Here is a 57,671-nt window from a genome sequence, read left to right as displayed (position 1 = left end):
GGCATCGCAAGGCTCGGGGTCAAGGGCAAACCTGGCCAGGCGGTCAGCAAGCTTTCCGGCGGCAACCAGCAGAAGGTGATCATCGCCAAATGGGTGTCACGCCCGCCGAAGGTGTTCATCCTCGATGAGCCGACGCGCGGTATCGATGTCGGTGCGCGCGCAGCGATCTACGACGTCATCGCCGACCTCGCCCGTTCCGGCATGGCGGTGGTGGTGGTGAGCTCCGACCTCGAGGAGGTGCTGGGTCTGTCGCACCGGGTGCTGGTGCTGAGCCGCGGCCGCCAGCGCGGCATTCTCGACCGCAGCGAGGCGAGCAATGTCGCGGTGATGGAACTCGCCACGAGCTGAGGACAGGAGTCGGAACAAAGCGCAGCAGGTGGTATCCTCCCAAGGACCGGACCGCGCGGGGCGCCAGCAAAGACTGGCGCCCCTTCATTTCAGGAGGGGGAACAACATGAAACTATTCGATCTCAGCGGCGACGTAGCGCTGGTAACAGGCGCCGGCAGCGGCATTGGCCAGGCCATTGCCATCGGGCTCGCCGAAGCCGGCGCCGACATAGCCTGTTTCGGCCATGCCTCGAAAGGCGGGCTGGATGAGACCGCGCACAGGATCGCCGCGCTTGGCCGCAAGGCGGTGGTGCTGACCGGGACGGTGACGTCGGAGGCCGACCTGGCGACCGCAGTCGAGCGCACGGAAAAGGAGCTCGGCGCGCTGACCATCGCCGTCAACAATGCCGGCATTGCAGGAGCCGAGGCCGCCGAGACGCTGTCGCTGGAGAAGTGGCAGAAAATCTACGACGTCAATGTCAGCGGCGTGTTCCTGTCCTGCCAGGCCGAAGCGCGCGCCATGCTGACGCGGCGCAAGGGCTCGATCATCAACATCGCCTCCATGTCGGGTTCGATCGTCAATCGCGGCCTGACCCAGGCGCATTACAATTCGTCGAAGGCGGCGGTCATCCACATGTCGAAAAGCCTCGCCATGGAATGGGCCGATCGCGGCCTGCGCGTCAATGTGGTGAGCCCAGGCTACACGCTGACGCCGATGAACAAGCGGCCGGAGGTCGCCGAACAGATCAAGATCTTCGAACGCGACACGCCCATGGGGCGCATGGCGACGCCGGAAGAGATGGTCGGCCCGACCGTGTTCCTGGCCAGCCGCGCCGCGAGTTACGTCACCGGCATCGACCTGATCGTCGATGGCGGTTTTGTCTGCTGGTAAGGAGAAAAGATGCAGAAGCGTTTTGAAGGCAAGACTGCGGTCATCACCGGCGCGAGCGGTGGCATCGGCGCGGCGATGGCGAAGCGCTTCGCCGAGGAAGGTGCCGCGATCGTGGTCAGCGCCATCGATGCCCGCGTCGAGGACGTCGCCGCCGGCCTGAAAGCAGCGGGCGCCAAGGTCGCGTCGATGCGCATGGACGTGACCAGGAAGGATGAGGTTACAGCGCTTTACGATCTCGCCGAGAAGGAATTCGGCCGTGTCGACATTTCGGTGCAGAATGCCGGCGTCATCACCATCGCCCGGATCGAGGCGATGACCGAGGCCGAGTGGGACAAGGTGATGGCCGTCAACACCAAGGGCGTGTTCCTGTGCTGTCAGGAAGCGATCGCCCGCATCCGCAAGCATGGCGATGGCGGCCGGCTGATCAACACGGCGTCGGGCCAGGCGCGGCAGGGTTTCATCTACACGCCGCACTATGCGGCGTCGAAGTTCGGCGTCGTCGGCATCACCCAGAGCCTGGCCAAGGAAGTAGCCAAGGAAAAGATCACCGTCAACGCGATTTGCCCCGGCATTATCGACACTGACATGTGGGCTTACAACGACGCCGCCTGGGGCAAGCTGATGGGTGACTACAAGCCCGGCGAGCTGATGGCCGAATGGGTGAAGAACATCCCGATGGGCCGCGCCGGCAGCGGCGAGGACGTGTCCGGCCTGGTCAGCTTTCTCGCCAGCGACGACGCCACCTACATCACCGGCCAAACCATCAATGTCGATGGCGGCCTGATCATGTCGTGAATCAGCTCTGGCGGTTGGCAATCGACCAGTCTGAATTCCGCAGTGCACAGGGCATCAGCCGTTGCGCCGCATGAACGTTGGTATATATAATTTCATCCCATGAACGGCCTTGGCGAGGACGGGGCTCGCCGGCCGAGATCATGGGACCTTGATGGCTCGCACGTCTGAGAGCGCCGCTGGAGCGGCGATCGATCTGTTGACGATTGCTCACGCAGCAATCCATCCGATGCCATGACGCGGGCCCGCCCGGCATCACATAAACACCAAGTCGAGCAACCATTTCGCCTGCGCAAGTTGCGGCCGCGGCACTGGCTTGGTGCGAACGAGCTTGCGTAACGACCCGCCTTTCCAACACAATCAAGAAAAGACGCAAGAAGGGAACGATCAAGAAATTTCCACATGGTTTGACAGGAGAACAAGCATGTCATTTCGCAGTGTGATTTCGAACCTATCAATGGGAGCCTTGGCGCTTGCCACCGCAAGTGCGCTTACATCACCGGTCCACGCAGCAGCACCTGAATCCAACGACCCGATCAAGATCGCGCTGTTCGACTGGACCAGCGTCAACCTCAACGCCAAGATCCTTGGCGGTATCCTCGAAAAGCTCGGCTATACCGTCGAATATCCGACCGCCGACTACCTCTCCAGCCTGACCACCGGTCTCACCAATGGCGACCTCGATGTCGGCCTGGAGTTCTGGGACACGACGGCCGGCGAGGCGATGAAGGCTTCAGACGCCACCGGCCAGACCGAGCGGCTGGGCAAGCTCGGGCCGAAGGCCAAGGAGGAATGGTGGTTTCCCGAATATATGAAGGAGAAATGCCCCGGCCTGCCCAATTGGGAAGCGCTGAAGGACCCGAAATGCGCCGAGGCGTTCTCGACAGCGGAGACGGCGCCGAAGGGCCGCTATCTCGGCGGCCCGGTAACCTGGGAGGGTTTTGACGACGAGCGCGTCGAGGCGCTGAAGCTGCCCTTCACCGTCATCCATGCCGGCACCGACGCGGCGATGTTCGCCGAGTTGGACTCGGCCTATCAGCGCAAGGCGCCGATCATGCTGTGGATCTATTCGCCGCACTGGGCGCCGGCCAAGTACAAGGGCGAGTGGGTTGAATTCCCGGAGTATACGCCCGAATGCTACACCGATCCGAAATGGGGCACCAACCCGGACGCCAAATATGATTGCGGCAAGCCGCATGGCGAGATCTGGAAATACTCCTGGTCCGGCATGAAGGACAAATGGCCGATCGCCTACAAGGTGGCCAAGGCCTACACGATCGACACCGATGAGCTCAACAAGATGAGCGGCGAGATCGATCTTGGCGGCAAGACGCCGGAAGACGTCGCCGCCGCCTGGATCGCCGCCCACGAAGCCGACTGGAAAGCCTGGGCGCAGTGATGGCTCCGACTGAAGGCCGGACCCGGCCGTAACGGCCGGGTCCATATCTTCATTTTCCAGAAGGGCCATTGGATGACGGAAGCGACTGAACCGCAGGCGGCTGGCACGCCCAAAGATGTGCGGCCGATAAAGCTTGCCTGCCGCAATGTCTGGAAACTGTTCGGATCGAACGCGGCCAGCTTCATCCGCGAGCGTGACGGCAAGGCCAGCATGGCCGACATCGCCGCGGCCGGACTGGTCGGCGCGGTGCGCGCCGTCGATCTCGAAATACGCCAGGGCGAGATTTTCATCATCATGGGGCTATCCGGCTCCGGCAAGTCGACGCTGGTGCGCTGCATGTCGCGGCTGGTCGAGCCGACCCACGGCAAGGTCGAATTCGAAGGCAACGACCTGCTCAAGATTTCCGATGCGGCGCTGATCGAACTGCGGCGTCATCGCATGGGTATGGTGTTCCAGAATTTTGCGCTGCTGCCGCATCTTAACGTGCTCGACAACATTGCCTTTCCCCTGAGCATCCAGGGCCAGGACCGACCGACGCGCGAAACGAGAGCGCGGGAGGTGATCGATCTCGTGGGCTTACGCGGCCGCGAGCATTTCTATCCGCGCGAACTCTCCGGCGGCCAGCAGCAGCGCGTCGGCATTGCCCGCAGCCTCGCGACCAAGCCGGAGATCTGGTTCCTCGACGAGCCGTTCTCGGCGCTCGACCCGCTGATCCGCCGCGAGATGCAGGACGAACTGATGCGGCTGCAGACCATGCTGCACAAGACCATCGTTTTCATCACCCATGATTTCGACGAGGCGATCAGGCTGGCCGACCGCATCGCCATCATGAAGGACGGCGAGGTCATCCAGATCGGCACACCGGAGCAACTGGTGGTCAATCCGGCGACCGACTATGTCGCCGAATTCACCCGGGATGTCGACCGCGCCAAGGTGATTTCGGCGCGCAGCCTGATGCGTGCCCTGGATGGCTCCGAGCATGGCGGCACGGTTTCGCCCGACGCCAGGATCGCCAGCTTCTCGGCCAGCATCGTCGCTTCGGGAAAACCGTTCGCGGTGGTCAACGGCAGCGGCAAGTCGATCGGCGAGGTGACGCCGCAAGCCGTGATCGGACTGCTGGCCGGCATCGACAAGCAAAGAGCCGGCGCATGACGGTGACTGCAAGCGCCAGCCAAACGAGGCCACCGGTTCAGCGCTGGCTGCTGATCTGGGCGCTGGCGCTGGCCGCCGTGCTGGTGGTATTCCTGCTGCAGGAGAGGCTGCCATGGGCGGTCGACTATCCGGCCGATGCGGTCGTTCCCGTCGCCGACTGGGTCAGTGCGCTGATGCGCTGGATCAAGTCGAACTTGTCCTGGCTGACCCGCTCGATCACCGCGGTGCTCGGCGTTCCCCTCGATTTCGCGCTCGACCTGCTGGCCAAGAATTTCAAGATTGGTCACGGTGCCGATGCCTATGTCCTGCCGCGCCTGTCCTGGATCGGCGTCTGCGTAGCCGCCTTCATCGCCGGGCACGCCGTGGGCGGTAGAAAACTCGGCATGCTGGTCGGCGGCTGCTTCCTCTACACCGCGCTGTTCGGCCAGTGGACCAGCGCCATGCTGACACTGGCACTGATTTCCATCGCGGTGCCGTTCTGCATCGTCACCGGCCTGTTCGCCGGCATCTGGGCGTGGCGCAAGCCATGGGCCGAGCGGCTGATCATCTCCCCTGCCCTCGATTTGATGCAGACCATCCCGACCTTCGCCTATCTCATCCCGATGCTGCTCCTGTTCGGCAACAGCCCGGTCTCGGCGATGATCGCCACCGCCATCTTCGCCACGCCGCCCATGGTGCGGGCAACGATGCTGGGTCTGTCGCGGGTGCCCTCCGAGATCGACGATTTCTCAGAGATGGCCGGCTGCACGGCGCGGCAGAAATTGTGGCGCGTGCAGCTGCCGTCGGCGCGGCCGACACTGATGATCGGCGTCAACCAGGTGATCATGCTGGCGCTGAACATGGTGATCATCGCCTCGATGATCGGCGCCGGCGGCCTCGGCTATGATGTGCTGCTGGCGCTGCGTGCGCTGAAGGTCGGCGAAGCGATGGAAGCCGGGCTCGCCATTGTGGCGCTCGCAATCGCGCTCGACCGGCTGAGCCAGGCGATCGCGCATAAGCAGGCAAAAGGCCACGTTCAACGGCAGGCGAACCAGAGCGTTTGGCGGCGCTATCCCAATCTGTCGCTGGCCATCGCCATCCTGGTCGTGACGACGCTGCTCGGCCTGTTCGTACCGGCCTTCGCAGCGGTGCCGAAGGAGATCACCTTCACCACCGCGCCACTGTGGAAGGCGGCGGTGAGCTGGGTGACGATCAACTTCTTCGACGTGATCGAAGCGTTTCGCGTGGCGCTCATCCTCAATGTACTGAACCCGCTGCGCGCCTTCTGCGAAGGCTTTCCGTGGCTCGGCGCGGTGGCCCTGCTCGGCCTCGCCGGCTATCAGCTCAGTGGCCTGCGTTTGGCCGCCCTTGTCGCGGCGCTGACCGCCTTCTGCGCCGTCACCGGCCTTTGGGAAAAGACTATGGCCACAGTCTATCTCTGCGGCATCTCGGCCTTCATCGCCTGCCTGATCGGCATTCCGATCGGTCTCGCGGCCGCCCGCAGCGACCGCTTCGAAAAGATCGTCACGCCCATCATCGACACGCTGCAGGTGCTGCCGTCCTTCTGCTTCATCATTCCCGTGGTGATGCTGTTCCGGGTCGGCGACGTCACCGCCATGATCGCAACGGTCGCGTTCGCCGTGGTGCCGGCGATCCGCTACACCGATCACGGCATCCGGCAAGTGCCGCCGGCGCTGATCGAGGCGGCGAAGGTTTCCGGCTGCACGCCGCGCCAGACCTTCTTTCGCGTGCAATTGCCGCTGGCGCTTCCCGAAATCATGCTGGGCGTCAACCAGACGATCCTGATGGCGCTGGCGATGATCATCATCTGCGCCATGGTCGGCACACGCGACCTCGGCCAGGAAGTCTTCATCGCGCTGTCCAAGGCCGATTCCGGACGCGGCATTGTCGCGGGTCTCGCCATCGCTTTCATCGGCATCGTCGCAGACCGGCTGTTCAATGCCTGGACGGCGAAGGCGCGGGCAAGACTAGGATAATTGTTGAATGTCCAATCCCGGCGAACCGCCTTTTGCCGTACTCGTCTTCGACATGACCAAGACCGGCGAGCCGGACGGGGAGCACGTAGTTTCGGGGTTTGAGACGCTGGAGGCGGCGACGTCCTACGCCATTGCGCGGGTTCGCGCCTCGGTGGAGGAGTTGCGCAAGCCCGGCATCGCCACTGCTGAGCTTCGCCAGCTCTGGCACCTCTATGGCGAAGACTGTTCGGTGCTGAACGCCGGAGGGCGCGGCAGCGATCTACTCGACGATTTCATTGCGACGCCGTCGATGCCGGCCGAATGCAACTGGCAAGTTCTCGCGCCAAGGCTGCGCCGCTTCCGCGCCTCGCTGCTGATCTCCAACGGCAACAACGAATCCGTCTGGGCGGGCGGCTTCTTTCGCTCGACCTACAGGCTGACGCGAGACGGCCTCCTCGAGCGCTTTGGCGACGACGCCATTGCCGCCTTCAAGGCCAAGGGGATCGAGCCGGCGGAGCCGACGAAGCTCATGGTCGCCAATTACTTCGAGCTTCCCGACCCGCCCTACCCGCCGCCAGGCGTGACGCTGCGATCCTGGAAGGTCGAGGTCGGTTTTGTCTGCCATGACGTGAAGTTCGGCGGCGACGCCGCCGGAATCTTCGCCTGGCCGCAAGAGCCCACCGACTGGGCGCTCAGAACCATGCAGTTCCTGCTGATGGCCGACATGATGGCCATGCGCGGCGATGGCCCCGACTGGGCCAACGACTGCGAGATACTAACCGCCAAGGTGACCGAGACGGAGGCGCCTCCCGACTATCCGCTGGATTGAAAGGATGATCGTCACCTGCACCGCGGTCGGCACACGCGATCTCGACCCGGAAGTGTCCATCGCACTGTCCAAAGTCGCGGCATTGTCGCGGGCTGGCAACAACCTGCCATCGACATCATCGCGGTCGATCGTCGACCCCTGAGCCGCGAAAGCTCAAGCACGGCTCGGATAGAACGGTTTCGCCTCTTCTGGAGTTCGCCTCTTCTGGAAATGGCAGGCCGCGCTCCAGCTCTTGACTTTGACGCATTTTCGCGCGGAAAGCTGCTTCATCCTCGACCAGCCTGAGCTTGCTGCCGAATGCCCGATCAGCGCGAACCGCCTTTTACTGTCGTCGTCTTCGACATGGCCAAGACCGCCGAGCATGTGGTTTCGGGGTTTGAGACGTTGGATGCGGCTACGTCCTACGCGATTGCTCGGGTTCGCGCCTCGGTGGAAGAGCTGCGCAAGCCTGGCATCGCAGCAGCCGAGCTCCGGCGGCACTGGCATATCCATGGTGAGGATTGCACGGTGCTGAACGCCAATGTGCGCGGCAGCGATCTGCTTGACGATTTCATCGCGACGCCGGGGACACCGGCCGAATGCGACTGGCGGGCGCTGGCGCCACGACTGCGCCGTTTCTACGCCGCTGTGAACGTCTTCAACAACGATGGCAAATCTATCCGGGTCAGCGGCTTTTTCCGTGCGACCTACCGGTTATGGCACGCTGGCCTGCTCGCACGATTTGGCGACGACGCCATCGCCTCCTTCAAAGCCAAAGGCATCACGCCGGCAGTGCCGACGAGAGTCTCGGTCGACCATCACTTCGAGCAGCCCGATCCGCCGCGCCCGCCGCTCAGCGATATCAGGCCGTTGCTGTCGTGGAAGGTCGAGATCGATTTCGGCTGCACCGATGTGAGGTTCGGCGCCAAAACCGACGGCGTCTTCGCCTGGCCCGAGGAGCCGACCGGCCGGGTACTCAACGATATGACACATCTGCTGATGGCTGACAGGCTGTCTATGTACGGCACCGGCCCGGAGGGTGCCTATTATAGCGAATTGGTGTGGGTCAAGGTGACGGAGACCGATGCGGCTCCCGACTACCCTCTGAATTGAAACTGGGCCGGTGCCGGCGCATTGTTTTGCATCACGCCGACCTATTCCGCCGCCACGCCCTTCACCTGGAGATAGCTTTCCATCGAGTCGTCCAGCGCCTGCAGCCAGGGCGTATGGTGCAATGGCGCCATGGTGCCGGTCATCAGCGAGCGGTAGGCGTGGTCGCGGAAGGTCATAATGTCTTCCGCCTTGTGGTGCTCCCACTCCATGAAGGTCTGGTTGACCGCCTCGACGTCGAAGCCGGGATAGTCGGTCTGGTCCATCAATTCCTTGGTGTAGTCGCCCTGGAACCAGATCATCTGCTCGGCGTCTTCCAGCGTCTCTTCGCGTGCCCGCCACTTGGCGCCGTGCTCGGCCATCGCCTGTACCGACGGCAGCTTGATGCGGCCCATGATGACGTCACGGGCGAACCAGGCCTGGGCGTCGAACATGTTGAAAGTGTAGAACTGGTCCTGCATGCCGATATAGGACAGTTTCGGGTTCTTCTCCCACACGACGCCCTCATAGAGCCCGTCCGGCCACATGCGGTTGGCGGTCTTCAGCTTCAGCTCTTCCGTGAGGAACGGGAAGGAATGCAGATAGCCGGTGCACAGGACGATGGCGTCGACGTCCTTGGTGGTGCCATCCTTGAAGTGCGCCGTCTTGCCGACGACCTTCTGCAGCAGCGGCACTTCCTTCCAGTTCTCCGGCCATTTGAACCCCATCGGCTTGGAGCGGTAGCTGGAGGTGATCGATCTGGCGCCGTATTTGTAGCATTGCGAGCCGATGTCCTCGGCAGAATAGGAGCGGCCGATGATCAGTATGTCCTTGCCCTTGAACTCCATGGCGTCGCGAAAATCATGGCTGTGCAGGATACGGCCGTTGAAGGTCGAAAAGCCTTCGAAATAGGGAACGTTGGGAACCGAGAAATGCCCGGAAGCGACGACGACATTGTCGAACTCTTCGGAGTAGGTGACGTCGTTGGTGCGGTCATGCGCGGTGACAGTGAATTTCCTGCTCTCGTCCGAGAAGGTGACCATGCGCACCGGGCTGTTGAAGCGCACCCATTTGCGCAGGCCTGATTTCTCGACGCGACCCTTGATGTAATCCCACAAAACGGCGCGCGGCGGGTAGGATCCGATCGGGCGGCCGAAATGCTCCTCGAACGTATAGTCGGCGAATTCCAGGCATTCCTTCGGTCCGTTCGACCAGAGGTAGCGGTACATCGAGCCGTGGACGGGGTCGCCATGCTCGTCGAGGCCGGTGCGCCAGGTGTAGTTCCACAGGCCGCCCCAGTCCGACTGCTTTTCGAAGCAGACGATTTCGGGGATCTCGGCGCCCTTGTCGGCAGCCGACTTGAAGGCCCTGAGCTGGGCCAGACCGGATGGCCCCGCTCCAATGACGGCAACGCGCGTTTTCATGGCAGGCCTCCCGGTGTCATTCGATTTTTTGGAATTGCTCTTACGAAACAAATTTCACTCACAGGACAGTAATTGCCTCTTGGATGCTGTCAACAGGCCTTGTGGAGAAACCGCGTTTCGCCCCAGCGGATTTCCGGAAAAACGGATGACGGCGTAAATCCTGTTCGGACACCATTCGACTTAAGGGGCTTGCTGCGCGGTTGCGTTTCTGTATCGGCACCGAATATGTTCACCTGGAGTGAAATAATCATGGGGATTCGGAGGCGAGATGGCGAAGACAAGTTCCGACTCCAAGACTGCTTCGACAAGGGCAAAGCCACCGGCAAAGGCCTCCGTGGACGGAAAAACCATTCGCGCGCCGCTGACGCAGAATCCGCACGCCATTCGCGACACGCGCGAAAAAGTGCTGGAGGTGGCGATCGGGCGCGAGGTGCGCGCCTTCCGCAAGAAGCTCGGCATCACCGTTGCCGATCTCGCCGTCGCCACCGATATTTCGCTGGGCATGCTGTCGAAGATCGAGAACGGCATCACCTCGCCGTCGCTGACCACACTGCAGGCGCTGTCGAGGGCGCTCGGCGTTCCCGTCACCGCCTTCTTCCGCCGATTCGAGGAAGAGCGCAGCGCCGTCTTCGTCAAGGCCGGCGAAGGGCTAGATGTCGAACGCCGCGGCACCCGCGCCGGCCATCAATACAATCTGCTCGGCCATATCGGCTCCAACACCAGCGGCGTCGTCGTCGAGCCCTATCTGATTACGCTGACCGAGGATTCGGATGTGTTCCCGACCTTCCAGCATGAGGGCATGGAATTCCTCTACATGCTGGAGGGCGAGGTGGTGTACCGGCACGGCAGCAACCTCTATCCGATGAAGCCGGGCGACAGCCTGTTCTTCGACGCCGACGCGCCGCATGGGCCGGAAAAACTGACGCAGCTGCCGATGCGGTATCTGTCGATTATTTGCTATCCGCAGAGCGCGGGGTAGTCGGACCGCCGCAGCCCGCTCACCCGGATTGCCCCGAGGGGAGAGGAGTCTGGCGTCAGCGCTGGCGATCTCTTCTCCGCTCGGGGAGAAGGTGGCCGCGCAGCGGCCGGATGAGGGGGCCTTTAGTCCGGCCCGAACCCCGGTGACGTCGCACTGCCATCATCCAGCTTCGACAGCCATTCCACCAATGTCGGCCGATACCGCGTCAGGCCCTTGTAGGTGGCCAGCTCTTCCGGCAAATCCCGGATCACCCGGTGCAGTCGCCTTGCCCATTTCGGCTGTGTCACCAGTTCGTCCATCTTGATCAGATAGCAGCGGATCGGGAAGACGATGCCGTTCGAGCGCGGCAGGCGCCAGAAGCTTTGCAGTTCGACGCGCAGATGCACCTTGTCGCCGACATTTTCGGGCGTCACCGTCGCGCGGTCCGGGCCCCATTTGTGGTAATTCTCCGGACTGGTGTCGAGGCGCGGGTTGATGGTCATCGTCCAGTTGAGACGCCGCGCCGGCTTGCCCTGCTGGATGTTGGTGAGGAACTTCAGCGCCCTGACGAAAATCCCCTTCTCATGCGCCAGCGGCACCGGCGCGTGCCATTCGAAGAAATTCATGCCGATGTCGAAATCGAGCGACCAGTCGGCCTGAGTGGTGACCATGCCGGCGTCCATCCAAAGATTGCCGTCGCGCTGATCGAGAATGCAGAAATCACCCTGGCTCTGGCGAGTGATGTACTCCATCGGCCCGTAAGGCAGTGTCGAGGTGTCGCCGAAGGTGAAGGTGTCGTCGATGCCGAGCGGCCGGTTGATCCAGCGCCAGCGGTCGCCGTCGCGGGTCAGGGTGAAATGCTCGGGATAGCCAAGTGCCTGTTGCTCCATCAAAAGTTCGAGCAGGTCCCAGCCGGCCAGCGTCATATGCGGCAGCGACTGGCAGCGCAGCGGATCGTCGGCCAGCACCAGTGCACGGTCCTGCATCTCGGCGACATAGTGCTCGTCGACGTCGATCAGGTTTTCCAGAACGCTGCCCTTGGGGCCAACCACATGCGGCTCGATGTTGACCGCATACATGTAGGCGTCTTCGTGGAACGGGAACGGAAACCGCCTGATGTGTTCCGGGCTGTTCCTGAAGGTGAAATCGTCGCGAAACGTTTCCTTGCGAAAGGTGATGCCCAAGCTGGCCTCCTATCTTTCCAGGACCAGCGACTTGCCTTCGAAGCGCGACACGCACGGCATGATCTTGCAGCCGGAACGATGGTCTTCCTCGCTGAGCCAGTGGTCGTTGTGGATGAACTTGCCGTCATACGAGACGACGTTGGTCTCGCACTGGCCGCAGACACCGCCGCGGCAGAGATAGGGCGGATCGACGCCGGCGGCCTCGATCGCTTCGAGCAGGCTCTGCTGCTCGCCGACGCGGATGGTCTTGCCGCTAACGGCAAGTGTGACGTCGAACGGCAGGCCGGGCTGGGGTGCCGCGAAATGCTCGTAGTGCACGGTCTCCGCCGGCCAGCCGAGAGCCGCAGCGCGCTCGCGCACCCAGTTGATCATGCCGGCCGGGCCGCAGACATAGAGATGGGTGCCGAGCGGCTGCGAGGACAAGAGACGGTCGAGTTCGATGCGCTCGTCGCGGTCGTCGTGATAGAGCCGGACGCGACGGCCATAGCGCTCCTGCAGCACATCGGCATAGGTGCCGAGCGAGGCGGTGCGGCAGGTGTAGTGCAGCTCGAAATTGCCGCCGGACCCGGCGAGCTGCGCGGTCTGCGCCATGAACGGCGTGATCCCGATGCCGCCGGCAAGCATCAGATGCTTCTTTGCCCTGAGGTCGAGCGAGAACAGATTGACGGGGTAGCTGACCACCATCTCCAGGCCAGGCTTGACGCTCCGGTGCATGAACAACGAGCCGCCGCGGCCGACATCGTCGCGGCGCACCGAGATGGTGTATTCGCGGGTGTCGAGCGGCGATCCCATCAGCGAATAGGGATTGAGCCTTGTGCGGTCGCCATCGCGCATCTCGACCACGACATGGGCGCCGCCGGAAAAGGTCGGCAAAAGCTCACCGTCACGGCGGCGGAAATGGAAGCGCGTCACCAGTTCGTTGACCGGGACGACGTCGCTGACGACGACATCGAGCTTGGTGGTGCCGGTGCTCATGGGAAGACCTCCTCTATGGGAGGGATCTCCGAGCGATCCTCGGCATTTATGCAGACGCCCTGGAATGCTGCCAGCCGTCGCGAATAATGATCGCGCACCAGAAGCAGCAGGCTGCAATGCGCGCAGGTGGCCGGCTGCGTCGTCACATTTTCGGTGATGCCTTTGCAATGCACGCACTGCATGCGCCGCGCCAATGAGCCGCGATGCTCGGTCTGCATGGAGGTATGATCGATGCCGGCTTCGAGCGCCACCTGCATGGCCTGGCCGATCAGCCCTTCGGTGCCGGCGAGATAGAGGCGCAGGCCCATATGCGCGTTGGCAAGCGTCTGCTTCAGCCGGGGCAGCAGGCTGGCGAAGGTTGGCGCGACATGAAATTGCGCGGACTTCAGTGCCTCAAGAGCGGCAACGTGCTTGCCGTCGGCCCCGGGAATGAAGACGATTTCGGCGCCGTCGAAGAAGCCGGGGGGCGCCGTCCTTGCCATATCGACGATCGCCAGCGCGCCTTCCGCATCCGCCACGAAAAGATGATGCTTGCCGGGCTGCGGGGACAGGGTTCCGTAAATGGGCCGGCTGATGATCGTTTTGGCTGCCATTCTCTACTTCGTACCTCGAAACCCCTCGCTGTCGATTGTGCCTCAGCCTTTCGCCGTGCGCTTGGTCTTTTTGGGATCGTCGAAGGGCAGAGGCTGCGCCGTCGCCCTGATCGAACCGCTCTTGTTGCGGATCTCGAGCTTGGTGTCCTTGACCGCGCAGTCGACGTCGAGGCGGGCGATGCCCATCGATTTCTCGACCAGCGGCGAATACATGGCGCAGGTGACCACGCCCACCTTTTTGCCGTCGCGATAGACCGGCGCGCCCTCATCCGCGGGTTGCTTGCCGTCGAGCAGCACGCCGTAGATCTTGAAGCGCTCCTTGCCCTTGAGGCGGTAATGCTCTTCGGCGCCGCGAAAGCCGGTCTTGCCGGGGCTGACGGTGAAGTCGAGGCCGAGCTCCCACAGCGTGTCGCCGGGGCCTTCGTTCTCGAACGGATATTTCTGCGAGTTGTCATAGGGATAAAACAGCAAATAACTTTCGACGCGCAGCATATCGAGCGTGGTGAAGCGGCACGGAATGATGCCGGCGCTCTTGCCCTCGTCGAGGATCCTGTCCCAGATCGTGCCGGCGTCCTGGCCGCGGCAGAATATCTCGTAGCCGCGCTCGCCGGTATAGCCGGTGCGCGAGATCATGACGGGAAAGCCGAACAGCTGCGTCTGCATATGATGGAAATAGTTGAGGTCGCGAATGCCCGGCACATGCTTTGAGAGATAGTCGACCGCGGTCGGTCCCTGCAGCGACAGGTCGTGCAGATTGTCGTCGAAGCGCAGCGATACGTCGCGGCCGACGGAAGCGCGCTGCAATTCCTCATGGCCGGTGCCGGAGCCGTGCACCACCATCCAGGCGTTCGGCCCGGTGCGGTAGAGGATGCAGTCGTCGGTGAATTTTCCGGCCTCGTTCAGCATGCAGGCATAGGCCGACTTGCCGGGATAGATCTTCTCCACGTCGCGCGTCGTTGCCAGGTCGATGAGGTGTGAGGCGTGCGGCCCGGTGATGTGAACCTTCTTCAGGCCCGACACATCCATCAGCCCGGCCCTGGTGCGGATGGCGGTGTATTCCTCGTCGGCGTCCTTGTCGTAGGTCCAGGCGGTGCCCATGCCGCTCCAGTCTTCGAGCTTCGAGCCTAACGCGCGATGGCGATCCGCCAGGGTCGAAAATCTCCAGGATGCCGTCATCCGCAAATCCTCCGTTCGAAAATTCTATTGTGTTCCCGGCTCCCTGCGCGAGGCGGGAGCATTTGGTCGAATATTGATCGCAAACGTCCTGATGCCGCAATACCCGGAAGCAAATAATTTCATTGTCAGGCAAAATTCGCGGCTGGGGACAAACGGTTAACCCAACGTAAAATCGGCTTGACAATTGCTGGATTCGGCCCGAATTTATGAAAAAAATTTCACTCTGTTGAAAGAGGGCAGCGGGCGGCCAATTCGGGGTCGGGCGCTGGAAAAGGGGAAACCGATGTCAGACCTGCAGCAGCGCATCGAAGCGCTGTACCGTTCCGACCTGCGCGGATCCGCGCTCCTGATCATCTGCCTTTGGGCGACGATCCTCTTCGTGCTTGTCATGACATGGCCCTACATCCCGGACACCGGGATCAAGATCGTCGTCGCTATCGCTGCCGCCGCCGTGCTGATCTTCAATACGGCCGCCATCCTGGCGATGGTCAATCACTACAAGGAAGACAAGGACTTCATCTACGGTCTCGACATCAAGAACGCCGACGCGGCCCGCAACCGCAAGTCCTGAAAACAGAACGTCCTGAGGGGTAGAAGTCATGTCGCGCTACACGCCGCCGGAACAAGGCAAGGCCGGGCAGATTTTCGATATCGTGGTCGTCGTGGTCGCCATTTTCGTGGCGCTGTGGCTGCCATTGAAACTCGGCCTGGCGGGTGCGGCGAAATCCATCGACGCGCTCGATGCCAAAACCTGGGAAGCGTTGGGACAGAACCCGACCATGGCCTCGATCTGGGAAAAGCTCGGCTATACGCCGGAGACCGCGCACGACATCATCCAGAACCGCTTCCACTACATCATCGACTGGCCGACGCTGATCATCATGGCGGCGGTGCTGATCGGCTATTTCGTCTTCCTGTTCCGCGCCTCCGACCGCGAATATCGCGACGTCATCAACGAAAAGTTCGACGACAAGTAACGCCAGAGATTTTGGGGAAGCACGCTCATGTGGGTCGCACTCTCTTACGCATCGTGGGGCATCTCGGTCGTGCTTGCGCTGTGGATGCTCTACGACTGGTTCAAGATCGACACGACCTATTCCGAGGAGGTGCTGACTTCCTCGCGCGAAGGCGAGCTTGAAGCCGCTTCCGAAAAACACCGGATCTGAGTGGGGATTGAACAATGACGATCACGCTTGAACCGGCAATACACGGCGACAGGGTTTCACTGCTACGCGTGCTCGGCCCGGCCCATGTCTGGGCGCTTGGCGTCGGCATCGTGCTGGTCGGCGAATTCACCGGCTGGAATTTCTCGGCCGACAAGGGCGGCGCACTGGCGGCGCTGATCGTCTGCTGGGTGGTCGGGCTCTTGTACACTTCGGTCGCCATGATCGACTCCGAGGTGACATCGACAGTTGCCGCCGCCGGCGGCCAATACGCGCAGGCCAAGCACATTGTCGGGCCGCTGATGGCCTTCAACGTCGCGCTGTTCCTGGTCTTTGCCTACACCATGCTGGAGGTTTCGGACGCCATCCTGCTCGGCGACACCATCGTCGCCAAGGCCGGCGTCGAAGGGCTCACCCACAACTCCTTCATTGCCGCCACCATCGTCGTGCTGGCATGGCTGAACTATCGCGGCGTGCTGATGACGCTCAACGTCAACTTCGTCATCACGGCGATAGCCTATGTCTCGATCGTTATCCTGTTCTTCTCGGTCAGCCCCTGGACGCAGGGTGCTGTGCTGAAGCTCAACGAGCTGGTCACCCCCGGCAATGCGCTGCCCTATGGCTGGATCGGCGTCATCGCGGCCTTCCAGTTCGGCATCTGGTACTATCTCGGCATCGAAGGCACCACGCAGGCCGCCGAGGAAGTGCGCTCGCCGGCGCGTTCGCTGCCTTACGGCACCATGGCCGGCATGATCACGCTTTTGATCGCCGCCGCCATGACCTGGTATGTCTGCGCCTCGCTGATGCCCTGGGAGTACCTCGGTATCACCTATTATCCCTTGTGGGACGCCGGCAAGCTGACCGGCAGCCCGCTGCTGGAAAACCTGTTGTTCGTCGCCACGCTGCTCGCGGCACTGGCGTCGGCCAATGGCTGTATCAACGATGCGGCCCGCGCGTGGTTCTCGCTTGGACGCGACCGCTATCTGCCGACATGGTTCTCGGCCGTGCACCCGAAATACCGCACGCCCTATCGCTCGATCCTGTTCCTGCTGCCGATCGCGCTCGCCTTCGCCTTCATTGCCGACCTCAACCAGGCGATCACCTTCTCGATCCTGTCGGGCGTGCTGCAATACACCTTCATGAGCATCAACATCATGATGTTCCGCAAAAAGTGGCCGCTGGGCACGATCCGCCGCGGCTATACGCACCCGTTCCACCCGATCCCGGCCATCGTGTTGTTTTGCCTCTGCGTGGTGACCTTCTTTGCGATCTTCCTCGGCTACGGCACGCAGCTGATCGCCATGGTCGCCTTCTACTTCCTGATCTCGCTGTGGTTCCACTTCTACCGTTACCGCTATGTGCGTCGCGGCGACCAGTTCACCATGCCGTGGCCGAAGCCGCAGGGCTATTGACAGGAGAGGGCCTGCCGGTTTGGGCGGGCATGGCGTGACGAGGTGTCTGACGTGACGACAGCATTGCTGGCCGGGGCGGTCGCCGTGGCTCTCGTCCTGCACCTCGCCTGGCATGCGCGCGCCAGCCGCAAAAAGGCCAAGGCTGATCTTGCAGCCGAGGCAGCCAGTATCCGGACCGTCATCACACATGCCGTTGATGTCTCCGATGGCACAGCCGGCGTTGTCACCTGGGCGGGTTCGTGGAACGGACAGCGCGTGCAGCTGCGCACCATCGTCGACACGCTGGCGACGCGAAAGCTGCCGGCGCGATGGTTGAGTGTCACGATCACAGAGCCGGTTGCGGTGCCGGCGACCTTCGACATGATGATGCGGCCGGGCTCGCCGACGACCTTCTCCAATTTCGATCATCTTCAGCATACGCTGCCGAAGGCTCCGGGATTTCCGGCTGAAGCCGTGCTGCGAACCGACCTCAGGGCGGCGCGCTTTCCGCAGAACCTGATCGCCAGCCATCTCGACATCTTTGCCGAAGGCCGCGCCAAGGAACTCTTGATCACCCCGAACGGCGTGCGCATCGTCTGGCTGCTGGCCGAGGCCGAACGGGCGCGCTACGGCGTGTTCCGGCAGGCTGCATTCGGCGGCACAAGGCTGGATCCGGCGCTGGTCGAGAGGTTGCTCACCTCAGCCTCGGGGCTGCGCGACGCCATCAACAGACAGGAAAGGCAGGTGGCATGAACGCCCCCCTACCCCCACCGGCAAACCCCTATCTCGTGCTCGGCGCCGCAATCGTCTTGCCGGCCAGCGGCCACGTCATTCTGGGCGTGCCTGTGCGCGGCCTGCAATTCCTGTTCTTCATGGTGATCCTCGCCTGGGTGACAGCCAAGATCGCGCCGGCCGACGCCAGCTTCGTCGGCCGCCACGCCGGCGGCTTCCTGATCTATGCGCTGTCGATCCTCGACGCCTACAAAATCGCCCGCATCCGCACCGCTACATGGGTTCACAGCGCCCGCGACGGCAGCGATAGTGCACCAAGCGGCATCGAACCGCATACGTAACTACAGGAATATTTTTTTCATATGATTGAATTCGCACGACGCATTCGATACATCATCGTCTAGTGGTAACGCCGGGAGGCTGACATGTGTGGAATCGTCGGACTTTTTCTGAAAGACAAGTCGCTTGAGCCGCAGCTCGGCTCGATGCTGTCGCAGATGCTGATATCGCTCAGCGATCGCGGCCCCGACAGCGCCGGCATTGCCATCTATGGCGCGCCTTCCAGGAATGAAGCCAAGATCACCATCCAGTCCGCGAAGCCCGAGCGCGATTTCCGCGGCCTCGACGCCGAACTCGCGAAGGCCATCGGCGCGCCGGTGAGCATAGCGGTGAAGTCCACCCATGCAGTGTTGAGAACCGCGCCCGACAAGGTCGATGCCGCGCGCGAAGCGCTGCAGTCAATCCGCCCCGACGTGCGCATCATGGGCGCCGGCGAAGCGGTGGAAATCTACAAGGAAGTCGGTCTGCCGGAAGCGGTCGTCGACCGCTTCGACGTCCGCTCGATGACCGGCACGCATGGCATCGGCCATACCCGCATGGCGACGGAATCGGCCGTCACCACTATGGGCGCGCATCCGTTCTCGACCGGCGCCGACCAGTGCCTGGTGCACAATGGCTCGCTGTCCAACCACAACAATGTGCGGCGTGAGCTGGTGCGGGAGGGCATGAAATTCGAGACCGAGAACGACACCGAGGTCGCCGCCGCCTATCTCTCCTCGCAGATGGCGCATGGCAAGAACCTCGGCGAGGCGCTGGAAGGCACGCTGTCCGACCTCGACGGCTTCTTCACCTTCGTCGTCGGCACCAAGAACGGTTTCGGCGTGGTGCGCGATCCGATCGCCTGCAAGCCCGCCGTCATGGCCGAGACCGACCAGTATGTCGCCTTTGGCTCGGAATATCGGGCGCTGACCAAGCTGCCCGGCATAGACAATGCGAGGGTCTGGGAGCCGGAACCCGCAACCGTCTATTTCTGGGAGCATTGAGCCCATGCCGGCAACCAAACTTTCGAAGGCGGCGCAAGACCAGGCGTCCCGGGTCTTCGATCTTGATGTGTCGTCGCTGCGCGAGCTCAACCAGGCGCTTCACAATCTGACGCCCGGCTCCAACGAAACGGCGTGGGAAGTGCTGCACCCGAAGGGCAGCCATTCGGTTGCGGTCGGCGTCGACCAGCCTGTCAGCATCGATGTGCGCGGCAGCGTCGGCTACTACTGCGCCGGGATGAATGACGGCGCTGCCATCACCGTGCACGGCTCGGCCGGACCTGGCGTCGGCGAAAACATGATGTCGGGCTCGATCGTCATCAAGGGCGACGCCAGCCAGTATGCCGGCGCCACCGGCAAGGGCGGGCTGCTCGTCATCGAGGGCAACGCCTCGTCGCGCTGCGGCATCTCGATGAAGGGCATCGACATCGTCGTGCACGGCAATATCGGCCACATGTCGGCCTTCATGGCGCAGTCCGGCAATCTGGTGGTGCTGGGCGATGCCGGCGACGCACTTGGCGATTCCATCTACGAAGCGCGGCTGTTCGTGCGCGGCAAGGTCGAAAGCCTGGGCGCCGACTGCATCGCCAAGGAGATGCGGCCCGAGCATATCGAACTGCTGCAGGGACTGCTCGACCGCGCCGGCGTCACCGGCGTCAAGCCGTCGGAATTCAAGCGCTACGGCTCGGCGCGCACGCTCTACAATTTCAATATCGACAACGCCGACGCGTATTGAGGCAGCATGACCTACAAGAACCCGCCGACGACGCCGCGCAAATCCGCGACCTTCGACGACTACACGCTTTCCGAAATCCGCCGCGCCGCGGCGACCGGCATCTATGACATCAGGGGCGCCGGGGCCAAGCGCAAGCTGCCGCATTTCGACGATCTGCTGTTCCTCGGCGCCTCGATCTCGCGCTATCCGCTGGAAGGCTATCGCGAGCGGTGCGACACGTCGGTGGTGCTGGGCTCGCGCTATGCCAAGAAGCCGATCGAGCTGAAAATCCCGATCACCGTTGCCGGCATGAGCTTCGGGTCGCTGTCCGGCCCGGCCAAGGAAGCGCTCGGCCGTGGCGCCACACTCTCAGGCACGTCGACCACCACCGGCGACGGCGGCATGACCGAGGAAGAGCGCGGCCATTCCAAGCAACTGGTCTACCAGTACCTGCCGTCGCGCTACGGCATGAACCCCAGGGATTTGCGCCGCGCCGACGCCATCGAAGTGGTCGTTGGCCAGGGCGCCAAGCCGGGCGGTGGCGGCATGCTGCTTGGCCAGAAAATCTCCGATCGCGTTGCCGAAATGCGCACGCTGCCGAAAGGCATCGACCAGCGTTCGGCCTCGCGCCATCCCGACTGGACCGGGCCGGACGATCTCGAGATCAAGATCCTCGAACTACGCGAGATCACCGACTGGGAAAAGCCGATCTACGTCAAGGTCGGTGGCGCCCGCCCCTATTATGACACTGCACTTGCGGTGAAGGCCGGCGCCGATGTCGTCGTCGTCGACGGCATGCAGGGCGGCACGGCGGCGACGCAGGAAGTGTTCATCGAAAATGTCGGCCAGCCGACGCTTGCCTGTATCAGGCCGGCGGTGCAGGCGCTGCAGGATCTCGGCATGCACCGCAAGGTGCAGCTGATCGTGTCCGGCGGCATCCGCAATGGCGCCGACGTCGCCAAGGCGCTGGCGCTCGGCGTGGACGCGGTGTCGATCGGCACGGCAGCGCTGGTCGCGCTCGGCGACAATGATCCGCGCTGGGAAGCGGAGTACAATGCGCTCGGCACCACCGCCGGGGCCTATGACGACTGGCACGAGGGCCGCGACCCCGCGGGCATCACCACGCAGGACCCCGAACTGATGAAGCGGGTTGATCCGGTCGCCGCGGGACGGCGTCTCGCGAACTACCTCAAGGTGATGACGCTGGAGGCGCAGACCATTGCGCGTGCCTGCGGCAAGAACAGCCTGCACAATCTCGAGCCCGAGGATCTCGTAGCCCTCACCATCGAAGCCGCCGCCATGGCCGGCGTGCCGCTGGCCGGCACCAACTGGATACCGGGGAAAAACGGCTTCTAAAAAACACATCAAAATAAGCGAGGAACTATAATGGGGAACGATCTCGCCGCATTCGCCAAAGAGAACGGCGTCAAATATTTCATGATTTCCTACACCGACCTGTTCGGCGGCCAGCGCGCCAAGCTGGTGCCGGCGCAGGCGATCGCCGACATGCAGAAGGACGGCGCCGGCTTCGCCGGTTTCGCCACCTGGCTCGACCTCACGCCGGCGCATCCTGATATGCTGGCGGTGCCGGATCCGGATTCGGTGATCCAGCTGCCGTGGAAGCCCGAGGTCGCCTGGGTCGCCGCCAACTGCATCATGGACGACAAGGAAGTCGAGCAGGCGCCGCGCAACACGCTGCGCCGGCTGATCGCGGAAGCCGCCACCGACGGCATGCATGTCAAGACCGGCGTCGAGGCCGAGTTCTTCCTGATCTCGCCGGACGGCAGTGTCATCTCCGACAAATACGACACCGCATCGAAGCCTTGCTACGACCAGCAAGCGGTGATGCGCCGTTACGATGTCATCGCCGAGATTTGCGACCACATGCTGGCGCTGGGCTGGAGCCCCTACCAGAACGACCATGAGGACGCCAACGGCCAGTTCGAGATGAACTGGGCCTTCGACGATGTGCTGGCGACCGCCGACAAGCACTCGTTCTTCAAGTTCATGGTCAAGTCGGTGGCGGAAAAGCACGGCCTGCGCGCGACCTTCATGCCTAAGCCCTTCCAGGGCCTGACCGGCAATGGCTGCCACGCCCATATTTCGGTGTGGGACAAGGCCGGCAAGGTCAACGTCTTTGCCGACAATGCGATGGAGCTCGGCCTGTCGGCCAAGGGCAAGAATTTCCTCGGCGGCATCATGAAACATGCCTCGGCGCTGGCCGCCATCACCAACCCGACGGTGAACTCCTACAAACGCATCAACGCGCCGCGCACCATTTCGGGCGCCACCTGGGCTCCGAACACGGTGACCTGGACCGGAAACAACCGCACCCACATGGTGCGCGTGCCCGGCCCCGGCCGCTTCGAGCTGCGGCTGCCGGACGGCGCCGCAAACCCTTATCTGCTGCAGGCCGTCATCATTGCCGCCGGTCTCGACGGCATCCGCTCCAAGGCCGATCCCGGCAAGCGCTACGACATCGACATGTACCAGAACGGCCACACGGTGAAAGGCGCGCCGAAGCTGCCGCTCAATCTGCTCGACGCGCTTCGCGAATACGACAAGGACAAATCGCTCAAGGCGGCGCTGGGTGAGGAATTCTCGTCGGCTTATCTAAAGCTGAAGCACCAGGAATGGAATTCCTATGCTTCGCACTTCACGCAATGGGAGCGCGACCACACGCTGGACATATAATCGTCCTAGCGGTGCGAGCGACCTCGGAATGACCTGATGAAATATTCGCTCTTCTCGCTCGCCCGTGCTGCCCTGTCCGGCCACAAGAACTGGCAGCGCACCTGGCGCGATGCGGCGCCCAAGGACCACTACGATGTGGTGATCATCGGCGGCGGCGGCCATGGGCTCGCCACCGCCTGGTTCCTCGCCAGCGAGTTCGGCATCAGAAACGTCGCCGTGCTGGAAAAGGGCTGGATCGGCTCCGGCAATGCCGGCCGCAACACCACCATCATCCGTTCCAATTACGGCCTGCCCGGCAATACCGGCTTCTACGAGCTTTCGATGAAGCTTTGGGAGCGGATGGAGCAGGACCTCAACTATAACGCGATGGTCAGCCAGCGCGGCGTCCTCAACCTCTATCATTCCGATGCGCAGCGCGACGCTTATGCGCGGCGCGGCAACACCATGCGCATCAATGGCATCGATGCCGAACTGCTCGACCAGGCGGCGCTGAAGAAGATGCTGCCGTTCCTGAATTTCGACCATGCGCGCTTTCCCGTGCAGGGCGGCCTCCTGCAGCGCCGCGGCGGCACCGCGCGGCATGACGCGGTGGTCTGGGGCTATGCCCATGCGGCGAGCGAACTCGGCGTCGACATCATCCAGAACTGCGAGGTCACCGGCTTTGTCCGGGACGGCAACGGCAAGGTGACTGGCGTCGAGACGTCGCGCGGCAAGATCGGCGCCGGCAAGGTCGGCATGGCAGTCGCCGGGTCATCGTCGCGTGTCGCAGCGATGGCGGGCATGCGCCTGCCGATCGAAAGCCATGTGCTGCAAGCTTTCGTCTCGGAGGCGATCAAGCCGCTCATTCCTGGCGTCATGACCTTCGGCGCCGGGCATTTCTATGTCAGCCAGTCCGACAAGGGCGGGCTGGTCTTCGGCGGCGACATCGACGGCTATAATTCCTACGCCCAGCGCGGCAATCTGCCTGTCATGGAAGATGTCTGCGAGGGCGGCATGGCGCTGATCCCGATGATCGGCCGCGTGCGGCTTCTGCGCCAGTGGGGCGGCATCATGGACATGTCGATGGATGGCTCGCCGATCATCGACAAGACGCCGGTCGACGGGCTCTACCTCAATGCCGGCTGGTGCTATGGCGGCTTCAAGGCGACGCCGGGATCGGGCTTCGTCTTTGCCCATCTTCTGGCGCGTGACGAAACGCACAAGGAGGCGGCGCTGTTTCGGCTCGACCGCTTCCAGCGCGGTGCCATGATCGACGAAAAGGGCCAAGGCGCCCAACCGAACCTGCATTGAGGCGGCCGGAACAAGATGCGTATCACCTGTCCTTTCTGCGGCGAACGCGAACTCGGCGAGTTCAGCTATCTCGGCGATGCCAAGCCTGTACGGCCGGCGGCGGGTGCCGGCGAGGATGCTGTCTACGACTACGTCTATCTGCGCGACAATGTCGCCGGCGTGATGGCTGAGAACTGGTATCACGGCGGTGGCTGCCGGGCCTGGCTGAAGGTCACCCGCAACACGCTGACGCACGAGATCTCGGCGGTGGAACCGGCGGCGGGGGCTGGTGCGAGGCAGGTGGCGAAATGAGCTATCCTGTCGAAATCGTAGCCGTCGCGAAAAGCGCCAGCCCCCTACCTCCCCCTTGTGGGGAGGTCGGACCGCAGGTCCGGGTGGGGGTCGGTGCCGCGGGGGGGGGCGGGCCCCGGGGGGCGCCGCCCGCCCCCCCCCGCGCGGGGCGGGGGGGGGGGGGGGGCGGGGGGGGCGGGGGGGGGGGGGGGGGGGGGGGGGGGGGGGGGGGGGCCGGCCCCCAGGGCGGGGGGGGGGCCGGGCCCCCCCCCCCACCCCGCTGCGGCCCACCGCCCCCCCCCACAAGGGGGAGGGTGAAGAGCGCGACGGTCCCGCCTGGCATTGGATCGATGAGAGGCCGGCCATCGTGAGTTCCAGCCAATCCCATCGTCTCACATCCGGCGGTCTCATCGACCGTTCCACCCCCCTCACCTTCCGCTTCGACGGCATGACATTTTCCGGCTTCCAGGGCGACACGCTGGCGTCGGCGCTGGTCGCCAATGGCGTCAAGCTGGTCGGCCGCTCGTTCAAATACCATCGTCCGCGCGGCATTCTGACTGCGGGCTCGGAAGAACCCAACGCGCTGGTCGAACTGCGCACCGGCGCACGGCGCGAGGCCAACACCAAGGCCACGACGGCCGAACTGTATGAAGGCCTCGAAGCGGCAAGCCAGAACCGCTGGCCCTCGCTGCGCCACGATGTGATGTCGGTGAACCAGCTGTTCGCACCGATCTTCGTCGCCGGCTTCTACTACAAGACCTTCATGTGGCCGGCAAAATTCTGGGAAATGGTCTACGAGCCGGCGATCCGACGCGCCGCGGGTCTGGGTCGCGCGGCGGTCACCCCCGATCCGGATCACTACGACAAGGCCTGGGCGCATTGCGATGTGGTGATCGCCGGCTCCGGTCCGGCCGGTCTCGCCGCCGCACTCGCTGCAGGCCGCAGCGGTGCGCGCGTCATCCTGTGCGAAGAAGATTTTGCGCCCGGCGGCCGTCTGTTGTCGGATGGCGGCACGATCGACGGTCTGCCGGCCGCGGAGTGGCTGTCGCGCACACTGGCCGAACTCAGCTCAATGCCTGACGTTCGCATCATGACGCGCACGACGCTGTTCGGCGTCTATGACGGCGGCACCTATGGCGCGATCGAACGCGTCAACGATCATCTGCCGGTTCCGCCCGAGCATCAGGTGCGACAGCGGCTGTGGCGCATCGTGGCCAAGCGCTGTGTTGTGGCTGCAGGCGCGATCGAGCGTCCCATCGTCTTTGCCGGCAACGATACGCCCGGCGTGATGATGGCGTCGGCGATGCGGACCTATGTCGCGCGTTATGCCGCGACGCCGGCAAAGCGTGTTGCGCTGTTCACCAACAATGAGGATGGCTGGCGCACGGTCGAGACCGCGCTCACAGCCGGACTGCAGGTCGCGGCGGTGATCGATGCGCGGACTGACGTCTCGCCTGCCCATCGTTCCCTCGCCTCCAGGAACGGCTTCACCGTGCTGCATGGTTCGGTCAGCGGCGTCGACGGCGGCAAGGACGGCGTAAGAAAAATAGCGGTGTCGCTGACCGGCGGCGCGCGCGCCGAGGTCGAGGCCGACGGGCTTGCCGTTTCCGGCGGCTGGAATCCGGCGGTCGGGCTCACCTCTTACCATCGCGGCCGGCCGAAATGGCGAGACGACATCGCCGCCTTCGTGCCGGACGGCGCGCCGCCCGGTATGGTCGCCGCAGGTGCGGCTAACGGCGACTTCGGGCTAGGCGCCTGCCTGCGCGCAGGTTTCGAGGCCGGCGCCGCAGCGGCGCGGGACGCGGGACGCAATGGCAATCCGGGCTCTGCAGCTGTTGCCGGCGACGAGTCCTTCTCACTGACCCCGCTCTGGCACGTCGCCGGCAAAGGCAAGGCCTTTGTAGACCAGCAGCATGACGTCACCGCGTCCGACATCGAGCTGGCGCAGCGCGAGGGTTTTGAATCGGTCGAGCATCTGAAGCGCTACACCACGCTCGGCATGGCGACCGACCAGGGCAAGACGTCCAATGTCGCCGGCCTCGCCATCATGGCGGCGGTGTCGGGCAAATCCATTCCCGAGACCGGCACGACCATCTATCGCCCGCCGTACGTGCCGGTCGCCATCGGCGCCTTTGCCGGCCACCATCGCGACGAAAATTTCCATGCGACGCGGCTGACGCCGTCGCATCACTGGGCGGCCGAACAAGGCGCGATCTTTGTCGACACCGGCCTGTGGAAGCGCGCGCAATGGTATCCGCGCGCGGGCGAGAAGGACTGGCTGGAATCGGTCACCCGCGAGGTCAAGGCGGTGCGCTCGGGCGTCGGCTTCTGCGATGTCTCGACGCTGGGCAAGATCGATGTGCACGGCCCCGATGCCGGCGCCTTCCTCGACCGCGTCTACATCAACACCTTCTCAAACCTTGCCGTGGGAAAAGCCCGCTACGGGCTGATGCTGCGCGAGGACGGCCTCGTCTATGATGACGGCACGACCTCGCGGCTGGCCGAGGACCATTATTTCCTCACCACGACCACGGCGAAGGCCGGGCTGGTGATGCAGCATCTCGAATTCTGCCGGCAGGTGCTATTCCCCGAACTCGACGTGCAACTGACCTCGGTCTCCGACCAGTGGGCGCAGTTCTCGATTGCCGGGCCAAGGACGCGAGACCTGTTGAAGGAAATCGTCGACCCTGCCGAGGACCTTTCGAACGAAGGTTTTCCCTTCATGGGCGTGCGCGAAGTCGCTTTGCGCGGCGGCATCAAGGCGCGGCTGTTCCGCATCTCCTTCTCCGGCGAGATGGCGTTCGAGATTTCGGTGCCGGCGCGTTACGGTGAAGCGATGGCACGCAATTTGATGCTGGCGGGAAAACCGTTCGGCGTGACGCCGTATGGCACAGAAGCCCTCGGCGTCATGCGCGTTGAAAAGGGCCATGTCGCCGGACCGGAACTGAGCGGCATGACGACCGCCGCCGATCTCGGCCTCGGCAAGATGATGTCGACCAAGAAGGATTTCATCGGTCGCGTCATGGCCGGCCGCGAGGCGCTGGTGGCGCCGGACCGGCAGGTCGTGGTCGGCATCAAGCCGATCGACAAGGCGCGCCGCCTGCGCTCCGGCGCGCACATCATCCCGAAGGGCCAGACGCCCGGGCCTGATAACGACCAAGGCTACGTCACCTCGGTCTGCTTCTCGCCGACGCTCGACCAGTGGATCGGTCTCGGCCTTGTCGAGCGCGGCCGCGAACGCATCGGCGAGATCGTCCACGCGCATGATCCGCTGCGCGGTGAAGACTATGATGTCGAGCTCTGCAATCCCGTCTTCTACGATCCCGATGGAGGGCGCCAGCGTGGCTGATTTTTCCTGGGATGTTCGTAGCCCGCTCGAGCGGGCACTTGTTGTCGGGCCTTACGGCGCGAACGGCAATGTCGGCGTGTTGCTGACCGAAATCCGCAATTTCGACCTGATCCAGGTGATGGCGCGGCGCGGCAAGGCGGGAGATTTGGCCAACGCTGCGAAGGCAAGCTTCGGTGTTGCGGCTCCTGAGACACCCAAGGCGGTGCAGACTTCGGATGCGACGCTGATCTGGTCGGGACCGGACCAGTTCTTCGTGCTGTTGAAGGGCGGCAAGCATGGGACTGAAGCACTCGCCCAGACGTTCGCGTCTTCCGCTTCGCTATCGGACCAGTCGCATGCGCGAGTGCTGATCAGTATCTCCGGTACCAAGGCGCGGGCGATGCTGGGCAAGCTGTCGTCGATCGATCTGCATCCCGATGCATTTCTGGTTGGGGCGGCTGCCGCGACCTCGATGGATCACACCAGCGTCACGCTCTGGCGCGGGAATGACCGGCCGGATGGGCAGGCGGTGTTCAACGTGCTGATGTTTGCGACATTTGCTGAAAGTCTGTGGCACACGATGCTGGATTCGGCGGCGGAGTATGGTGTCGAGATCGGGCATTCCGAGGATTTGGCGTAGCGCTTGTGCGCTTCTTCCTTCTCCCCTTGTGGGAGAAGGAAGATCGGCGCGTTAGTGCCGAGACGGATGAGGGGTGTTCCAGGGTACGCCAACGTCTCACCGCTGGAACACCCCTCATCCGTCGCCTGCGGCGACACCTTCTCCCACAGAGGGAGAAGGGGGAGCCAGCCTTGCCAAACGCAACTGCGCTGCTATTCTTGCAGCTAAAGTAATTTTACACACAGGCAAACTTGTTTCTCGAACCGCAAGGCTGAGATGAGCCAGTCGCCCTACCCTTCAGTGACAGCCGGGCCGCCCCGGCCAAGCCTCATCCTGCGGCCCGGCCAGATCGCGCTGCCGCCGGGCATGGAGCGGTATGCGGCCCCCGGTAACGGCGCGGTGCTGATCGATATCGAGGCCGGCGATACATTTGCCATCCGCAATGTCGAGGGCGGCCAGGCCTGCGAGCTTTTGGCCTGGGACAAGTCAGGCGCCACCGACCCCGCCATCTTCGGCGAAAAGTCCAATAGCAATGCCGCCGGGATCAAGGCGCTATTGGCCGAGGGCGACGATAGCCTCGCTTCCGTGCGCCGCGGACTCGAGCGCCGCCAGGTGCAGCTTGACCAGGCCAAGGCGGTGCGCGTCTTCGGCGGCGCCACGCCGGCAGGCACCGAGCAGGCCTTCACCGTCGCGCGCGATGGCGGCTTGCTGATTGCAGCGCCTAGCGGGCCGATGCTGGTCGACGGCCACGACACGGCAACGCCGCTCACCGTCATGGTGCGCCGCGCCACCGTGCGCCTGAAGACAAAGTCGCAGCTGGCCGATCCGCTTGCCGATCCGGTGCTCGATCTGCGCGTCCATTCGGCGACAGCCGAACCCTATTTCGTCAAGGCGGGCGACTACCTGCAGATCATCGATGTCGACGGCCGCCAGTGCACCGATTTCCAGTGCTTCTCGGCGCGCAAGCTGGACAAGGGGCTGGACCATCCGCTCGACGTAACGACCACGCGCACGCTGATGGGGTCGAGCTACCCGATGCCCGGCCTTCACTCGAAATATTACGACCAGGACATGGAGCCGTTGGTCGAGGTTATCCAGGACACATGCGGCCGGCATGACGCGTTCGCGCTGGCGTGTGCCGCCAAATATTACGACGACATCGGCTATCCCGGCCACACCAACTGCTCGGAGAATTTCAACCGCGCGCTGGCCGACAAGGGTGTCACCCCACGTGCCGGCTGGATGGCGATCAACTTCTTCTTCAACACGGCGATCGACGCCCATGGCGTCATGGTGTCGGATGAGCCGTGGTCGCGCGCCGGCGACTATGTCCTGCTCAGGGCGCTCACCGACATCGTCTGCGTCTCCTCCGCCTGTCCCGACGACACGACACCGGCCAATGGCTGGAACCCGACCGACATCCATGTGCGAACCTATTCCGGCCAACACAAATTCTCGCGAGCGATCGCCAGACGCATGACGCCCGATTCGGAACCGAAAATGACCCGCGAGACCGCCTTCCATTCAAGCTTCGCCAAGCACACCCGCAACTTCGTGGAATACCGGGGTTATTGGCTGGCCAATTCCTTCGCCAAGGAAGGCGCCATCGCCGAATACTGGGCCTGCCGGCAGGATGCCGTGATCATGGACCTGTCGCCGTTGCGCAAGTTCGAGGTCACCGGCCCGGATTCCGAGGCGCTGCTGCAATACACGCTGACCCGCGACGTCAAGAAGCTCGGCGTCGGCCAGGTCGTCTATTCCGCCATGTGCTACGAGCATGGCGGCATGATCGACGACGGCACGCTGCTGCGGCTCGGCAAGGACAATTTCCGTTGGGTCGGCGGCGACGACCTGTCCGGCGAATGGCTGCGCGACACCGCGAAAAAGCTTGGCCTCAACGTGCTGGTGCGTTCCTCCACCGATCAGATGCACAATGTCGCTGTCCAAGGGCCGAAGAGCCGTGACATTTTGCGAGAGGTGGTCTGGACCTCGCCGCTGCAACCGTCGATCGACGAACTCGAATGGTTCCGCTTCGCTGTCGCGCGCATCGGCGGCGGCAATGGCATTCCGGTCGTGGTGTCGCGCACCGGTTATACCGGCGAGCTCGGCTACGAAATCTGGTGCCACCCACGCGACGCCGAAAAAGTGTTCGATGCCATCTGGGAGGCCGGCCAGCCGCACGGGCTGAAGCCGATGGGCCTGCAGGCACTCGACATGGTGCGCATCGAAGCCGGGCTGATCTTCGCCGGTTACGAATTCTCCGACCAGACCGACCCGTTCGAGGCGGGCATTGGCTTCACCGTACCGTTGAAGGCCAAGACCGACGATTTCATCGGCCGCGAGGCTCTGATAAGGCGCAAGGAACATCCGCAGCACAAGCTCGTTGGCCTTGACATCGACAGCAATGTCGCCGTCGGCCATGGGGATTGCGTCCATATCGGCCGCGCCCAGATCGGTGTCGTCACCTCGGGCATTCGCTCGCCGGTGCTGAACAAAAACATCGCTCTGGCGAGGCTTGACGTCACCCACGCGGCAATCGGCACAGAGGTGGAGATCGGCAAGCTCGACGGTCATGCCAAGCGGCTGCCGGCGCGCGTCGTGGCCTTCGCCCACTACGATCCGCAAAAGACCAGGCCGCGATCCTGAGGGTTGCACCCCCGGCCCTTCGCAGGCTCAGGGCGTTCGAAGCTCGAAAGCAATTGGCTTTCCGTCCGCTACCGCGGACCGCTTCTCACCCCACAAGGGGAGAAGGACAAAGCGAGCGTTTCGCAACCGTGATGTGCACGACGCCACAAATCACTTGACGTGAAAGCGCGCCGGATCAATCTTCACTGTTAAGAAAAAAATACGACTGAGTGGAAACACTGGAGTCGTGCGGTCATGTACCGGGGAACAAGCTTCGCGAAGCCGAGGCATCACCGGCCGGGAACACAAAATGGGGAATTCAGACAGATGAGCACGATTACCACTGCCCTGGAGCAGCCCGCTGAAGGCAAGCTGCTCCGCAACATCGACTGGCGCGGCGCCTTCTGGGTGGCGAGCGGCGTTCCTGCCCTTGTCCTGTTTTCGATCGGCGGCATTGCCGGAACGACGGGAACGCTGGCCTTCGGGATCTGGATCGCTTCCATGATCATGGGCTTCCTGCAATCCTTCACCTATGCCGAGATCGCCGGCCTGTTCCCGAACAAGTCGGGCGGCGCCTCGATCTACGGCGCCACCGCCTGGCTGCGTTATTCCAAGTTCATCGCGCCGCTGTCGGTGTGGTGCAACTGGTTCGCCTGGTCGCCGGTGCTGTCGCTGGGCTGCTCGATCGCCGCCGCCTATATTCTCAACGCGCTGGCGCCGGTGCCGCTGTTCACCGAGGCGTCGCCGGACGTCGTCGCCTATATCGCGGCGCATGCCGGAACGGTGCCTGCCGACGCCATCGCCGCGGTGACCGCGGCGGCCACGCCGGCGATCCGCAACTGGACGCTGTTCAGCCACACGCTAGGTCCTGTCTCCTTCACCCTCAATGCCACTTTCTTCATCGGCGCGGTGCTGATGCTGATCATCTTCTCGATCCAGCATCGCGGCATTCTCGGCACCGCCAATGTGCAGAAGTATATCGGCCTCCTGGTCATCATCCCGATGCTGATCGTCGGTGTCGTGCCGATCGTCACCGGCCAGATCAACTGGGCGAACTTTTCGCCGCTGGTGCCGCTGGCGGCGGCTTACGCGCCGGAGCCCGGCTCGTGGAACATTGCCGGCTGGACGCTGGTGCTGGGCGGCATGTTCATCGCCGCATGGTCGACCTATGGTTTTGAGACCGCCGTCTGCTACACATCGGAGTTCAAGAACCCGGGCACCGACACGTTCAAGGCGATTTTCTATTCCGGCCTGCTCTGCATGCTTCTGTTCATCCTGGTGCCCTTCACCTTCCAGGGCGTGCTGGGCCTCAACGGCATGCTGGCGACGCCGATCGTCGACGGCTCGGGTGTCGCCGATGCACTGGCCGGCATGGTCGGGGGTGGCGCATTGATCCACAGCCTCTTGGTGATGCTGATGATCCTGGCGCTGGTGCTGTGCATCATGACGGCAATGGCCGGCTCGTCGCGCACGCTCTACCAGGGCTCGGTCGATGGCTGGCTGCCGCGCTATCTCAGCCACGTCAACGAGCATGGCGCGCCGACGCGCGCCATGTGGACCGATCTCGTCTTCAACCTGATCGTGCTGGCCATCGCCTCGGCCGACGCGACGAGCTTCTTCTTCATCCTCGCCGTGTCGAACTGCGGCTACATCATCTTCAACTTCCTCAACCTCAATGCCGGCTGGATCCACCGCATCGACAACGGCCACATCAACCGGCCTTGGAAGGCGCCGAGCTGGCTGCTCGGCCTCGGCGCCATCTTCGCCTATGTAAACGCCATCTTCATGGGCGCCGGCGCCAAGGTGTGGAACCCGATGGCGCTCTGGGCCGGCCTGATCACAGCCGCCTTGATCATCCCGGTGTTCTGCTACCGGCACTACGTCCAAGACAAGGGCAAGTTCCCCGACCACATGCTGGCCGACCTCGGCATGGCGGGCGCAGACCTCTCGGTCAAAAAGGCAGGCATGCTGCCCTACCTGACGCTGGTCGCCGGCGTGGTGGTGATGCTGCTCGCCAACTGGTACTTCGTCATCTGAAAGTGATGGCTTGAAAAGAATGGGCGCGCTTCGGCGCGCCTGTTTCTTTTTATGGCAGGACGTCAGCCGGCCTTGCGAATGGCCCCTTCGGAGCCTTCGAAGAACCGGTTCGGCGGCCGCTTCAGGCCGAGATTCTCGCGCAAGGTGGTGCCCTCATACTCGCGCCGGAAGAGCTTTCGCCGCTGCAGCTCGGGCACCACCTTCTCGGCGAAGTCGTCGAGCCCGGCTGGCAGATAGGGGAACATGACGTTGAAGCCGTCTGACCCTTCGGCAAACAGCCATTCCTCCATCGAATCGGCGATGGTTTTCGGCGTGCCCACGAAAGCAAGGCCGGAATAGCCGCCGAGCCGCTGCGCCAGCTGGCGGACGGTCAAAGTCTCTCGGCGCGCCAGCTCGATGACGCGCTCACGGCCGCTCTTGGAGGCATTGGTCTCGGGGATTTCGGGCAAGGGCGCGTCGGGATCGAAGCCGGATGCGTCGTGCCCCAGCGCGATCGACAGCGAGGCAATGCCGCTCTCGTAATAGACCAGGCTGTCGAGCTTGGCGCGTTTGGCCTGTGCTTCCTCGACGCTGTCGCCGACGATGACGAAGGCGCCGGGCAGGATCTTGATGTCGTCGCGCGAACGGCCGAGCTTCTCGGCCCGGCTTTTGACATCGGCAAAGAAGCGCTGCCCGGACGCCAGATCGGAATGGGCGGCGAAGATCACCTCCGCCGTTTCGGCTGCCAGCTGCCGCCCGGCCTCAGATGCGCCGGCCTGGACGATGACCGGCCAGCCCTGCACCGGCCGCGCAATGTTGAGCGGGCCGCGCACCGAGAGATGCTCGCCCTTATGGTCGAGCACATGCAGCTTCGCGGGATCGAAATAGAGCCCGCTCTCGGCGTCGCGGATGAAGGCGTCGTCGGCAAAGCTGTCCCAGAGGCCGGTCACCACATCGTAGAATTCCCGCGCATTGTGATAGCGCTCGTCGTGCTCGACATGCTCGTCGAGGCCGAAGTTCAGCGCGGCGTCGGGATTGGATGTGGTGACGATGTTCCAGCCGGCGCGGCCGCCGCTGATATGGTCGAGCGAGGCGAAGCGACGGGCAATGTGATAGGGCGCGTCGAAGGTCGTCGATGCGGTGGCGACAAGGCCGATATGATCAGTGACGGCGGCGAGCGCCGACAGCAGCGTGAACGGCTCGAACGAGGTCACCGTGTGGCTGCGCCGTAGCGCCTCGATCGGCATGTTGAGAACGGCCAGATGGTCGGCCATGAAGAAGGCGTCGAACTTCGCCGCCTCAAGCGTCTGCGCAAAGCGCTTCAGATGGGCGAAGTTGAAGTTGGCATCGGGATATGAGCCGGGATAGCGCCAGGCCCCGGTGTGAAGACTGACCGGACGCATGAAGGCGCCGAGCCGCAATTGCTTATTGTCTACCATGGGATGATCACCTGATGCGAACGAGGGTTGCCGCTCCGATATGTAAGCAGGATCGGACGGCTTTGCCGTCCTGGGAAGGAATTCTGTTTTGCAAAACCGGCGCCGCGAAGCATTTTCATACAGGTGGCCGTTCAACCTATTTTGATGAACCCGCCTGGTGTTGAGATACTTGCCTGGGTGCTCGGTGCCACCGGCAAGGAGAAAGCCAGAACGCCGCACGTCAAGCGTACGGCGTTCCAGCATTTTCCAAGGAAGATCCTGTGCCCCAGCAGCGCCTACTCGGCGGCCAGCGCCAGTGGCGGCCTGTCATTGTCCTGCACGGCCTCATCAGCCGGCTTCCTGCCTTTCTTCGGCTCGCGGCCGAAGAACAGCGCGTAGCCTGCCGGCAGCACCAGGATGGTGAGTACGGTGGCGACGAGGATGCCGCCCATCATGGCGTAGGCGAGCGGTCCCCAGAACACCGCACGCGAGATCGGGATCAGCGCCAGCACCGCCGTCATCGCCGTCAGCACGATCGGCCGGAAACGGCGCACGGCCGAGCCGATGATGGCCTCCGATCGGTCCATCCCCCTGGCGATGTCCTGATCGATCTGGTCGACCAGGATGATCGAGTTGCGCATGATGATTCCGAGCAGCGCGATGACACCAAGGATGGCGACGAAGCCGAACGGCGCGCCGCTGATCAACAGAGCCGCCGCCGCACCGATGATGCCGAGCGGACCGGTGGCCAGCACGAGCATCGCCTTGCCGAAATGCTGCAGCTGGATCATCAGGAGCACGACGATGACGGCCAGCATGATCGGCGCCTTGGCGGCAATCGAGGCCTGGCTTTCGGCGGAATCTTCCGCACCGCCCTGGATCTCGATCTTGTAGCCGGGCGCCAGGCCGGCGCGCATGCCCTGCATGTCATTGTAGAGCTTGGTGACGACGTCGTTCGACTGCACGCCATCCGGCAGCGTGGCGCGCACCGAGATGGTCGGCAGGCGGTCGCGCCGCCATTCGACGCCCTGCTCGAGCACCGGCACCACCTTGGCCACCTGCGACAGCGGCACGAAGCCGCCGAAATCGGTCGGGATATAGACCGAGTCGACCGAGGACAGCAGGCTGCGGCTGGCGTCCGGTTCGCGGGCGACGATGGAAACCGTCTCCTCGCCATCACGGAAGTCATCGAGCGGCGCGCCGGACATCGCTGCCTGCAGCATCTGGCGGATGCGCTGCGAGGTGACGCCAAGCGCACGGGCGCGGTCCTGGTCGATGACCAGCTTCATCGCCGGTACCGGCTCCAGCCAGTCGTCATGGACGGCGCCGAGGAGCGGATTTTCGGCGAATTTCGCCTTCACCTGGTCAGCTATGCGGCGCACCTCCTGGCGGTCCGGACCCATGATGCGCATCTGCACCGGCCAGCCGGTCGGCGGGCCGAGGAACAGACGGTCGACCTTGGAGCGGATCGAAGGGAAATCCTGCGCCAGGACTGAGCGCAGCTTGAGGATCAGCCGCTCACGTGCCGGCTCGTCATTGGCCATCACCAGAAGCTGCGCATAGTTCGGATTGCGCAATTGCTGGTCGAGCGGCAGGAAGAAGCGCGGCGCGCCTTCGCCGATATAGGTGGCGATGAAGCGCTTGTCCTTGTCGTCCATCATCCGGGCTTCCAGCGCTTTGGCCTGCGTCTCGACCTCCTTGATCGAGGTTCCCTCAGGCAACCAGAGATCGACGAGGATTTCCGGCCGCGAGGATTGCGGGAAGAAGTTTTGTGGGATGAACTGGAACGCCCACAGGCTGGTGGCGAAGGTGACCAGCGTCATCACCAGAACGATGATGCGGTGGCGCACCGCCCAGCCGACCGTGGCGCGCAGCCGCCGGTAGAAGCCGGTGTCGAAGGCGTCATGATGGTTGCCGGCGTGTTTGCGCTGCTTGAGGATCATGTAGCCCAGCCACGGCGTGAAATAGACGGCGACGAACCACGACACGACCAGCGCGATGCCGACCACATAGAACAGCGTGCGCACATATTCGCCTGCGGTCGAGGCGGCGAAGCCGACCGGGATGAAGCCGGCTATGGTGATCAGCGTGCCGCTCAGCATCGGGAAGGCGGTCGAGGAATAGGCGAAGCTCGCCGCCTCGATCTTGACCAGCCCCTCCTCCAGCTTGCGCTCCATCATCTCGACGACGATCATGGCGTCGTCGACCAACAGCCCGAGCGCGATGATCAGGGCGCCGAGCGAAATGCGCTGCAGATCGATGCCGAGCTCGTACATGATGGCGAAGGTGGCGGCCAGCACCAGCGGAATGGCAATGGCGATGACCAGGCCGGAACGCCAGCCGATCGACAGCAGCGAGACAGCAAGCACGATCAGCAGCGCCTCGCCGAGCGCCTCCATGAACTCGTTGACGGCGTCCTTGACAACCTCGGGCTGGTTGGAGATCTGGTCAACCGCAACGCCGTAGGGCAGCGCTTCCTCAAAGCGCTTGTAGGTCGCCTCGACATCCGTGCCGACGTCCCTGACGTTAAAACCCTTGGCCATGACGACGCCGACCTGGACGCTTTCGTGGCCGTTGAAGCGGTACTTGCGCTGATAGGGATCTTCGAGACCGGAACTCACGGTGGCGATGTCGCCAAGACGTGTCACCTGACCACCGGCGCGCAGGCGCAATTCCCTGATGTCGGCAGCCCTGGTGACATCGCCCTCGACCGAGATGCGCACCGAGCGCAGGCCGGTGTCGACGGAGCCCGCCGGATCGACATTGTTCTGGCCCTTGATGGCGTTCTGCAGGTCGGTCAGCGTCAGGCCGCGTTCGGCCAGGGCCTTGGACGAGACGTCGATATAAAGCTTCTCCGGCTGGTCGCCGATGATGACGGCCTTCTCGACGCCCGGCGTCGTCAGCAGCATGTCGCGAGCCTGGGTGGCGAATTTCTTCAGCTCCGGATAGCTGTAGCCGTCGCCGCCGATCGAGTGCAGGGTGATGAAGGTGTCGCCGAACTCGTCGTTGAAATAGGGCCCGAGCAGGCCTTGCGGCAGGTCGCCGGAGATGTCGCCAACCTTCTTGCGCACCTGGTAGAAGGCGTCCTTCACCTCCTCTGCATTGGTGTCGCCCTTGATCTGGACGGTGATGATGGCGCTGCCGGCGCGGGTGTAGGAACGGACGAAGTCGAGGTGCGGCGTTTCCTGCAGCTTGCGCTCGATCTTGTTGACGACCTGGTCTTCCATCTCCTGGATCGAGGAGCCCGGCCAGATCGCCTGGACGACCATGACGCGGAAAGTGAAATCGGGGTCTTCCTTCTGGCCCATGCGCATCAGGCCGAGCGCGCCGGCAATGATGATCAGACCGAACAGGAAGCGCGCGATCGAGGGATGGCCGATGGCCCAGCGCGAAAGATTGAAAGGCTGCTTTTCAGTGCTGTCGGTGGTGGTCATCGGCGTCAGTCCAATTCGTTGATCGTGCGCGCATGCGCTTTGCATGCAGCTAGGATATTCCGATGCTGGCTTCCGGGCGGCGAGGCTTTCCGAGCGGAGAGACACTCATCGCGGTGGGACGCGCGGATCGATGCGGGGGAACTCGATCTTGGCGTCTCGACCATCGGGCGCTCGCCGCCCGGAAACCCTGAATTCGCTTGCCCAGCCCTTTCGCCGAAGCGACGATCAAGCCGGCTTCATGCCTGCGGTCAGCGCAGGGCCTTTGCGGCATCGCCTTCCGCAGAGGCGGCCTGGACCGCATCGCCGGTCAGCTTGACCTTGAGATTCTCGGTCATGAACTGGGTGCCGGCGGCAACGACGACATCCCCCGGCTTGAGCCCGTCGGCGACGCTGACGCCGTCGGCGGTGAACTCCGCAACTTTGACCAGGCGCTCGTGCACCGTCTCGCCGGCGCGGTCGACGGTCCAGACAATCTTGCGACCATCCTTTTCCGCAAGCGCGCTGAGCGGGATCGACACCATCTCCTGCTTCTTGGCCACCGAGGCCTCGATGTTGGCGGTCATGCCGAGCAGCACGCGCGGGTCGTCGGGCAGCGAGACGCGGACGGCAAAGGTGCGCGACTGCTGGTCGGCGCTGCCGGCGACTTCACGCACTTTGCCGGAGAGCGCCAGCGCGTCATCGGACCAGAAGCTGGCCTTGACGTCCTTTCCCGGCTTGAAGGCGGCGATGTCCATTTCGGGAACCGCGATCAGCACTTCCTTTTCGCCGTCGACGGCGACGGTCATCACAGGCGTTCCGGCGCCGACCACCTGGCCGACATCGGCCGAGACCGCCGTGACGATGCCGTTCTCGCTCGCCTTGAGATCGGTGTAGACGACCTGGTTCTGCGCCTGGGCAAGGGTAGAGCGGGCGGCATCGCGCGTCGCTACCGCCTGGTTGTAGCTCAGCGTCGCCTGTTCGAGTTGCGACTTGGAGGTGAAGTTCTTGGCAAAAAGCTGTTCGGCGCGCTTGCGGGACAGATCGACCGTCTCGACCTGCCGCTCGGCGGCGTCGAGGCTGGCCTTGGCGCTCTTGACCGACAACTCATAGTCCGTGGGATCGATACGGGCTAGCACATCGCCTGTCGTCACATGCTGGCCGATGTCGACCAGGCGCTCAGTGACCTTGCCCGAGATGCGAAAGCCGAGGTTCATTTCGGTACGGGCTCGCACCGAGCCGGAATAGGTGAGTTCGCGACTCTTTTCGGCCTGGCCGATCTCGACCACCTTGACCGGACGGATGATGTCCTGGACCTCGGTCTTCTCCTGGCTGCAGGCGGCGAGCCCGAGCGTGGCGACGATCAGGCCGGCGACCGGCAGCTTGCGGATGATGGAACTGGACAAAGACACTTTCGTGCTCCCGACTGGAGATGAACGGTCGACACCGGCGCCCGGCGGGCGGCGGCTATTACTTCAGAGCCTTGATCGCGTAATCGATGAGATCGTCGGGCATCGCCCGATTGGTCTTGGCAAGGCACTGCGCCACCATTTGCGGGTGGCACAGAATGACGGTGGCGGCGCCGAAGCAGCGCGATGCGATGACCGGATCCTGGTCGGCAAACTCGCCGGCCTCGATGCCCTCGCGGATGACCTCGGCAAACAGGTCGTGAATGCTGTCGATATGCTTGTCGATGACGCCCCAGTCGCGCGCGCGCGCGACGATGACCATTTCGTGGACCTTCTGGTCGTCGAGCATGACTTCCAGCGTCATCTTGTACTGCGCATGCACGTAGCGGCGCAGCCGCTCCTCGGCGCTGATCGGCAACCGGGAAATCTCGTAGGCCATGTTGTAGCTGGCGAGGAGCATGCGGCCGCAAACGGCTTGGTGGATTTCGACCTTGGAGGCGAAGAAACGGTAGATATTGGCCGGCGACATGCCGAGTTCGCGGGCGATGTCGGCGACATTGGTCTTGCCGTAACCATAGTGCCGGAACAGGCGTTCGGCACAGTCGAGAATGCGGGTGACATTCTCCTGGCGGGTGGAGTCGGCCATTATGCTGGCGGCTTCGGACATGGCTCTCTGTCGATTTATGAGTGACGAATTTCAACTTTCGTCAGTCGTAAATCGAAAAGAGGGAAGTGTCAATGCGAATTCGACGTACGCGTATAATTTGGTGACAGATGGTGACAGAGGGTGTGCGCGAACTCGACCTTGCGCGTGCCGTTGCGCTCTGGAACTAAGATCCCTTCGCCATTTCCCGCAGCTGAAACTTCTGGATCTTCCCCGTCGATGTCTTCGGGATCTCGGCAAAAATCACCGCCTTCGGCACCTTGAAGCGGGCGAGCAGCGCGCGGCAGTGTTCGATGATCTCGGCCTCGCTTGCCACCTTGCCGGGCTTCAGTTCGACATAGGCGACCGGCACCTCGCCCCATTTGTCGTCTGCCTTGGCGACGACGCCGCAGGACGCCACGGACGGGTGTTTGTAGAGGGCTTCCTCGACCTCGATCGATGAAATGTTCTCGCCGCCGGAGATGATGATGTCCTTGGAGCGGTCCTTGAGCTGGATGTAGCCGTCGGGATGCATGACGCCGAGGTCGCCGGAGTGGAACCAGCCGCCGGCGAAAGCCTCGTCGGTCGCCTTCCTGTTCTTCAGATAGCCCTTCATGACGATGTTGCCGCGAAACATGACCTCACCGATGGTCTCGCCGTCGGCCGGCGTCTTCTGCATCGTCCCCGGGTCCATCACGGTCAGGCCTTCGAGTGCGGCATAGCGCACGCCCTGCCTGGCCTTTTTGGCGCTGCGTTCACCCTTGTCGAGATCGTCCCACGCGTTGTGCCATTCGTTGACGACCGCCGGGCCATAGGTCTCGGTCAGCCCGTAGAGATGGGTGACGGCAAAGCCGGCATCGGCCATGCCCGACAGCACCGCTTCCGGCGGAGGTGCTGCCGCCGTATTGAAGGTCACCGTCTGGGGGAACGTCCGCTTGTCCTCCTCCCTGGCGTTGATCAGCACCGACATGACGACCGGCGCACCGCACAGATGCGTGACGCCGTGGTCGGCGATGGCATCGTAGATCGGCTTCGGCCGCACCCATCGCAGGCAGACATGGGTGCCGGCCTGGACCGCCATCGTCCACGGAAAGCACCAGCCATTGCAGTGGAACATTGGCAGCGTCCACAGATAGACGGCGTGCTTGGCCATGCCGGCATGGATGGTGTTGGTGTAAGCCATCAGGGCAGCGCCGCGATGGTGGTAGACGACGCCCTTCGGGTTGCCTGTCGTGCCGGAGGTGTAGTTGAGCGAGATGGCGTCCCATTCGTCGTCGGGCATCGACCAGGCGTAGCCCTGGTCACCGCCGGCGACGAACCCCTCATAGTCGATCGCGCCGATGCGCTCGCCCTTGGGATAGGGTGCATCGCTGGCATAGTCGGGATCGTCATAGTCGATGACCAGCGGCTTCACCTTGGCCAGTGCCAGTGCCTGTTTGACGACAGCGGAAAATTCGCGGTCGACGACGAGCACCTTGGTCTCGGCATGGTCGAGCTGGAACGCGATGACGGCGGCATCGAGCCTTGTGTTGAGCGAATGCAGCACCGCTTTGGTCATCGGCACGCCGAAATGCGCCTCCAGCATCGGCGGCGTGTTCGACAGCATCACCGTGACGGTATCGCCCTTGCCGATGCCGCGCTTCGACAGCGCCGAGGCCAGCTTCAGCGAGCGCCGCCAGAAGGTGCGATAGGTGATGCGCTGGCTGCCATGGATGATGGCGACATGATCGGGATAGGTGCTTGCCGCCCGCTCCAGATAGGTGAGCGGCGTCAGCGGCTGGTGGTTGGCGGCGTTCTTGCCGAGATCGTGCTCGTAGGGACTGCCCATCCCGTGCTCCCCGAATTTTCATTGTTGAGAACTTCTAACCACAGGTTCCCGCCACGTCACCATCGGCGATTCCCGACCGGGCACATTTGGCGCAATGATCGTCCAGATTCGATGGCCAAAGAGGTATCGTGTACCCACGCCAATTTGACTTTTGTCGAGAGCCGTGAATAATGTCAGCCGAGGAGACGGCATGGCGATCCGACCGGCAGAACAGCTTATCCACAAGGCCGCATGGCTCTATTATGCCCATGGCCTGCGCCAGGACCAGGTCGCCAGCCAGCTTAACATTTCCCGCGCCTCGGTCGCCATGTATCTGCGCAAGGCGCGCGAGACCGGCATCGTCAACATCTCGACCTCGACGCAGCTGTTCACCGACGACATGCTGGCGCGCCAGCTCGAGGACGCGCTCAAGCTTGATGCGGTGTGGATCGCGCCGGAGAATGCCTATGTCGTCGACCCTTCGACGGACGTTGCGGTGCTGGCGGCGAGTGTCTTTCTCGAACTGGTCAAGAAGGGCGACCGTATCGGCGTCGCCTGGGGCCGCACCGTCTACACCATCGCCGACGTCATGTCCTATGCCGACCTGCAGGACGTCACCGTGGTGCAGCTTTGCGGCAATCTCGGCGCGCCCTATTCCTACCGTCCCGACCAGTGCACGATGGAGATCGCCCGGCGGCTCAACGCCAAGGGCCTCAATTTCTACGCGCCGCTGGTGCTGACGACGGAATTGCTGGCGCATGGGCTGCGCGCCGAACCGGTGATCCGCGAACAACTGGCCGATATTGCCAACTGCGATCTGGCGCTCTATTCGGTCGGCACGGTCGATGGCGACAGCCATGTCGTCAAATGCGGCGCGCTCAGCCCCGGCGAGATGGGGCTGTTGCGCGAAGCCGGCGCCGCCGGCGTCGTTGCCGGCCAGATCATCGATGCCGCCGGCAAGGCGCTCGACTGCAGCTACAACCGCCGCGTCATCTCGGCCTCGCTGTCGTCACTGCGCCAGATCGAAAAGCGGCTGATGGTGGTGCAGGAAGACAGCAAGTTCGAACCGCTGCTCGCAGCACTCGCCGGCGGACTCTGCACGCATCTGGTCGTCGGCGCCGGCATGGCGCGGCGGCTGCTCGAATATGCCGGAGCCAGCGCGGGGGCAAAAAAGGCTTCCTGACAAACGAAATCCTTGCAGCGGCGCATTGTCATCAAGGCGTCGCGGCACTCCTGTTCACAGCAACATCAAAGACAGCAAAGCGGACATAGCGACATGAAGAACCTTTGGAATGACGACGACGCGGAAAGACTGGTGGCCGACTATGCGAAAAAGGGCGTGGCCCGCGACCTCGCGTTGCGCGTCTACACGACCCGGCTGCTCGGCGGCGAGCCGCGGCTGGTGTTGCATGGCGGCGGCAACACTTCCTGCAAGACCAAGGCCACAGACCTCGTCGGCGACGAATGGGACGTGCTGTGCGTCAAGGGCAGCGGCTGGGACATGGGCGTCATCGAACCGCAGGGCCTGCCGGCGGTGAAGATAGGCCCGCTCTTGAAGGCGCGCGCGCTGGCCAGCCTCGCCGATGAAGATATGGTGGCGCTGCAGCGCGCAAACCTCATCGATCCCGGCTCGCCCAATCCGTCGGTCGAAACGCTGCTGCACGCCTTCCTGCCGCACAAATTCGTCGACCATACGCATTCCACCGCGATCCTCGCCATCGTCGACCAGGCGGACAGCAAGGCGCTGATCAAGACCGTGTTCGGCGACAAGATGGGGTACGTGCCCTATATCAAGCCGGGCTTCGACCTCGCCAAGGTGGCCGCCGATGTCTACGACGCCGACCCCAGCGTCGAAGGCCTGATCCTCGACAAGCATGGCATCTTCACCTTCGGCGACGATGCGAAGCAGGCTTACGACCGCATGATCCACTATGTGAACGTGGCCGAGGACTATGTCGCCAAGCACGGCAAGCCGAAGCCAGCGAAAGCCGCGCTGCCGGCCAAGCTCGCAACGCCGGCAGCGATCGCGCCGATGCTGCGTGGCGCGGTGGCGGTATCGCGTGGCGAAGGCCGCTTCGATCGCATGATCAGCGACTTCCGCACCTCGGATGCCATTGTCGATTTCATCAATTCGGCCGGCATCGCCGACTATGCCGCACGCGGTGTGTCGACGCCGGACCTGTCGATCCGCATCAAGACCGGACCGATGGCGGTGCCGGCGCCAGACGCCGACAAGGCCGGCGACTACAAGGCCGTCGTCAAGAGCCATGTCGATGCCTTCGCCAGGGACTACCGCGTCTATTTCGAAACCAACGATGCGCTGGACGACGTCCAGCGCACCATGCTCGACCCGATGCCGCGGCTGACGCTGGTGCCGGGCCTCGGCATGTTCGGCCATGGCCGCACGCTGAAGGATGCGAAGATCGCATCTGATGTCGGCGAGATGTGGATCGAGGCGGTGCGCGGCGCCGAGGCCGTCGGCAGCTTCCATCCTCTATCGAAGGCCGACCTCTTCCCGCTGGAGTACTGGTCGCTTGAGCAGGCCAAGCTCGCCTCCAACAAGCCGAAGCCGCTGACCGGCCAGGTGGTGCTGATCACTGGCGGCGCCGGCGCGATCGGTGCTGCGACGGCAAAGCTGTTCGCCGCCAATGGCGCGCATGCCGTCGTCGTCGATCTCGATGCGGCAAAGGCGGTGGAAGCAGCGAAGGCTGCCGGCAACAATTCGATCGGTGTCGGCGCCGATATCACCAATCCCGCCGAAATGCGCGCCGCCTTCGACAAGGCTGTCGCCGTCTATGGCGGCGTCGACATCCTGGTCTCCAATGCCGGGGCCGCCTGGGAGGGACGGATCGGCGAGCTCGACGACGCTCTCCTGCGCAAGAGTTTCGAGCTCAACTTCTTCGCCCACCAGTCGGCGGCGCAGAACGCGGTGCGCATCATGCTGGAACAGGGCACCGGCGGCGTGCTGTTGTTCAACACCTCCAAGCAGGCGGTCAACCCCGGTCCGAAGTTCGGCGCCTATGGCGTGCCCAAGGCGGCGACGCTGTTCCTGTCGAGGCAATATGCGCTCGACTACGGCGCGCACGGCATCCGTTCCAACGCCGTCAATGCCGACCGTATCCGCTCCGGCCTGTTGACCGACGCCATGATCGCCAGCCGTTCGGGCGCACGCGGCGTGTCGGAGAAGGAATACATGTCCGGCAATCTGCTCGGGCAGGAAGTGACAGCCGATGACGTGGCGCAGGCCTTCCTGCACCACGCGCTGGCCGAACGCACCACCGCCGATGTCACCACGGTCGACGGCGGCAACATCGCCGCGGCGCTACGTTAGACATGGACCTGGGGCGGTTTGTCGTTTCACCAAAACGGCGAACCGCTCTACTTCCCGGCCTTGACGGACTCCGGGCGGAAAACCGCTTTCGCACGTCGTGCTGAAAAACTGCTTCAACCGGTCGAAATCCCGCTCCAATCCTTTGTCTATTGCTCGACCAGTTTAAGGGGCGTCTCGTGTGTCGCATGCGAGCTCCAGCCCTGATCCTTGGTGGAGTTGTCGATGGGGCGAAAAGACTTCGTATCGGCGTGCTCTTCGGCGGGCGCTCCGCCGAGCATGAGGTTTCGCTGCTTTCGGCAACCAATGTCATGCGTGCTCTGGATCCGGCGAAATACGATGCCGTCCCGATCTTCGTCACCCGCGCGGGGCAATGGCTGCTGAGCCGCTTCGAGGATGGCGCGTTGGCAAAACCCGAGTCCGGCACAGAACTCTGCCTAGTGCCCGGCGGGTATGGGCGAATGCTGGCGATCCCGGCCAATAGCGCGCCTCACGACCTGCCTGATATCGATATATTGTTTCCGGTCCTGCACGGCCTGCATGGCGAGGACGGTTCCGTGCAGGGGCTGGCCGAGGTGGCGCGCGTGCCGCTCGCCGGCTGCGGCATCCTCGGTTCTGCCGCCGCGCTCGACAAGGATGTCGCCAAGCGGTTGCTGAAGGCGGCCGGAGTGCCCGTCGCGCGCTCGGTGACGATCGAGGACGGTGCAGTCCCTTCGCTGACCGTGCTGGAAGACCAGCTCGGCCTGCCGATTTTCATCAAGCCGGCGCGACAGGGTTCGTCGGTCGGAGTGGCAAAAGTCAACGGCAGCCAGGAATTCGAGCGGGCGCTTGGCGAAGCCTTCCAGCACGATCGCAAGCTGCTGGCGGAGGAGTTCATTCGCGGTCGCGAGATCGAATACAGCGTGCTGGAGAGCCCCGCGGGCGAACTCTTCGTTTCGCGGCCGGGCGAGATCGTGCCCGCGGAAAGCCACGGCTTCTACAACTACAACGCCAAGTACATCGACGAGAATGGCGCCGCATTGATAGTGCCGGCCGCGCTGCCGCAGGAGGTCGAGGCCGCCATGCGCGACATGGCGGCAAAGGCGTTCAGAGCAGTCGGCTGTGACGCCATGGCGCGTATCGACTTTTTCCTGATGCCGGACATGACATTCGTGATCAACGAGCTCAACACCATTCCCGGTTTCACCGACATCAGCATGTACGCCAAGGCGATGGCGGCAAGCGGCGTCAGCTATGCCGAAGTCATCGACCGGCTGGTGGCGCATGGCCTGGCGCGCGCCGGGCGATCATGATGCAGGGGTGCAGATTCCTAACAAATATTGTTAGATCTGGTTGGATGCATTATGGTGTGGGGATGAAAACGAACCCATGCGCACCCTGACCATATCCCTTACCCCGCAGCAGTCGGCGCGCCTGCAGAGGGCCATCGAAGGCGGCGGTTATGCTTCCAACAGCGAGATTGTCCGCGACGCCCTGCGCTTGTGGGAGCAGCGCGAGGAATTGCGCACGCTCGAACTCGAGCACTTGAAGCGGGCCTATGCCGACGGCATGTCCAGCGGCAAGCCGGTGGACGTCGACCCCACCGAGTTCATTCGCAGCCTGAAGGCAGAACGCCGCGCCCGTGGCTAGCCATCGGCTCACACCGCGCGCTTCGCAGGATTTGCGAGACATCTGGCACACCATCGCCGCCGCCGACAATGAAAAGGCAGCAGACAGACTGTTGATGCGCACGAAAGACTGGAGCTGCGGCGCAGCACCCCAAGATGGGCAGCGCACGGCCCGAGTTAAGCGCAACGGCCCGCGTGCTCGTCGAAGACCGCTAAATCATCATCTACGAGCCGCAGCCCGATGGTGTTATCGCTGTGGCGATTGTCCACGGGATGCGCGATCCAGACCAATGGTTGTAGGCCGGCAGGCTTACCATCAATATGAAAAGAGCGGCCCATAGCCGCCCTTCGCATCTATCAGACGACCGATCCTACTTCGCGTTCGGGTTCGGCATCCAGGCCGGCATGGCGACATCGGCATGGGCGAATTGCGGCAGCTTGGCCGACAGGTCTTCCATGTTCTTGATGTCCTTGTCGATCAGGTCCTTCTGGGTGATCAGCGTCGGCGGCACGATGACGTTGTGGCCGGGATCTTCACCGGCGAGCAACTGCGCCAGCGCGCGCACCGAGACCTGGCCGACGACGGCCGGATTGGTGGCGGCGGTGGCCGCCCAGGCGCTGTCGGTTTCGCGCATGGCCGCGATGTCGGAGGTCGAGATGTCGGCGGAGTAGATCTTGATCTTCTTGTTCAGCCCCGCCTCGTCGACGGCGATCTTCACGCCCTTGGCGAATTCGTCATAGGGGGCGAACATCACATTGATATCGGGATGCGCCTGCAGCACCGAGCGCGCCTGGTTGGCGACCGAGTTGGCGATCGGATTGTCGAGCGTGCCGAACATCGCGACTTCCTTGATGCCGGCATATTTCTTCTTCACGTCGACCCAGGTCTCGTTGCGACGGTCGAGCGGGGCGATGCCGGCGACATAGACATAGCCGGCGTTCCAGCTCTCACCATTGTCCTTGACCGCCTGCTCGAGCGCCAGACGGGCTAGATCCTTGTCCGACTGTTCGATCTGCGGGATTTTTGGATTTTCGACATTGACGTCGAAGGCGACGACCTTGATGCCGGCATCGACCGCGCGCTGGGCGGCATCCTTCATCGATTCCGTCAGGCCGTGCTGGATGATGATGCCCTGCACGCCGAGCGCGATGGCCTGGTCGACCATGTCGGATTGAAGGGCGGCATCCTGGCGGCTGTCGAGCACGCGCAGATCGATGCCGAGCGCCTTGGACTGGGACTCGACGCCCGAGAGATAGGCCTGGAAGAAATCGCCGGTCGAGAGATAGCGCACCAACGCGATCTTGACGCCGGGCTTGTCGAACGGCGCCGGCTTGTCGGCGGCAAATGCCCCCGGCATCAGGATTGTTGCGCCGGCCAATCCGAGCGCGACCTTCCCCAGAAGTCTTCTTGTGATGTTCATTTTGTTTCCTCCACTTGTTGAACCCAAAACTGTTCCGGCAGCCGTTCTATCTCCTGCCCCGGCCGGAAAGGGCGAAGGTAAAGACAAGGGCGACGACGAGAACCACGCCCTTGACGAAATCCTGCGTGTAGTAAGGCGCGTTCATCATCGTCAGGCCTTGCAGCAGGATGCCGACGAACAGCGCGCCGATGGCGGTGCCGAAGGCGTTCGGCTTGGCGGCGCCGAGCACCGCGTAGCCGATCAGCGCCGCGGCAACCGCATCGAGCAGCAGATTATTACCCGAGGCGATGTCACCGCGTCCAAGCCGTGCGGCGAGCAAAATGCCGCCGATCGAGGCAAAAACTCCTGAAATGACGTAGGCCCAGATTTTGTATGCCTTGACAGGCGCACCGGCGAGTTCGGCGGCCCGTTCATTGCTACCCACGGCATACATCATGCGGCCGAAGCGCGTGTATTCGAGGAAGAACCAGATCAGCACGGCGAGCACGATGAGCACGACCACCGACACCGGAATGAGGTTCGGGATGAAGAAGTCGAAGCGGTGGCGGCCGAGCGCCAGGAAGGCATCGGAGAATTTGCCGTTGGCGACCGAGCCGTCAGGCATGGTCATGCCGGTGGCGATGGAGCGCCCTTCGGTCGGTATGCGCTGCAGGCCGACGAGCAGGAACATCATGCCGAGCGTCGCCAGCAGATCGGGCACGCGCATATAGACGATCAGCCAGCCATTGATGAGGCCGACTATGGCGCCGATGAGCAGGCAGACGACGACCGCGACGACAACGTTTTGCTCCAGCACCACCATGACATAGGCGGCCGCCATCATGGCCGACGTGGCAACCGAGCCGATCGACAAATCGAAACCGCCGACGACCAACGTCGCGGTGACGCCGAGCGCCAGCACGCCGGTGATGGCGACCGACTGGAAGATGAAGACGGCGCTTTGCGGCGAGACAAACCCGTCGGCGGCGATGGCGAAATACGCGATCAGGCCGAACAAAAGCACGATGAACCCATAGCGGATGGCGTAGTCGCGCAGCGTCATTCAGCGCCCGCCGTAAATACCCAACTCAAACCCGTGCACTCCATTCCAATCCTCAGTTCTTCAATCATCGCGGCTCAGGCCGCGCTGTGCACCGGTCCACCGGCGACTTCGGCCAGCAGACGGTCGAGATCGACATCGGCGTTGCGGTGTTCGCCGACGATGGTCTGCTCGGACATCACCAGTATGCGATCCGCCGTCTCCAGCGCCTCGTCGAGTTCGGTGACGAACAGCAGCGTGGCGCGGCCATTGGCGCTTGCCCTCAGCTTGGCGGCGATGTCGCGCCTGGCCGAGATATCGACGCCCTGGAACGGTTCATCGAGAATGAACAATCGGGCGTCCTGCGCCATCCAGCGCGCGACCATCACCTTTTGCTGGTTGCCGCCTGAGAGCGTTTGCATTTCGTCCTTCTCCGAGCGGCAGACGATGCCGAGCTCGTCGATCTGCCGACGGGCAGTAGCGCGCTCGAGACCACGCTTGAGAACGGCAAAACGCGACATCCGCTTGTGGAAGGGCAGGCTGATGTTTTCCTGGATGTTGAAGCCGCCGACGATGCCGTTTTCGCCACGGTCCTTGGCGACCAGGAACACGCCGGCGGCGATGGCTTCGCCCGTCGATCCAGGCGCGTAAGGTTTGCCGTGCAAAGTCATGCTGCCGGACAGCGGCTTGCGCAGGCCGAACAGCGTCTCGGCGAGTGCTGTCTTGCCGACGCCAACGAGGCCGGTGATGGCAACAACCTCGCCGTCGCCGAGCGTCAGCGAGAATGGCCGGGCGCCTGGGGCGATGCGCAAGGCATCGACGGTCAGGATCGGCTTCGCAGAACTCCTGGCTTCGATACGGTCGAGATGGATCTTGCGGCCGAGCATGGCGTTGACCGCGCCCTCATAGTCGAGCGGCTTTTTGTCGAAGGTGCCGCTAATGGCTCCGTCGCGCATCGAGACGATGCGGTCGGCAAGCCGCCTGATATCCGACATGCGGTGCGAGATGTAGAGGATGGCCACACCTTGCTCGCGCAGCCGGTCGAGCAGGGCGAACAGCCGGTCGGCCTCGGCGCTGGACAGCGATGAGGTCGGCTCGTCGAGGATCAGCACTTTCGGCTGATGCGCCATGGCGCGCGCGATCGCCACCATCTGGCGATCGGCCAGCGACAGATCGCTGATGCGTGCCTTGAGATCGATGGCGAGCCCCATGCGGTCGGCGACAGCTTTGGCCTCGCGACGCACGCGGCCCGGATTGAACAGCAGCGGCGCGCCCTTGCCGCTCAACCGATCGAGCGTCAGGTTGGTGGCGACATCGAGATCGGCGACGACGCCGTCATTGATGTTTTGGTGCACGGTAACGACACCGGCGCGGATCGCCTCGGCCGGCGTATTGGGCGCGAAATCATGACCAGCGAGGCTCATTGTGCCGGCAGCGTGGTCGTAGACGCCGCTGATGATCTTGACGAGGGTGGATTTGCCGGCGCCGTTGGCGCCCATCAGCACGGTGATCTCACCGGCATGCAATTCGAGCGAGACGCCGCCAAGCACCTCGATATGGCCGAAGGACTTCCTCAGCCCGTCCACGCGGAACACGGCATCATTGCCCATTCGTTCCTCCCTGACGATGAGGCTATGGGCTGCGTCATCAATTGTCAACTCGATTGACAATTGCCAGTCAGCTTCCTAGCTTGGCCTCACCGCCGTCGCTCCACTATGATTGGAGCGAGCAAGCGGGGGGGTGAGGAATGACTGCGAAATTGCCGTTCGAAGCACTGTCGGTGGAGACGCTTGCAACGCGCCTCGGTACGAACGAAGCGCTGTGCGCCAAAATCGGCAAGGGCCCTTGGAAGGTGCGCGAGGTCGGCGACGGCAATCTGAACCTCGTCTTTATCGTCGAAGGCGGCTCGGGTGCGGCGGTCGTCAAGCAAGCCCTGCCCTATGTTCGCCTCGTCGGCGACAGCTGGCCGCTGCCCTTGAAACGTTCCTTCTTCGAATATCACGCGCTGACGCGGCAAGAGGCGCGCGCGCCGGGTTCGGTGCCGGCGATCCTCCATTTCGACGAAGCCCAGGCGCTGATCATCATGGAATATCTGGCGCCGCCGCACATCATCCTGCGCCGTGCCCTGATCGACGGCCGCGAGTTGCCAAATATCGCCCGCGACATCGGCCTGTTCATGGCCCGCACTTTGTTCCGCGGCTCTGATCTCTCCATGCCGACCAAGGACCGCAAGGCCGACCTGGCGCTGTTTGCCGACAATGTCGAGCTCTGCGGCATCACCGAAGACCTGGTGTTTTCCGATCCCTATTTCGACGCCAAGCTGAACCGGCACACCTCGCCGCAGCTCGACGGCCTTGTTGCCGAACTGCGTGCCGACCGCGACCTCAAGGTTGAAGCGCAGCGGCTGAAGCATATCTTCGCCGCCAACGCCGAGACGCTGCTGCATGGCGACCTGCATTCGGGCTCGATCATGGTCACCGACACCGAGACGCGGATGATCGATCCGGAGTTCGCCTTCTACGGTCCGATGGCCTTCGATGTAGGCATGCTGCTCGCCAATTTCTGGATGTCCTACTTCTCGCAGCGCGGCCATGAACACAAGGGCAAGCGTGACGCCATGCGTGCCTATCTGCTCGGGGTGACCAACGACACCTGGACGGTGTTCCGCGCCGAGTTCTCGCATCTATGGCGCACCGAGCGCACCGGCATGCTTTACCAGAAGAGCCTGTTCGAGGATCAGGGCGACATTCTCGCCTCGGAGCAGGCGCTCGACCATGTGCTGCACCAGATCTGGACCGACCTGCTCGGCTTTGCCGGCATCGAGGTGCACCGGCGCATCCTCGGCCTCGCCCACAATGCCGATTTCGAGACCATCGAGGACGAGGATCTGCGAGCCTCCTGCGAGGCCAAGGCGCTGAAATTCGGCCGTCACATCGCCGTCAACCGGCGCCAGATTCACGGCATGGACGAGGTCAATAATCTGGCCGCTTTGATCGAACGGGAGAGCAGGATTTGAACGTCGGCGAGCGCCACTACCGCACCATCTGGCTGAGCGACGACCAGCGTTCGGTCGAGATCATCGATCAGCGCTGGCTGCCGCACGAGTTCCGGGTCGAGACGATCGGGAGCGTTGCCGGCATCGCCACCGCGATCCGTGACATGTGGGTTCGTGGCGCGCCGCTGATCGGCGTCACCGCGGCCTACGGCGTCGCCATCCAGATGGCGGACGATCCGTCTGACGAAGCGCTCGACGCGGTCTGGGAGACGCTGCACAAGACGCGGCCGACTGCGATCAATCTACGCTGGGCGCTGGACGAGATGCGGCGGTTCCTCAGGCCGATCGTATTGGGACAGCGCGCGGAGGCGGCCTATAAGCGCGCTGCCGAAATCGCCGACGAGGATGTCGATCTCAATCGCGCCATCGGCGAGAACGGGCTTGCCATCATCAAGGAGATCGCGGCACGCAAGAAGCCGGGCGAGCCGGTCAACATCCTCACCCATTGCAACGCCGGTTGGCTGGCGACGGTCGATTACGGCACCGCCACGTCGCCGATCTATCTCGCCGTCGAGGCCGGCATTCCGGTCCATGTCTATGTCGACGAGACGCGCCCGCGCAACCAGGGCGCCCAGCTGACCGCCTGGGAGATGGCCGGCCACGGCGTGCCGCACACGCTGATCGTCGACAATGCCGGCGGCCATCTGATGCAGCGTGGCGCGGTCGACATGGTGATCGTGGGCACCGACCGCACCACGGCCAATGGCGACGTCTGCAACAAGATCGGCACCTATCTCAAGGCGCTCGCCGCCTCCGATAATGAGGTGCCCTTCTACGTCGCTCTGCCCTCGCCGACCATCGACTGGACGGTGGGTGATGGCCTGACCGAAATCCCGATCGAGGAACGCTCCGGTGACGAGGTGTCGCTGGTCTGGGGCAAGACGGCGGACGGCAAGATTGCGCAGGTGCGGGTTTCGCCCGAAGCGACGCCGGCGGCCAATCCGGCGTTCGATGTGACGCCGGCACGGCTGGTGACGGGGCTGATCACCGAGCGCGGTGTGGCCAAGGCTTCGCGCGAAGGGTTGAAGGCGATGTTCCCCGAACGCGGATAACCTCCCCCCTTGAGGGGGAGATGTCGCCAAAGGCGACAGAGGGGGTCGGCGCGTCCTGACGCGACCTCCCAGCACCGACAGATGATGCTAGCGCTCCAGTCGAACCGACCCCCTCTGGCCTGCCGGCCATCTCCCCCTCAATGGGGGAGATTAGCGCCTCACCGGCTGGCTACCGGATTTCAGCCCTGCAACAAGAATTGCGGCCTCGATGGCCGCTGACGGTTGCGGTTCTGGCGAAATCCGGCCAGAAGCATCTGGCCGGCAACCGGCCGGCCCGCGACGTTGCGCTTGAAACCAGATACGGGAGACTATTGGGTGGCTCGCATAACACTGAGACAATTGCTCGATCACGCCGCCGAGTACGGCTACGGCGTACCCGCTTTCAACATGAACAATATGGAACAGGGCCTCGCCATCATGGAGGCGGCCGAGGAGACCAAGTCGCCGGTCATCCTGCAGGCAAGCCGCGGCGCCCGCGCCTACGCCAATGACGTGGTGCTGGCCAAGCTGATCGACGCGCTGGTCGAAATCCACCCCGACATCCCGGTGTGCATGCATCTCGATCATGGCAACAACGAAGCCACCTGCGTCACCGCCATCCAGTACGGCTTCACCTCGGTGATGATGGACGGCTCGCTGAAAGAGGACGGCAAGACGCCGGCCGACTATGCCTACAATTCCGGCATCACCAGGCGCGTCGTCGACATGGCGCATTGGGGCGGCGTGTCGGTGGAAGGCGAGATCGGTGTGCTCGGTTCGCTTGAGAGCGGCGGCGGCGAGCAGGAGGACGGCCACGGCGTCGAAGGCGCCATCAGCCACGACCAGCTCTTGACCGATCCGGAACAGGCGGTCGAGTTCGTCAAGGACACCCATGTCGATGCGCTGGCTGTCGCCATGGGCACCAGCCACGGCGCCTACAAATTTTCGCGCAAGCCGGACGGCGCGGTGCTGGCGATGAACGTCATCGAGGAAATCCACCGCCGCCTGCCCAACATGCATCTGGTCATGCACGGCTCGTCCTCGGTGCCCGAGGACCTGCAGGAAATCATCAATAGATATGGGGGCCAGATGAAGCCGACCTGGGGCGTGCCGGTGGAAGAGATCCAGCGCGGCATCAAGCACGGCGTGCGCAAGATCAACATCGACACCGACAACCGCATGGCGCTGACCGGCGCCATCCGCAAGGTGCTGACCGAAAACCCGAGCGAGTTCGATCCGCGCAAATATCTGACGCCGGCGATGGCGGCGATGCGCAAGCTGTGCAAGGAGCGCTTCGAGCAGTTCGGCACCGCCGGCAATGCCCAGAAGATCAAGCCGCTGCCGGTAGCTGAGATGGCCAAGCGGTACAAGTCGGGCAGCCTTGATCCGAAGTTTGGCTAGGGCTCTTAATGGATAAAAAGGCCGGGCGCGAAAGCGGCCCGGCCAAAAGAAGGTCAAGAACCTTCAGAGGGGAACACCGCTCGGTGGAATGGGAGGAAACCGCCGAACGATAATTCCTGTATGCGCGTATTCGCGGCAGATGGCGACGAACAGCTTTCTAAAACAACGCGAGATTCGGAAATTTCGTTCTCGTTTTGAAAGATTCAGCCGGCTGAGGCACCGGTTTCCAGGAGATCGGCGTAGTGCCGGCGCGCCACGTCGGGATGCGAGCGCAGGCGGCTCTTCAGCACATTGGTGCCGACATTGCGAAACAGCGGGTTGTCGGGATCGCTGGCCGGCCCCCGCGCCTCGGCCGCCAGATCCTCGGGCAGGTCGAGCAGCGGAATCGTGGCGTCGAGCCGGGCGCTGAAGAAGAACGGGACCGAGACGCGCTCGACGCCGGCCGGCGGTGTCACCACACGGTGGACTGTCGCCCGGAGATAGCCGTTCGACGCCAGTTCGAGCAGTTCGCCGATGTTGACCACCAGCGTGTCGGGCAGCGGATCGACGTCGACCCAGGCACCGTCATATTCGACCTGCAGCCCCTTGTTCTCGTCCTGCAGCAGAAGCGTCAGGAAACCGCCATCCTTGTGCGCGCCGACGCCCTGGTCGTCGCCTGTGGCGTCGCGGCCGGGATAACGCACGATCTTCATGCGATGGTTGGGCTCGGCCCGGTAGATCGGATCGAAGGCGTCCTCGGCCTGGTCGAGCGACAAAGCGAATGCCCTAAGCAGCCGGATCGCCACCGCCGTCGCCTTGGCCTGCCATGCGAGTAGCGCCGGCTTCAGCTCCGGCAACGCCGCAGGCCACTGGTTCGGCCCCTGCAGCCGCGTCCAGGCGGGCACGCCGGGTCCCTGCGCGATGGTCGGGCGTTCTACGCCGATATCGAGCTGTTCGCGCCAATCGGCCTTGCCTTTAGTCAGTTCGCCGCCGGCGCGCGTATAACCGCGGAATTGCGATGACTTGACCATTTCAATTGCCAGTTTGTCGGCTTCCGGCAAGGCAAAGAACCGGCGCGAGGCGTCGAGCACTTCTGCGGTATCCGCAGCCGATATGCCGTGGCCGGTCAAATAGAAGAAGCCGACATCGCGCGCGGCCGTGCGCAGGTCGAAGAGAAACGTTCGCCGTTCCGAAGCGCCCTGTTCGAGGCGGCCGAGATCAAGCACGGGTACGATCCTGGGCATGGTCAAGCTCCTTGTTTCGCTGTCACGGTGGCACGCAGGCCGGTCCGATCAAAGCAACGCGCAATCCAATCTCGGCGCCGATAGAGAAAGCCGGCGCTGCGTTTGGCAGCCTGCCGGCAAATAACGTTCGTGGCCGCTCATCCGCGCCGGTCCAGCCTGGCGACCAGCCGGTCGCCGACCCACTGGATGCCGCAAACGAGAATGATCAGCACAATGACCACGGCGACCATGACGCTGGTCTCAAAACGCTGGTAGCCATAGCGGATGGCGAGATCGCCGAGCCCGCCGGCGCCGATGGCGCCGGCCATGGCCGAGGCGCCGATTAGCGTTACCAGCGTCACCGTGAAACCGGCGACGATGCCGGGCAAAGCTTCGGGCACCAGCACCTCGCGGATGATCGTCCAGCGATTGCCGCCCATGGCGCGCGCCGCCTCGATCAGGCCGCGATCGACCTCGCGCAGCGACACTTCGGCGATGCGGGCATAGTAGGGCGTCGCCGCAATCGACAACGGCACGATCGCCGCCCAGGTGCCGATCGAGGTGCCGACGATCAGCCGCGTCACCGGGATCAGCGCCACCAGAAGGATGATGAAAGGCACCGAGCGGAAGCCGTTGATGACGGCGCCGAGCGCGCGGTTCACCCACAGGCTTTCGGCAATGCCGCCGCGCTCGGTGGCAATCAATGCCAGGCCGAGCGGCAGCCCGAAGACGAGCGAGATGAGGCCCGATGCCGCCGTCATCAGGACCGTCTCCCAGATCGAGCGCAGCAGAAGTTCAAACAGAACCGGCGACATGGCCAAGCACCTCCACCCGTGCGTCGCGGGCCTTCAGGAATGCGATTACTTTCGACAGATGTTTCGGATCGTTGCCCGCGACCGCAAGGAACAGCGTGCCGACCGGCTGCTGCTGGACATGGTCGATGCCACCATGGACGAGGCGGAACGGCCCCGGCACCGCCACCGCAAGATCGGACAGCAGCGGACCGCGCGCGGCCTCACCTGCGACGTCGACCCTGAGGATGAGCTCGGCGCCGCCTCCGGGAGCAAGCCGGCCGGCAATCTCGGCCGGCAGTTGCGGGCGGATGCCGCCGAGCAGGCTCCTGGTGATTTCGGAACGCGGCTCGGCAAAGACCGACCACACCGGGCCTTGCTCGACGATGCGCCCGGCATCGATCACCGCGACGCGGTCGGCGATCGAGCGGATCACCTCCATCTCGTGGGTGATGAGCAGGATGGTGAGGCCGAGCTGCCGGTTGATGTCTTTCAGCAAGGCCAGGATGGAGCGCGTCGTCTCCGGATCGAGCGCTGAGGTCGCCTCGTCGGACAGCAGCAGCGCCGGCCGCGCGGCCAGCGCCCTGGCGATGCCGACGCGCTGCTTCTGGCCGCCCGACAGCGAGGACGGATAGGCCTTCGCCTTCTCCGACAGGCCGACGAGGTCGAGCAATTCGGCGGCGCGCGCCAGCCGTTCGGCCTTTGGGCGGCCCTCGATCTTCAGCGGCAGCGCGACATTGTCCTCCACGGTCTTGGCCGACAGCAGATTGAAGTGCTGGAAGATCATGCCGATGCGACGCCGCAGCGGCTGCAATTCACGCTCGCCGAGCCGGCCGATCTCGCGGCCCTCGATGAAGACGTCGCCGGAGTCCGGCCGCTCCAGCCCGTTGAGGCAGCGGATCAGCGTCGACTTGCCGGCGCCGCTGCGGCCGATGATGCCGAGGATCTCGCCCTTGCGCACCGTCAGCGAGACGCCGTCGAGCGCAGGCGTCGCGCCGAAGCGGCGCTTGAGGTCGACCAGGCGTACGACATCTTCCTGCCCGGCCGATATATTGACCGGACCGGATGCTTCGGCCGTGACGTGCTGGTTCATCTCACTGTCCGTTTCGACGCTCGACAAATGCGACGGCGGCCCCCCCAACAACCGGCCCCCCCCGACAGGCAACCACGCCCCCAACCAAATGCGCGGGACCCCGGGGCCGTGTTTAAAATTTTGAAAAACCCCGATAGCGCCCCCGTGTGGG

At 63.5% G+C, this 57,671-nt stretch carries 49 protein-coding genes (1 of these 49 running past the window's edge); 33 read left to right on the top strand and 16 right to left on the bottom strand.

Features of this window, described 5'->3' with window-relative positions:
- From NKI88_RS15545 to NKI88_RS15505, 9 genes are all read left to right on the top strand, one after another.
- Nucleotides 1-348, top strand: partial view of a sugar ABC transporter ATP-binding protein gene (locus NKI88_RS15545; protein WP_352655984.1) — the 3' end only. The gene continues 1,161 nt to the left of window position 1, outside the view; only the last 348 of its 1,509 coding nucleotides appear in the window; its start codon lies off the left edge, out of view; the stop codon is at nucleotides 346-348.
- Nucleotides 349-454: 106 nt separating this feature from the next.
- Entirely contained in the window at nucleotides 455-1,219 is a 765-nt protein-coding gene (locus NKI88_RS15540) for an SDR family oxidoreductase (RefSeq protein WP_023684416.1), read from the top strand.
- 9 nt (nucleotides 1,220-1,228) lie between these two features.
- Nucleotides 1,229-2,014, top strand: coding sequence for an SDR family oxidoreductase (locus NKI88_RS15535; RefSeq protein ID WP_023834835.1), 786 nt, complete (start codon nucleotides 1,229-1,231; stop codon nucleotides 2,012-2,014).
- Between the two features lie 421 nt (nucleotides 2,015-2,435).
- Nucleotides 2,436-3,410 carry an ABC transporter substrate-binding protein gene (locus NKI88_RS15530; RefSeq protein WP_352537899.1) on the top strand — a complete coding sequence of 325 codons (975 nt, stop codon included), beginning with the start codon at nucleotides 2,436-2,438 and terminating at the stop codon, nucleotides 3,408-3,410.
- A gap of 72 nt (nucleotides 3,411-3,482) precedes the next feature.
- Nucleotides 3,483-4,562, top strand: coding sequence for a quaternary amine ABC transporter ATP-binding protein (locus NKI88_RS15525; protein WP_352655981.1), 1,080 nt, complete (start codon nucleotides 3,483-3,485; stop codon nucleotides 4,560-4,562).
- A complete protein-coding gene (locus tag NKI88_RS15520; protein WP_023828014.1) occupies nucleotides 4,559-6,538 on the top strand; it encodes an ABC transporter permease in 1,980 nt (659 codons plus the stop codon). The genes NKI88_RS15525 and NKI88_RS15520 overlap by 4 nt, the downstream gene beginning before the upstream one ends.
- A gap of 7 nt (nucleotides 6,539-6,545) precedes the next feature.
- On the top strand, nucleotides 6,546-7,346 hold the full coding sequence (locus tag NKI88_RS15515) for a hypothetical protein (RefSeq protein ID WP_352655979.1): 801 nt from the start codon (nucleotides 6,546-6,548) through the stop codon (nucleotides 7,344-7,346).
- A gap of 4 nt (nucleotides 7,347-7,350) precedes the next feature.
- A complete protein-coding gene (locus NKI88_RS15510) occupies nucleotides 7,351-7,488 on the top strand; it encodes a hypothetical protein (protein ID WP_023819014.1) in 138 nt (45 codons plus the stop codon).
- A 155-nt stretch (nucleotides 7,489-7,643) separates the two neighbouring features.
- On the top strand, nucleotides 7,644-8,438 hold the full coding sequence (locus NKI88_RS15505; protein ID WP_352655977.1) for a hypothetical protein: 795 nt from the start codon (nucleotides 7,644-7,646) through the stop codon (nucleotides 8,436-8,438).
- Between the two features lie 41 nt (nucleotides 8,439-8,479).
- On the opposite strand, the gene NKI88_RS15500 is transcribed toward NKI88_RS15505, so the two are convergent.
- Nucleotides 8,480-9,838 (bottom strand): trimethylamine monooxygenase, encoded by a 1,359-nt coding sequence (locus NKI88_RS15500; RefSeq protein WP_352655975.1) that lies wholly within the window; start codon nucleotides 9,836-9,838, stop codon nucleotides 8,480-8,482.
- 268 nt (nucleotides 9,839-10,106) lie between these two features.
- On the opposite strand from NKI88_RS15500, the gene NKI88_RS15495 reads away from it, so the two are divergent.
- On the top strand, nucleotides 10,107-10,817 hold the full coding sequence (locus tag NKI88_RS15495; RefSeq protein ID WP_352652901.1) for a helix-turn-helix domain-containing protein: 711 nt from the start codon (nucleotides 10,107-10,109) through the stop codon (nucleotides 10,815-10,817).
- Nucleotides 10,818-10,939: 122 nt separating this feature from the next.
- Here the strand turns inward: NKI88_RS15495 and NKI88_RS15490 are convergent, their stop codons facing one another.
- Genes NKI88_RS15490 through NKI88_RS15475 form a run of 4 tightly spaced genes read right to left on the bottom strand, consistent with a single transcriptional unit; the run spans nucleotide 10,940 to nucleotide 14,724 of the window.
- Complete coding sequence (locus NKI88_RS15490) at nucleotides 10,940-11,980, bottom strand: heme-dependent oxidative N-demethylase family protein (RefSeq protein ID WP_023687065.1); 1,041 nt, start codon at nucleotides 11,978-11,980, stop codon at nucleotides 10,940-10,942.
- 9 nt (nucleotides 11,981-11,989) lie between these two features.
- Nucleotides 11,990-12,955: a PDR/VanB family oxidoreductase gene (locus tag NKI88_RS15485; protein WP_023687064.1), complete on the bottom strand. Its 966-nt coding sequence runs from the start codon at nucleotides 12,953-12,955 to the stop codon at nucleotides 11,990-11,992.
- Nucleotides 12,952-13,548 (bottom strand): dimethylamine monooxygenase subunit DmmA family protein, encoded by a 597-nt coding sequence (locus NKI88_RS15480; RefSeq protein WP_352655972.1) that lies wholly within the window; start codon nucleotides 13,546-13,548, stop codon nucleotides 12,952-12,954. Before NKI88_RS15480 ends, NKI88_RS15485 begins: the two co-directional genes overlap by 4 nt.
- A 42-nt stretch (nucleotides 13,549-13,590) precedes the next feature.
- On the bottom strand, nucleotides 13,591-14,724 hold the full coding sequence (locus NKI88_RS15475) for an aminomethyl transferase family protein (RefSeq protein WP_023668543.1): 1,134 nt from the start codon (nucleotides 14,722-14,724) through the stop codon (nucleotides 13,591-13,593).
- Nucleotides 14,725-14,908: 184 nt separating this feature from the next.
- On the opposite strand from NKI88_RS15475, the gene NKI88_RS15470 reads away from it, so the two are divergent.
- From NKI88_RS15470 to NKI88_RS15395, 16 genes are all read left to right on the top strand, one after another.
- Nucleotides 14,909-15,295, top strand: a complete 387-nt coding sequence (locus NKI88_RS15470; RefSeq protein ID WP_245261080.1) for a hypothetical protein — start codon at nucleotides 14,909-14,911, stop codon at nucleotides 15,293-15,295.
- Nucleotides 15,296-15,323: 28 nt separating this feature from the next.
- The gene (locus NKI88_RS15465) at nucleotides 15,324-15,701 is read left to right on the top strand and encodes a hypothetical protein (RefSeq protein ID WP_023668545.1); all 378 of its coding nucleotides are present in this window, start codon (nucleotides 15,324-15,326) and stop codon (nucleotides 15,699-15,701) included.
- Nucleotides 15,702-15,728: 27 nt separating this feature from the next.
- Nucleotides 15,729-15,890, top strand: a complete 162-nt coding sequence (locus NKI88_RS15460; RefSeq protein WP_023668546.1) for a hypothetical protein — start codon at nucleotides 15,729-15,731, stop codon at nucleotides 15,888-15,890.
- A 14-nt stretch (nucleotides 15,891-15,904) separates the two neighbouring features.
- Nucleotides 15,905-17,299, top strand: coding sequence for an APC family permease (locus tag NKI88_RS15455; protein WP_023668547.1), 1,395 nt, complete (start codon nucleotides 15,905-15,907; stop codon nucleotides 17,297-17,299).
- A gap of 42 nt (nucleotides 17,300-17,341) precedes the next feature.
- Complete coding sequence (locus NKI88_RS15450) at nucleotides 17,342-18,031, top strand: hypothetical protein (RefSeq protein ID WP_023709931.1); 690 nt, start codon at nucleotides 17,342-17,344, stop codon at nucleotides 18,029-18,031.
- Entirely contained in the window at nucleotides 18,028-18,351 is a 324-nt protein-coding gene (locus tag NKI88_RS15445) for a hypothetical protein (protein WP_023752575.1), read from the top strand. The genes NKI88_RS15450 and NKI88_RS15445 overlap by 4 nt, the downstream gene beginning before the upstream one ends.
- 84 nt (nucleotides 18,352-18,435) lie before the next feature.
- The gene (locus NKI88_RS15440) at nucleotides 18,436-19,332 is read left to right on the top strand and encodes a class II glutamine amidotransferase (RefSeq protein WP_023668550.1); all 897 of its coding nucleotides are present in this window, start codon (nucleotides 18,436-18,438) and stop codon (nucleotides 19,330-19,332) included.
- A 4-nt stretch (nucleotides 19,333-19,336) separates the two neighbouring features.
- Entirely contained in the window at nucleotides 19,337-20,065 is a 729-nt protein-coding gene (locus tag NKI88_RS15435) for a GltB/FmdC/FwdC-like GXGXG domain-containing protein (RefSeq protein WP_023668551.1), read from the top strand.
- A 6-nt stretch (nucleotides 20,066-20,071) separates the two neighbouring features.
- Nucleotides 20,072-21,400: an FMN-binding glutamate synthase family protein gene (locus tag NKI88_RS15430; RefSeq protein ID WP_023668552.1), complete on the top strand. Its 1,329-nt coding sequence runs from the start codon at nucleotides 20,072-20,074 to the stop codon at nucleotides 21,398-21,400.
- A gap of 30 nt (nucleotides 21,401-21,430) precedes the next feature.
- On the top strand, nucleotides 21,431-22,738 hold the full coding sequence (gene glnT / locus NKI88_RS15425) for a type III glutamate--ammonia ligase (RefSeq protein WP_023726360.1): 1,308 nt from the start codon (nucleotides 21,431-21,433) through the stop codon (nucleotides 22,736-22,738).
- A gap of 36 nt (nucleotides 22,739-22,774) precedes the next feature.
- Nucleotides 22,775-24,028 (top strand): sarcosine oxidase subunit beta family protein, encoded by a 1,254-nt coding sequence (locus NKI88_RS15420; RefSeq protein WP_352655969.1) that lies wholly within the window; start codon nucleotides 22,775-22,777, stop codon nucleotides 24,026-24,028.
- 15 nt (nucleotides 24,029-24,043) lie between these two features.
- The gene (locus NKI88_RS15415) at nucleotides 24,044-24,319 is read left to right on the top strand and encodes a sarcosine oxidase subunit delta (protein WP_023704839.1); all 276 of its coding nucleotides are present in this window, start codon (nucleotides 24,044-24,046) and stop codon (nucleotides 24,317-24,319) included.
- Nucleotides 24,320-24,665: 346 nt separating this feature from the next.
- Entirely contained in the window at nucleotides 24,666-27,647 is a 2,982-nt protein-coding gene (locus tag NKI88_RS15410; protein ID WP_023704838.1) for a sarcosine oxidase subunit alpha, read from the top strand.
- The gene (locus NKI88_RS15405; RefSeq protein ID WP_023687059.1) at nucleotides 27,640-28,266 is read left to right on the top strand and encodes a sarcosine oxidase subunit gamma; all 627 of its coding nucleotides are present in this window, start codon (nucleotides 27,640-27,642) and stop codon (nucleotides 28,264-28,266) included. The genes NKI88_RS15410 and NKI88_RS15405 overlap by 8 nt, the downstream gene beginning before the upstream one ends.
- A gap of 255 nt (nucleotides 28,267-28,521) precedes the next feature.
- Entirely contained in the window at nucleotides 28,522-30,891 is a 2,370-nt protein-coding gene (locus NKI88_RS15400) for a trimethylamine N-oxide demethylase (RefSeq protein WP_023704837.1), read from the top strand.
- Nucleotides 30,892-31,197: 306 nt separating this feature from the next.
- Nucleotides 31,198-32,907 (top strand): trimethylamine N-oxide permease, encoded by a 1,710-nt coding sequence (locus tag NKI88_RS15395; RefSeq protein WP_023684441.1) that lies wholly within the window; start codon nucleotides 31,198-31,200, stop codon nucleotides 32,905-32,907.
- Nucleotides 32,908-32,969: 62 nt separating this feature from the next.
- On the opposite strand, the gene NKI88_RS15390 is transcribed toward NKI88_RS15395, so the two are convergent.
- From NKI88_RS15390 to NKI88_RS15370, 5 genes are all read right to left on the bottom strand, one after another.
- Nucleotides 32,970-34,325, bottom strand: coding sequence for an LLM class flavin-dependent oxidoreductase (locus NKI88_RS15390; RefSeq protein WP_023704836.1), 1,356 nt, complete (start codon nucleotides 34,323-34,325; stop codon nucleotides 32,970-32,972).
- 275 nt (nucleotides 34,326-34,600) lie between these two features.
- On the bottom strand, nucleotides 34,601-37,738 hold the full coding sequence (locus NKI88_RS15385) for an efflux RND transporter permease subunit (RefSeq protein WP_023696637.1): 3,138 nt from the start codon (nucleotides 37,736-37,738) through the stop codon (nucleotides 34,601-34,603).
- A 248-nt stretch (nucleotides 37,739-37,986) separates the two neighbouring features.
- On the bottom strand, nucleotides 37,987-39,126 hold the full coding sequence (locus tag NKI88_RS15380; protein WP_023692166.1) for an efflux RND transporter periplasmic adaptor subunit: 1,140 nt from the start codon (nucleotides 39,124-39,126) through the stop codon (nucleotides 37,987-37,989).
- Between the two features lie 58 nt (nucleotides 39,127-39,184).
- A complete protein-coding gene (locus NKI88_RS15375; protein WP_352655966.1) occupies nucleotides 39,185-39,790 on the bottom strand; it encodes a TetR/AcrR family transcriptional regulator in 606 nt (201 codons plus the stop codon).
- Between the two features lie 163 nt (nucleotides 39,791-39,953).
- Nucleotides 39,954-41,594, bottom strand: a complete 1,641-nt coding sequence (locus tag NKI88_RS15370) for an acyl-CoA synthetase (protein WP_352655964.1) — start codon at nucleotides 41,592-41,594, stop codon at nucleotides 39,954-39,956.
- Nucleotides 41,595-41,784: 190 nt separating this feature from the next.
- Between NKI88_RS15370 and NKI88_RS15365 the strand changes: the two genes are divergently transcribed.
- The 4 genes from NKI88_RS15365 to NKI88_RS15350 all read left to right on the top strand — a co-directional run bounded on the left by NKI88_RS15365 (nucleotide 41,785) and on the right by NKI88_RS15350 (nucleotide 46,530).
- Nucleotides 41,785-42,756 (top strand): sugar-binding transcriptional regulator, encoded by a 972-nt coding sequence (locus tag NKI88_RS15365; RefSeq protein WP_352655962.1) that lies wholly within the window; start codon nucleotides 41,785-41,787, stop codon nucleotides 42,754-42,756.
- A gap of 93 nt (nucleotides 42,757-42,849) precedes the next feature.
- Nucleotides 42,850-44,904, top strand: a complete 2,055-nt coding sequence (locus NKI88_RS15360) for a bifunctional aldolase/short-chain dehydrogenase (protein WP_352655960.1) — start codon at nucleotides 42,850-42,852, stop codon at nucleotides 44,902-44,904.
- Between the two features lie 185 nt (nucleotides 44,905-45,089).
- The gene (locus NKI88_RS15355) at nucleotides 45,090-46,193 is read left to right on the top strand and encodes a D-alanine--D-alanine ligase family protein (protein WP_352655958.1); all 1,104 of its coding nucleotides are present in this window, start codon (nucleotides 45,090-45,092) and stop codon (nucleotides 46,191-46,193) included.
- 76 nt (nucleotides 46,194-46,269) lie between these two features.
- Nucleotides 46,270-46,530: a type II toxin-antitoxin system ParD family antitoxin gene (locus tag NKI88_RS15350; protein WP_352655956.1), complete on the top strand. Its 261-nt coding sequence runs from the start codon at nucleotides 46,270-46,272 to the stop codon at nucleotides 46,528-46,530.
- 349 nt (nucleotides 46,531-46,879) lie between these two features.
- On the opposite strand, the gene NKI88_RS15345 is transcribed toward NKI88_RS15350, so the two are convergent.
- The 3 genes from NKI88_RS15345 to NKI88_RS15335 all read right to left on the bottom strand — a co-directional run bounded on the left by NKI88_RS15345 (nucleotide 46,880) and on the right by NKI88_RS15335 (nucleotide 50,557).
- Entirely contained in the window at nucleotides 46,880-47,929 is a 1,050-nt protein-coding gene (locus tag NKI88_RS15345) for a substrate-binding domain-containing protein (RefSeq protein WP_352655954.1), read from the bottom strand.
- Between the two features lie 46 nt (nucleotides 47,930-47,975).
- Nucleotides 47,976-48,971: an ABC transporter permease gene (locus tag NKI88_RS15340; RefSeq protein ID WP_352655952.1), complete on the bottom strand. Its 996-nt coding sequence runs from the start codon at nucleotides 48,969-48,971 to the stop codon at nucleotides 47,976-47,978.
- Nucleotides 48,972-49,045: 74 nt separating this feature from the next.
- Nucleotides 49,046-50,557: a sugar ABC transporter ATP-binding protein gene (locus NKI88_RS15335; protein WP_352655950.1), complete on the bottom strand. Its 1,512-nt coding sequence runs from the start codon at nucleotides 50,555-50,557 to the stop codon at nucleotides 49,046-49,048.
- A gap of 137 nt (nucleotides 50,558-50,694) precedes the next feature.
- Here NKI88_RS15335 and mtnK point away from each other — a divergent pair, with 137 nt between their 5' ends.
- The 3 genes from mtnK to fba all read left to right on the top strand — a co-directional run bounded on the left by mtnK (nucleotide 50,695) and on the right by fba (nucleotide 54,434).
- Nucleotides 50,695-51,963: an S-methyl-5-thioribose kinase gene (gene mtnK / locus NKI88_RS15330; RefSeq protein WP_023704828.1), complete on the top strand. Its 1,269-nt coding sequence runs from the start codon at nucleotides 50,695-50,697 to the stop codon at nucleotides 51,961-51,963.
- Nucleotides 51,960-53,054, top strand: a complete 1,095-nt coding sequence (mtnA, locus tag NKI88_RS15325; RefSeq protein WP_023668575.1) for an S-methyl-5-thioribose-1-phosphate isomerase — start codon at nucleotides 51,960-51,962, stop codon at nucleotides 53,052-53,054. Before mtnK ends, mtnA begins: the two co-directional genes overlap by 4 nt.
- 315 nt (nucleotides 53,055-53,369) lie before the next feature.
- Complete coding sequence (fba, locus tag NKI88_RS15320; protein WP_023687044.1) at nucleotides 53,370-54,434, top strand: class II fructose-bisphosphate aldolase; 1,065 nt, start codon at nucleotides 53,370-53,372, stop codon at nucleotides 54,432-54,434.
- A 203-nt stretch (nucleotides 54,435-54,637) separates the two neighbouring features.
- Here fba and NKI88_RS15315 read toward each other — a convergent pair whose 3' ends face one another.
- The 3 genes from NKI88_RS15315 to NKI88_RS15305 form a co-directional block, all read right to left on the bottom strand.
- Nucleotides 54,638-55,657: an isopenicillin N synthase family dioxygenase gene (locus NKI88_RS15315; RefSeq protein ID WP_352655948.1), complete on the bottom strand. Its 1,020-nt coding sequence runs from the start codon at nucleotides 55,655-55,657 to the stop codon at nucleotides 54,638-54,640.
- Nucleotides 55,658-55,794: 137 nt separating this feature from the next.
- Nucleotides 55,795-56,451 (bottom strand): methionine ABC transporter permease, encoded by a 657-nt coding sequence (locus tag NKI88_RS15310; RefSeq protein WP_023668578.1) that lies wholly within the window; start codon nucleotides 56,449-56,451, stop codon nucleotides 55,795-55,797.
- Nucleotides 56,432-57,520 (bottom strand): methionine ABC transporter ATP-binding protein, encoded by a 1,089-nt coding sequence (locus NKI88_RS15305; RefSeq protein WP_352544864.1) that lies wholly within the window; start codon nucleotides 57,518-57,520, stop codon nucleotides 56,432-56,434. Before NKI88_RS15305 ends, NKI88_RS15310 begins: the two co-directional genes overlap by 20 nt.
- Nucleotides 57,521-57,671 lie beyond the last annotated feature (151 nt).

Origin of the sequence: Mesorhizobium sp. M0317 (assembly GCF_040321555.1) — a bacterium.
GTDB lineage: Bacteria > Pseudomonadota > Alphaproteobacteria > Rhizobiales > Rhizobiaceae > Mesorhizobium.
The sequence above is the reverse complement of the archived record's forward strand: the minus strand, read 5'-3'. Positions and strand labels throughout refer to the sequence as shown.

What these genes read in the sequence shown, in the direction of transcription:
- NKI88_RS15525 (WP_352655981.1), top strand. Translation starts at nt 3,483, where the DNA reads ATGACGGAAGCGACTGAACCGCAGGCGGCTGGCACGCCCAAAGATGTG.
- NKI88_RS15520 (WP_023828014.1), top strand. Translation starts at nt 4,559, where the DNA reads ATGACGGTGACTGCAAGCGCCAGCCAAACGAGGCCACCGGTTCAGCGC.
- NKI88_RS15480 (WP_352655972.1), bottom strand. Translation starts at nt 13,548, where the DNA reads ATGGCAGCCAAAACGATCATCAGCCGGCCCATTTACGGAACCCTGTCC.
- NKI88_RS15465 (WP_023668545.1), top strand. Translation starts at nt 15,324, where the DNA reads ATGTCGCGCTACACGCCGCCGGAACAAGGCAAGGCCGGGCAGATTTTC.
- NKI88_RS15310 (WP_023668578.1), bottom strand. Translation starts at nt 56,451, where the DNA reads ATGTCGCCGGTTCTGTTTGAACTTCTGCTGCGCTCGATCTGGGAGACG.
- NKI88_RS15495 (WP_352652901.1), top strand. Translation starts at nt 10,107, where the DNA reads ATGGCGAAGACAAGTTCCGACTCCAAGACTGCTTCGACAAGGGCAAAG.
- NKI88_RS15370 (WP_352655964.1), bottom strand. Translation starts at nt 41,594, where the DNA reads ATGGGCAGTCCCTACGAGCACGATCTCGGCAAGAACGCCGCCAACCAC.
- NKI88_RS15340 (WP_352655952.1), bottom strand. Translation starts at nt 48,971, where the DNA reads ATGACGCTGCGCGACTACGCCATCCGCTATGGGTTCATCGTGCTTTTG.
- NKI88_RS15435 (WP_023668551.1), top strand. Translation starts at nt 19,337, where the DNA reads ATGCCGGCAACCAAACTTTCGAAGGCGGCGCAAGACCAGGCGTCCCGG.
- NKI88_RS15505 (WP_352655977.1), top strand. Translation starts at nt 7,644, where the DNA reads ATGCCCGATCAGCGCGAACCGCCTTTTACTGTCGTCGTCTTCGACATG.
- NKI88_RS15360 (WP_352655960.1), top strand. Translation starts at nt 42,850, where the DNA reads ATGAAGAACCTTTGGAATGACGACGACGCGGAAAGACTGGTGGCCGAC.
- NKI88_RS15420 (WP_352655969.1), top strand. Translation starts at nt 22,775, where the DNA reads ATGAAATATTCGCTCTTCTCGCTCGCCCGTGCTGCCCTGTCCGGCCAC.
- glnT (WP_023726360.1), top strand. Translation starts at nt 21,431, where the DNA reads ATGGGGAACGATCTCGCCGCATTCGCCAAAGAGAACGGCGTCAAATAT.
- NKI88_RS15530 (WP_352537899.1), top strand. Translation starts at nt 2,436, where the DNA reads ATGTCATTTCGCAGTGTGATTTCGAACCTATCAATGGGAGCCTTGGCG.
- NKI88_RS15485 (WP_023687064.1), bottom strand. Translation starts at nt 12,955, where the DNA reads ATGAGCACCGGCACCACCAAGCTCGATGTCGTCGTCAGCGACGTCGTC.
- NKI88_RS15390 (WP_023704836.1), bottom strand. Translation starts at nt 34,325, where the DNA reads ATGGTAGACAATAAGCAATTGCGGCTCGGCGCCTTCATGCGTCCGGTC.
- mtnK (WP_023704828.1), top strand. Translation starts at nt 50,695, where the DNA reads ATGACTGCGAAATTGCCGTTCGAAGCACTGTCGGTGGAGACGCTTGCA.
- NKI88_RS15540 (WP_023684416.1), top strand. Translation starts at nt 455, where the DNA reads ATGAAACTATTCGATCTCAGCGGCGACGTAGCGCTGGTAACAGGCGCC.
- NKI88_RS15415 (WP_023704839.1), top strand. Translation starts at nt 24,044, where the DNA reads ATGCGTATCACCTGTCCTTTCTGCGGCGAACGCGAACTCGGCGAGTTC.
- NKI88_RS15455 (WP_023668547.1), top strand. Translation starts at nt 15,905, where the DNA reads ATGACGATCACGCTTGAACCGGCAATACACGGCGACAGGGTTTCACTG.
- NKI88_RS15345 (WP_352655954.1), bottom strand. Translation starts at nt 47,929, where the DNA reads ATGAACATCACAAGAAGACTTCTGGGGAAGGTCGCGCTCGGATTGGCC.
- NKI88_RS15510 (WP_023819014.1), top strand. Translation starts at nt 7,351, where the DNA reads ATGATCGTCACCTGCACCGCGGTCGGCACACGCGATCTCGACCCGGAA.
- NKI88_RS15350 (WP_352655956.1), top strand. Translation starts at nt 46,270, where the DNA reads ATGCGCACCCTGACCATATCCCTTACCCCGCAGCAGTCGGCGCGCCTG.
- NKI88_RS15335 (WP_352655950.1), bottom strand. Translation starts at nt 50,557, where the DNA reads ATGGGCAATGATGCCGTGTTCCGCGTGGACGGGCTGAGGAAGTCCTTC.
- NKI88_RS15365 (WP_352655962.1), top strand. Translation starts at nt 41,785, where the DNA reads ATGGCGATCCGACCGGCAGAACAGCTTATCCACAAGGCCGCATGGCTC.
- NKI88_RS15430 (WP_023668552.1), top strand. Translation starts at nt 20,072, where the DNA reads ATGACCTACAAGAACCCGCCGACGACGCCGCGCAAATCCGCGACCTTC.
- NKI88_RS15400 (WP_023704837.1), top strand. Translation starts at nt 28,522, where the DNA reads ATGAGCCAGTCGCCCTACCCTTCAGTGACAGCCGGGCCGCCCCGGCCA.
- NKI88_RS15460 (WP_023668546.1), top strand. Translation starts at nt 15,729, where the DNA reads ATGTGGGTCGCACTCTCTTACGCATCGTGGGGCATCTCGGTCGTGCTT.
- NKI88_RS15475 (WP_023668543.1), bottom strand. Translation starts at nt 14,724, where the DNA reads ATGACGGCATCCTGGAGATTTTCGACCCTGGCGGATCGCCATCGCGCG.
- NKI88_RS15535 (WP_023834835.1), top strand. Translation starts at nt 1,229, where the DNA reads ATGCAGAAGCGTTTTGAAGGCAAGACTGCGGTCATCACCGGCGCGAGC.
- NKI88_RS15305 (WP_352544864.1), bottom strand. Translation starts at nt 57,520, where the DNA reads ATGAACCAGCACGTCACGGCCGAAGCATCCGGTCCGGTCAATATATCG.
- NKI88_RS15500 (WP_352655975.1), bottom strand. Translation starts at nt 9,838, where the DNA reads ATGAAAACGCGCGTTGCCGTCATTGGAGCGGGGCCATCCGGTCTGGCC.
- NKI88_RS15385 (WP_023696637.1), bottom strand. Translation starts at nt 37,738, where the DNA reads ATGACCACCACCGACAGCACTGAAAAGCAGCCTTTCAATCTTTCGCGC.
- NKI88_RS15440 (WP_023668550.1), top strand. Translation starts at nt 18,436, where the DNA reads ATGTGTGGAATCGTCGGACTTTTTCTGAAAGACAAGTCGCTTGAGCCG.
- NKI88_RS15375 (WP_352655966.1), bottom strand. Translation starts at nt 39,790, where the DNA reads ATGTCCGAAGCCGCCAGCATAATGGCCGACTCCACCCGCCAGGAGAAT.
- NKI88_RS15315 (WP_352655948.1), bottom strand. Translation starts at nt 55,657, where the DNA reads ATGCCCAGGATCGTACCCGTGCTTGATCTCGGCCGCCTCGAACAGGGC.
- NKI88_RS15445 (WP_023752575.1), top strand. Translation starts at nt 18,028, where the DNA reads ATGAACGCCCCCCTACCCCCACCGGCAAACCCCTATCTCGTGCTCGGC.
- NKI88_RS15395 (WP_023684441.1), top strand. Translation starts at nt 31,198, where the DNA reads ATGAGCACGATTACCACTGCCCTGGAGCAGCCCGCTGAAGGCAAGCTG.
- NKI88_RS15355 (WP_352655958.1), top strand. Translation starts at nt 45,090, where the DNA reads ATGCGAGCTCCAGCCCTGATCCTTGGTGGAGTTGTCGATGGGGCGAAA.
- NKI88_RS15515 (WP_352655979.1), top strand. Translation starts at nt 6,546, where the DNA reads ATGTCCAATCCCGGCGAACCGCCTTTTGCCGTACTCGTCTTCGACATG.